The following is a 54,208-nucleotide window of genomic DNA, read 5'->3' as shown; positions in this document are numbered from 1 at the left end:
GCCTAGCACTTCCAGCGTGGCCGGGTTGATGACGTCCTGGGTGCGCCTGCCCTCGCCGGCGATGAATTCGCCGTCGATATACAGCGCCAACTGTTCATACATGCCTGTTTTTCCTTGCGAAATAGGAGTGGATAGCGATCGCAATCGCCCATGCCAGTCTAAACCAGCTTGTACGCCGCGGGGAGATCCAATCCCCGCCGCTGGCTAGGAGCCAATGGCCAGGCACTTGCATGCGCGAGTCCGGGTGGACAAAATGGTGCATCTTTGGCTGTCTCTATAGTAGATACCTATTGTGCAACCCGTCGATACGCGTCCGCCCAGCCAGCCCAGTGCTTATTCCCGCATCTTCTTCCGTTTCATCGATTGGTTGCGCCACCGCATCGCGCAGGCCTCCCTGGTGGGGGACCACCCCATCTTCCAGAACCGCCAGTTTCCCTGGCTGGGGCGACTGGAGGCCCAGGCGCCCGCCATCCGCGCCGAACTGACCGCCTTGCTGGCCGAACGCGAGCAGCTACCTTCCTTCCATGAGCTGTCCCCAGATGTGGGCATGATCACTTCCGATGACCAATGGAAGACCTTTGTCTTCATGGGCTACGGCTTGCGTTCGGACCGCAACCTGGCCCGCTGCCCGGCAACCGCCCAGGCGCTGCACGGCATCCCCGGACTGCGTACCGCGTTCTTTTCCATCCTGGAGCCGGGCAAGCGCATTCCCCTGCATACCGGACCCTACAACGGGGTGCTGCGCCTGCATCTGGGGCTTGTGGTGCCGGAGCCGGCCGAGCGTTGCTGGATCGAGGTGGGCGGCGAGCGCTACCACTGGAGGGAAGGCGAGGCGGTGGTGTTCGATGATCTCTATCCCCACCAGGTGCATAACGACACTGACGGCCTGCGGGCGGTCCTGTTCGTCGATTTCGAGCGCCCCTGTCGCGCACCGATCCGATGGCTCAATCGCCTGGTGCTGATGGCCGCGCCGTTCACCGACGAAATTCGCCGAGGCAAGGCCAACCACGATGCCTGGGAGCGCAAGTACTACCAGAATAAAACGGGGGCGGACTGAAGGTCGCACCCAGCGGGACGGCAGGCAGTTGTCCACAGGCGCTGTGGCGTATTTGCTCACTCTGCACGAAAGGACTTGCGCTCAAAATATAACCAGGCTAGAATGGTCAGCTTTCCCAGATTGTCGATTGGCCTGGAACTAGCCGGGCCAGCGTGTTGGGGGAATACCCGCAGGATTTCAACCCAGGGTCGTTGCGTTGCCACCGGTTGATGGTCTTCGAGGCGAAAGCTCGATGCACCAGCCAACAACAAAGCAGGGCGGCTGACCTGACGGGACCAAAACTGGCAGGAATTGCAGTGTTCCCTTTTTTGGGGAAAACCGTATTTCCAGTTAAGTTGGAACAGGAAAAATCATGATCCAAATGCAGACCACGCTGGACGTGGCCGATAACACTGGTGCGCGTCATGTCATGTGCATTAAGGTGCTCGGTGGCTCCAAGCGCCGTTATGCCGGTATCGGCGACATCATCAAGGTGAGCGTCAAAGATGCGGCTCCGCGCGGACGCGTCAAGAAAGGCGAAATTTACAATGCCGTGGTGGTTCGTACCGCCAAGGGCGTGCGCCGTAAGGACGGTTCGCTGATTCGTTTCGGTGGCAATGCCGCCGTGTTGCTCAATGCCAAGCTGGAGCCCATCGGCACCCGCATCTTCGGACCCGTTACGCGTGAACTGCGTACCGAGAAGTTCATGAAGATCGTGTCGCTGGCCCCGGAAGTGCTGTAAGGAGCCCTACGATGAACAACATTCGTAAAGGCGACGAAGTCATCGTCCTGACCGGCCGCGACAAGAAGCGTCGCGGCACCGTGCTGGCGCGCGTCGATGCCGACCACGTTCTGGTCGAAGGCGTCAACGTCGTCAAGAAGCACGTGAAAGCCAACCCGATGGCCAACAACCCGGGTGGCATCGTCGAAAAGACCATGCCGATCCACATCTCGAATGTGGCGCTCTTCAATCCCGCCACCGGTCGTGGCGACCGCGTGGGCGTGCAAGAAGTCGAAGGCCGCAAGGTTCGCGTGTTCCGTTCCAATGGTGCCGTTGTCGGCGCCAAGGCGTAAGGGGCGATAGACATGTCTCGTTTGCAAGATTTCTACAAGAGCAAGGTCGCTGGCGACCTGCAGGCCAAGTTCGGCTACAAGAGCGCCATGGAAGTGCCGCGCATCACCAAGATCACCCTGAACATGGGTGTCTCGGAAGCCGTCGCCGACAAGAAGGTCATCGAGCACGCCGTCTCGGACCTGACCAAGATCGCTGGCCAAAAGCCTGTCGTGACCAAGACCAAGAAGGCTATCGCCGGTTTCAAGATCCGCGAAAACTACCCGATCGGTTGCATGGTCACGCTGCGTGGTCAACGCATGTACGAATTCCTGGATCGCCTGGTGGCGGTTGCGCTGCCTCGCGTGCGCGACTTCCGCGGGATCTCGGGTCGTGCGTTCGACGGCCGTGGCAACTACAACATCGGGGTGAAAGAGCAGATCATTTTCCCCGAAATCGAGTACGACAAGATCGACGCGCTGCGTGGGCTGAACATCAGCATCACCACCACCGCGAAGACCGACGAAGAAGCCAAGGCGCTGTTGACGGCCTTCAGCTTCCCGTTCCGTAACTAAGGGGCTGATGACGTGGCTAAACTTTCCCTCATCAATCGCGACATCAAGCGCGCCAAGCTGGCTGACAAGTTCGCCGCCAAGCGCGCTGAGTTGAAGTCGATCATCGACGACCAGTCGAAGACCGACGAAGAACGTTACCAAGCTCGGCTCAAGCTGCAACAGCTGCCGCGCAATGCCAACCCGACGCGTCAACGTAACCGTTGCGTGGTCACCGGTCGTCCGCGCGGTGTGTTCCGCAAGTTCGGCCTGACGCGCCACAAACTGCGTGAAATGGCGATGAAGGGTGAAATCCCCGGCATCACCAAGGCCAGCTGGTAGGAGAAAGAATATGAGCATGAGCGATCCCATCGCCGATATGCTGACCCGCATTCGCAATGCGCAGCAAGTGGACAAAGCTACGGTGAGCATGCCTTCCTCGAAGCTGAAGGCGGCCATTGCCGCTGTGCTGAAGGACGAAGGCTACATCGACGGCTTCGAAATCAAGGGCACCCAGGCCAAGCCTGAGCTCGAGATCACCCTGAAGTACTACGCCGGCCGTCCGGTCATCGAGCGCATCGAACGCGTCTCGCGCCCCGGTCTGCGTATCTACAAGGGCCGTACCAGCATTCCTCAGGTCATGAACGGCCTGGGCGTGGCTATCGTGTCGACCTCGCGCGGCGTCATGACCGACCGTAAGGCTCGCGCCAACGGTGTCGGCGGCGAAGTGCTGTGCTACGTGGCCTAAGGAGAAATTCGAATGTCACGTATCGCTAAGTATCCGGTCGACCTGCCCAAAGGTGTCGAAGCCGACATCAAGCAGGATCAGATCATCGTCAAGGGCCCGTTGGGCTCCCTGACCCAAGCCCTGACCGGCGACGTCACGATCCAGTTGGACAACGGCAAGCTGACGTTTGCCGCCGCCAACGAAAGCCGTCACGCCAACGCCATGTCGGGTACCCTGCGCGCGCTGGTGGCCAACATGGTCAACGGTGTGAGCAAGGGTTTCGAGCGCAAGCTGAACCTGGTTGGCGTGGGTTACCGCGCCTCGGTTCAAGGCGACGCCGTTAAGCTGCAGCTCGGTTTCTCGCACGACGTTTTGCACAAGTTGCCGGCCGGCATCAAGGCCGAGTGCCCCACCCAGACGGAAATCGTCATCAAGGGCTCCAACAAGCAAGTCGTCGGCCAGGTGGCCGCTGAAATCCGCGCGTACCGCGAACCCGAACCCTACAAGGGCAAGGGTGTGCGTTACTCGGACGAACGCGTCGTCATCAAAGAAACCAAGAAGAAATAACGGCGCACGCAAGGACGAATCATGGACAAAAAAGTTTCCCGTTTGCGTCGTGCGGTTCCGACCCGCCGGAAGATCAACGAGCTGCGCGTTCATCGCCTCTCGGTTTTCCGCTCGAACCAGCACATCTACGCCAATATCATTTCGCCGGAAGGCGATCGCGTTCTGGTCAGCGCCTCGACGGTGGAAGCCGAAGTGCGCGCCCAGCTGGCTGGCCAGTCTGGCCAAGGTGGCAACAAGGCTGCCGCTTCGCTGGTTGGCAAGCGCGTGGCTGAAAAGGCCAAGGCTGCCGGTATCGAACTGGTCGCTTTCGATCGCTCGGGCTTTCGTTACCATGGCCGCGTGAAAGCGCTGGCCGACGCCGCGCGTGAAGCCGGCCTGAAGTTCTAAGCGAGGATCTGTCAAATGGCTAAAGTACAAGGCAAGAACGCCGCGGAAAAAGAGAACGATGACGGCCTCCGCGAAAAGATGATCGCGGTCAACCGCGTGAGCAAAGTGGTCAAGGGTGGTCGCACCATGAGCTTTGCCGCGCTGACCGTGGTTGGCGATGGCGATGGCCGCGTCGGCATGGGCAAGGGCAAGGCGCGTGAAGTGCCGGTGTCGGTTCAGAAGGCGATGGAACAGGCCCGTCGCGGCATGTTCAAGGTGGCCCTGAAGAACGGCACGCTGCACCACACCGTGGTCGGCAAGCATGGCGCCGCTACCGTGCTGATTTCGCCCGCTGCAGAAGGTACCGGTGTCATCGCCGGCGGCCCGATGCGCGCTATTTTCGAAGTGATGGGTGTGCGTAACGTGGTTGCCAAGAGCCTGGGCTCGAGCAACCCCTACAACATGGTTCGCGCCACGTTGAACGGCCTGCGCGCCTCCCTGACCCCGGCGGACGTCGCTGCCAAGCGCGGCAAGTCCGTCGAAGAGATCCTGGGGTAAATCATGGCTCAGAAGCAGATCAAAGTGACCCTCGTGCGCTCCGTGATCGGTACCAAGCAATCGCACCGTGACACGATTCGCGGTCTGGGCTTGGGCCGTATCAACAGCAGCCGCGTGCTGGTCGATACGCCCGAGGTGCGTGGGATGATCCGTAAGGTGGATTATCTCGTTTCCGTCTCGGAAGCCTAAGGAATCACCATGTCGGATATGCAACTTAATACGCTGAAGCCCGCTGAGGGCAGCAAGCACGCCAAGCGCCGCGTCGGCCGTGGCATCGGTTCGGGTCTGGGTAAGACCGCCGGCCGTGGTCACAAGGGTCAGAAGTCGCGCTCGGGCGGTTTCCATAAGGTTGGCTTCGAAGGCGGTCAAATGCCGCTGCAGCGTCGCCTGCCCAAGCGTGGTTTCACCCCGCTGGGTCAGCACCTGTACGCCGAAGTCCGTCTGTCGGACCTGCAAGCCGTGCCCGTCGACGAAATCGACGTGCAAGTGCTGAAGGCGGCTGGCGTGATTGGCCAGGCGGTTCGTTACGCCAAGGTCATCAAGTCGGGTGAACTCTCGCGCAAGGTGGTGCTCAAGGGCATTACCGCGACGGCCGGCGCTCGCGCCGCCATCGAAGCCGCGGGCGGCTCGCTTGCTTGATCACGAGGTGACGAGTGGCTAACGCGCAGGCATTGGGTAAAACCGGAACGCGGTACGGCGATCTCAAGCGCCGCCTCGTGTTCTTGGTGCTCGCCCTGGTGGTTTACCGTTTGGGTACACACATCCCCGTTCCGGGCATCAACCCGGACGCGCTGGCGGACTTGTTCCGCCAGAACCAGGGCGGGATCCTGGGCCTGTTCAACATGTTCTCGGGCGGGGCGCTCTCGCGCTTCTCGATTTTTGCCCTGGGGATCATGCCGTACATTTCGGCATCCATCATCATGCAGTTGATGTCGGTGGTGGTGCCGTCGCTGGAAGCGCTCAAGAAAGAGGGCGAGGCCGGCCGTCGGAAGATTACCCAATACACCCGCTACGGCACGGTCGTGCTGGCGCTGGTGCAGGCTGTGGGCATTTCGGTTGCGCTTGAGTCCCAGCAGGGACTGGTGATCGATCCGGGCATGTTGTTCCGCTTCACGACCGTCGTGACCCTGGTCACCGGCACCATGTTCGTCATGTGGCTGGGTGAGCAGATCACGGAACGCGGTCTCGGCAACGGGATTTCCATCCTGATCTTCGCAGGTATCGTTGCGGGTCTGCCCGCCGCGCTGGCTGCACTGTTGGACCTGGTTCGCACCAACGCGATGTCCGTGCTGTCGGCACTGTTCATCGTGGCCCTGGTGGTGCTGGTTACCGCTTTTGTGGTGTTCGTGGAACGCGGACAGCGCAAGATCACGGTGAACTACGCCAAGCGTCAGGTCGGCAACAAGGTCTACGGTGGTCAAAGCTCGCACCTGCCGCTGAAGCTGAACATGGCCGGGGTGATTCCGCCGATCTTCGCGTCGTCGATCATCCTGTTCCCGGCCACGATCACGAGCTGGTTCTCCAGCAGCGAGAACATGCGCTGGCTTAGCGACCTGGCTGCGGCCCTGTCGCCTCGTCAACCGCTCTACATCACGCTGTATTCGGTCGCGATTATTTTCTTCTGCTTTTTCTACACGGCTCTGGTGTTCAACAGCCGCGAAACGGCGGACAACCTGAAGAAGAGTGGTGCGTTTGTTCCGGGCATCCGTCCGGGCGAACAGACGGCCCGCTACATCGACAAGATCCTGATGCGTCTGACGCTCGCAGGTGCCATCTACATCACGTTGGTGTGCCTGTTGCCGGAATTCCTGGTGATGCGGTGGAACGTTCCCTTCTACTTCGGTGGTACGTCTCTGTTGATTATTGTGGTGGTGACGATGGATTTCATGGCGCAGGTCCAGGCCTACATGATGTCTCACCAGTACGACTCGTTGCTCAAGAAGGCCAACTTCAAGGGCGCGGGTTTGCCGATGCGGTAAGCAAAAGATGTCCAAGGACGACGTCATTCAGATGCAAGGGGAGGTTCTTGAGAACCTCCCGAACGCGACATTTCGCGTCAAGCTCGAAAACGGCCACGTGGTGTTGGGCCATATTTCCGGCAAGATGCGTATGCATTACATCCGGATCCTGCCGGGTGACAAGGTCACAGTGGAGCTCACGCCCTATGATCTGACGCGAGCCAGGATTGTTTTCCGCTCCAAGTGAGCGAAACCGGATTACGGAAAATTAGGAGTCAACCATGAAAGTAATGGCATCGGTTAAGCGGATCTGCCGCAACTGCAAAGTTATCAAACGTCACGGCGTGGTGCGCGTTATCTGCACCGACCCGCGTCACAAGCAGCGTCAAGGCTAACTCGGGTTAGCGACTACGCAACGGATTTATTCAAGGAACAGTCATGGCCCGTATTGCTGGCATTAACATTCCGCCGCATCAGCACGCCGAGATCGGCCTGACCGCCATTTTTGGCATCGGTCGTACGCGCGCTCGCAAGATCTGCGAAGCGGCTAACGTCCCGTTTGACAAAAAGGTCAAGGATCTGAGCGACGCTGAACTGGAACGCGTCCGTGAACACGTTGGTGTGTTCACGGTCGAAGGTGACCTGCGTCGTGAAGTGCAGCTCTCGATCAAGCGTTTGATCGACCTGGGAACTTACCGCGGCATGCGCCACAAGCGCGGCCTGCCCGTGCGCGGCCAGCGCACTCGCACCAACGCTCGCACCCGCAAGGGCCCGCGTCGTGCTGCTGCGTCCCTGAAGAAATAATCGAGGAACTGGATTATGGCGAAAGCTTCCACCAGCGGCGCTTCGCGCGTGCGCAAAAAGGTCAAGAAGAACGTCTCGGACGGCATCGCGCACGTTCACGCTTCGTTCAACAACACCATCATCACCATCACCGACCGTCAGGGCAACGCTTTGTCGTGGGCCACGTCGGGCGGTGCGGGCTTCAAGGGTTCGCGCAAGTCGACTCCGTTCGCTGCGCAGGTCGCCGCCGAAACGGCTGGCCGCGTTGCGCTGGAATACGGCATCAAGACGCTGGAAGTGCGTATCAAGGGCCCCGGCCCCGGCCGTGAGTCGTCGGTCCGCGCGCTGAACGCGCTGGGCATCAAGATCTCGTCCATCGCCGACATCACGCCCGTTCCGCACAACGGCTGCCGTCCGCCGAAGCGTCGTCGTATCTAAAGGGAATCCACATGGCACGTTATATTGGACCCAAATGCAAGCTCTCGCGCCGCGAGGGTACTGACCTGTTCCTGAAGAGCGCCCGCCGCTCGCTGGATTCCAAGTGCAAGCTGGATTCCAAGCCTGGCCAACACGGCCGCACTTCGGGTGCCCGCACTTCCGACTACGGCCTGCAGCTGCGCGAAAAGCAAAAGCTCAAGCGCATGTACGGCGTGCTGGAAAAGCAATTCCGCAAGTACTTCGCTGAAGCCGAGCGTCGCCGTGGCAACACCGGCGAAACGCTGATCCAGCTGCTGGAATCGCGCCTGGACAACGTCGTCTACCGCATGGGCTTCGGCTCGACCCGCGCCGAAGCTCGCCAGCTGGTGAGCCACCGCGCCATCGAACTGAACGGCCACACCGCCGACATCGCTTCGATGCTGGTCAAGGCTGGCGACGTCATCTCGATCCGCGAAAAGGCCAAGAAGCAAGGCCGTATCAAGGAATCGCTCGACCTGGCTACCAGCATCGGCATGCCCCAGTGGGTGGAAGTCGACACGACCAAGCTGGCCGGCACGTTCAAGTCGGTCCCCGATCGCGCTGACGTCGCTCGCGACATCAACGAATCGATGGTCGTCGAACTGTACTCGCGTTAATCACGCCTGCCGGCGCCTCCTTCGCAAGGTCGCTGGCTCGCTGGTTTCGCGACCGGTTTGCAAGTCTCGCAGCAGCCCGCTTTCCGCCTTTTGGCGGGGCGGGCTTTGCGGTAAGTATCGGCCGGCGGTTTTGCGCCGTCCGCGTTTCACGTATCACCCTGTCCATCAGCCTTATCGGTGTAACGAGCCGAGGGTATTGAAAAGGAACACAGTACATGTCCACTCAAGGTTTCCTGAAGCCGCGCTCCATTGAAGTCGAACCGGTCGGCACCCACCATGCCAAGATCGTGATGGAGCCGTTCGAGCGCGGCTACGGCCATACGCTGGGCAACGCCTTGCGCCGCATCCTGCTGTCCTCGATGACCGGCTACGCGCCGACCGAAGTCCAGATGACGGGCGTGGTGCACGAATACTCGACCATCCCGGGCGTTCGCGAAGATGTCGTCGACATCCTGCTGAACCTGAAGGGCGTGGTCTTCAAGCTGCACAACCGTGACGAAGTCACCCTGGTCCTGCGCAAGACCGGCGCCGGCACCGTGCTGGCCAGCGACATCGAGCTGCCGCACGACGTCGAGATCATCAACCCCGGCCATGCCATCTGCAACCTGACGGACGCGGGCAAGCTGGAAATGCAGATCAAGGTCGAAAAGGGCCGCGGTTACGTGCCGGGCAACGTGCGCGCGCTGTCGGAAGACCGCACCCACACCATCGGCCGCATCGTGCTGGACGCTTCGTTCAGCCCGGTCCGTCGCGTCAGCTACGCGGTTGAAAGTGCCCGCGTGGAACAGCGCACCGACCTGGACAAGCTGGTCCTGGACATCGAAACCAACGGCGTCATCTCGCCCGAGGAAGCGGTGCGCCAGTCGGCCCGCATCCTGATGGACCAGATCTCGGTCTTCGCCGCCCTGGAAGGCGCCGGCGATTCGTACGAAGCCCCGGTCCGCGGCACGCCGCAGATCGACCCGGTTCTGCTGCGTCCGGTCGACGACCTGGAACTGACCGTGCGTTCGGCCAACTGCCTGAAGGCCGAAAACATCTACTACATCGGCGACCTGATCCAGCGTACCGAGAACGAACTGCTCAAGACCCCGAACCTGGGTCGCAAGTCGCTCAACGAGATCAAGGAAGTTCTGGCCGCGCGCGGCCTGACGCTGGGCATGAAGCTCGAAAACTGGCCCCCCCTGGGCCTGGAGCGTCCGTAAGTCTTGAAGGGTGGCGCCCCTGTCGCAGGGGCGTTTCCCGCGGCGCCCGGCCTGACCGCCGGGCGGTTTGCGAAACCGTCGTAAAATGCACCGTTTTCCACCGGACCGCGGCCTGGTTGCAGGTCGATAGAAGAGCCGGATAACCCGATGGCGGAAACGCCTTCATTAGATTCAAAGGATACTTATCATGCGTCACGGTAATGGCTTGCGTAAGCTCAACCGCACCAGCAGTCACCGTCTTGCCATGTTCCGCAACATGGCCGTTTCGTTGATCACCCACGAAGCCATCAAGACCACGCTGCCCAAGGCGAAAGAACTGCGCCGCGTCATCGAGCCCCTGATCACGCTGGGTAAAGAACCCACCCTCGCGAACAAGCGTCTGGCTTTTGCCCGTCTGCGCGATCGCGACGCCGTGGTGAAGCTGTTCGCCGAAATCGGTCCGCGCTACGCGGCCCGCAACGGTGGCTACACCCGCGTGCTGAAGATGGGTTTCCGTCAAGGCGACAACGCTCCCATGGCCTTCATGGAGCTGGTCGACCGTCCGGAAGTCGATGAAGCCGCTGAGGACAGCGCCGAATAAGTCTCGGTGTCTAGATAAGCGACAAGGGCGGGTCTTCGGACCCGCCCTTGTTTTTTGCGCGGCGTCTGCGGGCCGTCCTGGCGGCGCTGGCGCGCCGATCGCTATGAGGCGTGCAACTCGCCCTGCAACTGCGCGGCGATGGCCGCCAGCGCCTCCTGCGGCGCCTGGGCAGGCATGCGGAAGGTGAGGTCCTGCTGCTCGATGTATTGGGTCGAGGTCACGTCCTGCGGGTGGTGCATGGGGATCACATGCGCATGCGTATGCGCCACGTGGATGCCAGTGAAGGCGAAGCCGACGCGGTCCACGCCATACAGCCGCTTCATGTGGCGGCCCAGCTTCTGCCCCAGGTTGAGGATGTGGCCGGCCAGGTCGGCGGGCATGTCCTCGTAGTAGGGATAGTGCTGCTTGGGGATGATGAGCGTGTGCCCGGGCCGCACCGGTTGGATGTCCAGGAAGGCCATCAGGCGCTCGTCTTCGTGGATGATGTGGGCCGGGATCTCGTGGCGGGCGATGCGGCAGAACAGGCAGTTGTCGGACATGCTTGCCTCGGGTGGGGAAGGATGCGCGGCGGCCGCGGTCTGATTGTTGGCGGACGCGAGCGGCGATACCGATAAAATACCCCGAGTTACATCCGACACGGGTATTCCCAGGAGGCTCCATGTTGCGCGATGACGACGTCGTGCTGGTCATCAGCAATGCGCCGGACCTGTTGCTGGCCAAGCGTATCGCTCACGTGCTGGTCGAAGACGGACTGGCCGCCTGCGTGAACCTCGGCGCGCCGGGCCTGTCCATCTACCAGTGGCAAGGCGAGGTGGAAGGGGCCGAGGAAATCCCCATCCATATCAAGACCACCTACGCGCGCCATCCAGCCGTGGTCCAGGCCCTGGCGCAGATGCATCCCTACGACGTGCCCGAAATCATCGTGCTGCCGGTCATTGGCGGCGCCGCGCCCTATCTCGACTGGGTGCGCCAGCAGACGGCCGTCGTGCAGAACAAGAGAGACTGATGTTGCAACCCGCAGTCCGGTTTCACGCCCCGATGCGTGCCTTTTTCCCCAAGCTGCTGGCATTGCTGGCCATGGCCATGCTGTGGCTGGCCTGGAACGCGCCGGCGCGCGCCGAGGCCGAGTTCCTCGAACCCGAGAAGGCCTTTGTCTTCAGTGCGGTGATGGTCGCGCCCGATACGGTCGAACTGCGTTTCCGCGTGGCGCCCGGCTACTACATGTACCGCGAGCGTTTCGGCATCAGCATCAGTCCGCTGGGCGCGGCCACACTGGGCGAGCCGGTCTATCCGAAGGGCGACGTCAAATATGACCCAACCTTCGAGAAGGACATGGAGGTCTATCACCAGGACGTGGCGATCCGCGTGCCGGTGACGCCCGGCGGCCAGCCGTTCACGCTGACGCTGACCGGCCAGGGCTGCGCCGATGCCGGCCTGTGCTATCCGCCGATGGACAGCAGCGTGAAGCTGACGCCGGTGGCGGGCGGCTACGCGCTGGCGGGCGGCGGTGGCGCATCCGCCGCGCCGACGGCTTCGAGCGGCGGCCTGAGCGCGCTGGTGAACGCAGGCGATACCGGCCTGGCCGACGCCCTGGGCGGCCTGGGCTGGATCAAGACGGCTGGCGTGTTCCTGGTGCTGGGCCTGTTGCTGGCGTTCACGCCGTGCGTGCTGCCCATGATTCCCATCCTGTCCTCGATCGTGCTGGGCGGCGCCGCCAGCCAGCAGCGCCCGACGCGCGGCCGCGGGCTGGCGCTGGCGGCGACCTACGTGCTGGGCATGTCCGTGGTCTACACCGCGCTGGGCGTGGCCGCCGGCCTGAGCGGCGCGGGCCTGGCCGCGTGGCTGCAGACGCCGTGGATCCTGACGCTGTTCGCGGTCCTGCTGGCGGTGCTGGCGTTGGCGATGTTCGATGCCTTCACCTTCCAGATGCCGTCCGGCATTCAGGCACGGTTGGCCGAGCGGTCGTCGCGCATTCCCGGCGGCCGCTATACCGGCGCCTTGCTGATGGGCGCGCTGTCGGCGCTGATCGTCGGGCCGTGCGTGGCCGCGCCGCTGGCCGGCGCGCTGCTGTACATCTCGCAGACCGGCGACGTCGTGCTGGGCGGCTCGGCCCTGTTCGCGATGGCGTGGGGCATGGGCGTGCCGCTGCTGATCGTCGGCGCCTCGTCGGGCGCGCTGCTGCCCAAGGCCGGTCCGTGGATGGATGGCGTCAAGCGGTTGTTCGGCATGCTGCTGCTGGCGACCGCGTGGTGGATGCTGATCCCGGTGGTGCCGACCTGGGTGCAGATGACCGGCTGGGCCTTCCTGGCGATCGTCGGCGCGGTGATGCTGCGGGCCTTCGACGCGCTGCCGGCTGGCGCCGGTTCGGCGCGCATGTTCGGCAAGGGCATCGGCCTGTTGCTGGCCCTGGCCGCCGCCGCGTGGCTGATCGGCGCGGCCAGCGGTGGCCGCGATGTGCTGCAGCCGCTCTCGCACTTTGCCTCGGGTGGTCCGGCCGTGGCCGGCGCCGCGGCGCCGGCTGGCGAGGTCCAGTTCAAGCGGGTGCGCAACAACGCCGAGCTGGACGCGCTGCTGGCGCAGAGCCAGCAACCGGTGATGCTGGATTTCTACGCCGACTGGTGCGTGTCGTGCCGCGAGATGGAGCGCTTCACGTTCACCGATCCCGGCGTGGCGCAACGCATGGCCGGCATGCTGCTGGTGCAGGCCGACGTGACCGCCAACAACGCCGATGACCGCGCGCTGCTCAAGCGCTTCCGCTTGTTCGGGCCGCCGGGAATCATGTTCTTCGAACCGGGCGGCAAGGAATTGCCGGACGCGCGCGTGGTCGGTTTCCAGGACGCCAAGCGTTTCACCCAGTCGCTGGACCGCGTGCTATTGCGCTGAGCGGCAGCCGGCCGCTACCATGAGCGCTTGCGCCGCGTGGGCGGCACCTCCAACCCCTCAGGCCGGCGCCCGTGACGTCTCCGACAGTCGATGCAAGCCAGGACCGTACCGGTCTGATCTATCTGCAATTGATGTTCGTCATGGCCACCTGGGGCCTGAACATCGTCTCCATCAAGTACCTGACACAGCACATGGATATCCGCGCCCTGGCGGCCTTGCGGATCGCCGTGGCGTTCGTCGCGGTCACGCTCATCGTCAAGGCGCGCCGTGGCCGCATTCCCAGGCTGGGGCGGCAGGAGCTGGGCTGGGTCGCGCTGGCGGGCTTCCTGGTGGTGTACGCGCACCAGACCGCGCTGGTGTACGGGCTGCAGTTCTCGTCGGCCGCCAATGGCACGCTGCTGATGGCCACCAGTCCCTTGCTGTCTGCGCTGCTGGCTGCGCTGTTCTATCGCGAAAGGCTGACGTGGCTGCGGATCGCCGGCGCCTTGCTCGGCCTGACCGGGGTGGCGATGGTGGTGGTGGGCAGCGGCGCGCGGCTGGGGCTGACCGGCTGGGGCGACGCCATCGTGTTCCTGGCGGTGGCGGTGTTCGTGTTCGGTGGGTTGGTGATCCAGCGTATCTCGCGCACGCTCGATCCGTTGGCGATGCTCTGGTACATGTATCTGGCTGGCGGTCTGATGCTGATAGTGCACGCGGCCATGACGCCGTCGTCCTACGATGCGGACAACTGGAGCATGACGTGGTGGCCGTGGCTGGTGCTGCTGTTTTCGGCGGTGATCGCCTCGGGCGTCAGCAACATCCTGTGGAACGCGGGCATTGCCAGGCTGGGTATCAGCCGCGCGGCGCTGTTCGTGAACTGGCTGCCGATCTTCGGCCTGCTGTTTGCCGCGTTGTTCCTGGACGAGCACGTCACGTGGGTGCACGTGGCGGGGCTGGCCTGTATTCTCAGCGGCACTTGGCTGGGCTTGCGGCGCGGGGCGCCGGCGTCGCGTTGAAAGCGGGCGGGCGTTGCCAGGGCAGGCCGGGAGCCGCCCCGGCGGCGCACGCCGAATGTGTCATGCGCGCCGCCGACAGGCGGGACCGGCAGGCCCCGCCATCCGGCATCAGCGTTGTTGCTTGAGCAGCCGCGCCGCTTCGATCGCGAAGTACGTCAGGATGCCATCGGCGCCGGCGCGCCTGAAGGCCAGCAGCGCTTCCATCATGACCTTGTCGTGGTCCAGCCAGCCGTTGGCCGAGGCCGCCTTGATCATCGCGTATTCGCCGCTCACCTGGTAGGCGAAGGTCGGCACGCGGAAGGTGTCCTTGACGCGGCGCAGCACGTCCAGATAGGGCATGCCGGGCTTGACCATGACCATGTCGGCGCCCTCCTGCAGGTCGGCGGCCACTTCGCGCAGCGCCTCGTCCAGGTTGCCCGGATCCATTTGGTAGGCCATTTTGTTGGACTTGCCCAGGTTGGTGGCCGAGCCCACCGCATCGCGGAACGGACCGTAGAAGGCGCTGGCGTACTTGGCCGAGTAGGCCATGATCTGGGTGTGGATGTAGCCGTTGGCCTCGAGCGCGCGGCGCACGGCGCCGATGCGGCCGTCCATCATGTCGCTGGGGGCGACCATGTCGACGCCGGCCGCGGCCTGCGTCAGCGCCTGCTTGACCAGGATCTCGACGGTCGGCTCGTTGACGACGTAGCCGTTTTCATCGATGACGCCGTCCTGGCCGTGGCTGGTGTAGGGATCCAGCGCCACGTCGCACAGCACGCCGAGGTCGGGGAATTGCTTTTTCAGTTCACGCACCACGCGCGGAATCAGGCCGTCGGGGTTGGTGGCTTCGATGCCGTCGGGCGTTTTGAGCGCCGGGTCGATGGCAGGAAACAGCGACAGCACCGGGATTCCCAGCGCCACGCATTCCTCGGCCACCGGCAACAGCGTATCCAACGAATAGCGCACCACACCCGGCAGCGACGGCACGGCCTGCTTCAGGCCATGGCCCTCGGCCACGAAAACCGGATAGATCAAGTCATTGACGGTGAGGGCGTTTTCGCGCACCAGGCGGCGGGTGTAGTCGTCGCGACGCAGGCGGCGGGGGCGGGAAACCGGGAAGTCGGGGGTGATGATCTGCGGGTTCATGGTACGACCTTGGGAGAAATCCAGTTTTCTATGTGCGCGCCAGCTTCTTCCAGACCGATGCGCTCCGGCGCCGAGAAGGGGATGGTGTGCAGCGCGCCGATGTCCGCCAGGTCTTTGCGCACCGAGAACACGGTACGCATGCGTTGGCCGTAGGGCAGCTTGTCGGCTTTGGTGAGCAGCGCCAGGACCGGGCGGCCGGTGGGGGCGATGAAGTTGGCCAGGCGGCGGTCCAGTTCGGTGACGCCGCGGCGGATGTCGATGAGCAGCACGATGCCGGCGAGCGATTCGCGGTCGCGCAGGTAACCGCCCAGGATGTCCGCCCACTTTTCCTTTTCATCGCGGGCCACGGAGGCATAGCCGTAGCCGGGCAGGTCGACCAGATAGCCAATGTGGCCTTCGGGGTTCAGGGGGTCCGGCAGGCCGAACATGTTGATCAGGCGCGTGCGGCCCGGCGTCTTGCTGGAAAAGGCCAGGCGACGCTGGTTGCACAGCACGTTGATGGCCGTGGACTTGCCGGCGTTGGAGCGGCCGACGAAGCAAACCTCGGGCGCGTCAGGAGGCGGCAACTGGTCGAGGCGAGCGGCCGACGTAAGGAAAGAGGCGCGATGTAGGAGGGACACGGATTGGCTTTGGCTACAGTTGGTTTCGAGCCCTATTGTATAATCCGGCGTTTGCAACAGTGGTCCCCGTGCGCGGAGCCGTCTCGTTTGCTTACAAGCAGGCAAGCGAGCAAACCAGGTTCGATACGGTTTTCCAGATGTGCGGGCAGGCGTGGGCGCCTTTTTGCGCCTTGATCGATGTGATCGTCGAGGTCTTCATGAAGCGTGTGCTGTCCCGGATGTTGGTTGCGAGCGGGCTGTTGCTCGGCGCCTCCGCCTTTTCTACTACGAGCTTCGCCGCTGATGGCGCCGCGGGCCCGGCCAAACCAGATGCCGCCAAGGGCGGCCAGTTGTTTGACCAGGGCGACGCCTCGCGCGGCATCATCGCCTGTGCGTCCTGTCATGGCGCGGCGGGCAACAGCACCATACCGGTGAACCCCAACCTGGCCGCGCAACCCCACGAATACCTGGTCAAGCAACTGACCAACTTCCAGGTCAAGCAGGGCGCCAAGCTGCCCCTGCGCAACGGCCCCGGCGGCAATCCCACCCCCATGACCGCCATGGCGCAGAACCTGACGCCGGCCGACATGCAGAACATCGCGCTGTACCTGGCGCAGCAGCCGCTGAAAGAGCCGGCCACCGCTGGCCATGAAAAGCTGGTTGAGCTGGGTCAAAAGATCTGGCGCGGCGGTTTGCCCGAGCGCAATGTGCCCGCCTGTGCGGCATGCCATTCTGCCAATGGCGCGGGTATTCCGGGCCAGTATCCCCGCCTGTCGGGCCAGTTCCCCATGTATATTGAAGAGCAGCTCAAGCTGTTCCGCAGCGGCGATCGCGCCAACGACGTGATGCACGCCGTGGCGGACCGGATGTCGGACGCCGACATCAAGGCCGTGGCGGACTACGCGGCTGGCCTGCGGTAGCCGTACGCCGGCCAGGCGCGCGGCTGGTCCGCGTTCACGCAACCTGAGCATGATGGAACCTGGTTCCGTCATGCGCTGTCTACGAGGGGGGTAGCCGATCGTGCGGCCCCCCTTTTTTCATGAATTCGACTCAGACACATTCCCGTCCCTCCCTGCGCAGCCTGCCCCGCGATCTGTTTGAATTGCTGGGCTCGATGCGTTTCGCGGTCAGCCTGCTGATGTTCATTTGCGTGGCGAGCCTGGTGGGGACGGTGCTGCAGCAGAACCGCTCATCCAACAACTACATCGACCAGTTCGGCCCGTTCTGGTTCGAGGTGTTCGACAAGTTCTCGATCTGGCACGTCTACAACAGTTGGTGGTTCCTGCTGATCATGGCGTTCCTGGTCATTTCGACGTCGGTCTGCCTGACCCGCAACGCACCCAAGATGCTGCGCGATGCGCGTTCGTTCCGCGAGCACGTGCGCGGCGGCAGCCTGCGCGCCTTTCCGCACCGCGTCGAGACCGAGGCGCCCACCGACGTGCCGCAGACGGCGGCGGGCCTGACGGCGCTGCTCAAGCGCATGGGCTACGCGGTGCGCGAGCGCCAGGACAGCACCGGCGTGCTGTTGGCGGCCAAGAAGGGCAGCGCCAACCGGTTGGGGTATGTGTTCGCCCATGCCGCCATGGTCATCATCTGCATTGGCGGGCTGCTCGACAGCGAGCTGCCGGTGCGCTTGCAGGTGATGTTCGGCGGCAAGAAGCCGATCGTCGAGAACATGCTGATCTCCGAGGTGCCGGAAAGCGGCCGCCTGTCGGTGGACAACCCCAGTTTCCGTGCCAGCGTATTGGTGCCCGAGAACGGGCAGGCCAGCACCGCGGTGGTGATGGTGGGGGACGGCGCCCTGGTGCAGCCGATGCCCTTCACGCTGAAGCTCAAGAAGTTTGTCGTCGATTACTACTCGACGGGTATGCCGAGCCGCTTTGCCAGCGAGGTGGAGGTGACGGATCCGGATACCGGCAAGAGCTTCGATTCGACCATCGAGGTCAACGAGCCGCTGCGCTTCAAGGGCATGACCGTGTACCAGTCCAGTTTCGATGATGGCGGCAGCACGGTAGTGCTCAAGGGCTATCCGCTGGTGGGGGCGGACAGCGCCACCTTCAAGGTTGACGGTACCGTGGGCAAGACCTCCGAAGTAACCGCTCACACCGCGCGTGGCCCGCGCAGCATGGGCGTGGAAATCATGGCGCTGCGCCCGATCAATGTCGAAGACATGACCGGCGGCGAGCCCAAGGGCGGCAACCAGAGCTTTGCCGAGCACGTGGCGTCGGTGGCCGGCAGTGCCGCGGGCAAGAAGAACGAGAACCTGCGTAATGTGGGGCCCAGCGTCGAATACAAGCTGATCGACGATGCCGGCCAGGCGCATGAGTTCCAGAACTACATGCTGCCGGTGCAACTGGACGGCGCCAGTGTGTTCCTGGCCGGGGTGCGCAACAACCCGTCCGAACCGTTCCGCTACCTGCGGATTCCGGCCGACGACGATAGCTCGGTGGCGGAATTCATGCGCCTGCGGGCCACGCTGGCCGATCCGGCGGCGCGCCAGGAGGCGGCGCGCCGCTTCGCCGAGCGCAACAGCCCCAGCGGCGCCGACCGCCAGCCGTTGCAGACGGCCGCCGAGCGCGCCCTGGAAACCTATGCAGGCGGCGGCCTGCAGGCCGTGGCGGCGTTCCTGCAGGCCAACACGCCGGCGGCCGACCTGGAACGCGCGGCTGACGTGGTGATCCGGCTGATCGGCGCCAGCATGAACGAACTGCGCGCCATCGAGCGCGAACGCGCGGGGCTGCCGCCTGTGCCCACCGACGGCCCCGAGGCCGAGCGTGCCGCGCAGTGGTCGCGTCTGGCGGTGGCGGCGCTGTCGGACCTTACCGTTTATCCGGCGCCGGTGTTTTTCTCCCTGGCGGATTTCAACCATGTGCAGGCCAGCGTGTTTCAGGTCAGCCGCACGCCGGGCAAGAACACCGTCTACCTGGGCAGCCTGCTGCTGGTGCTGGGCGTGTTCTCGATGTTCTATATTCGGGATCGCCGCGTCTGGATCTGGATCAGGCCGCAGGAAGGCGGCAGCGGCATCCTGGCGGCGATGACGTCGCAGAAGCGTACACTCGACTTCAACCAGGAGTTCGATCGCTTCAAGCAGGCGCTGTTGCGCCAGAAAGGGTCTTAAGGTTTCCTATGTCCACGACGACCACCACGCATTCCCCCACGCCCGAAAACCTCTGGCAGGACAACCTGTCCGAAACCGGTGATAGCCGCGCGCAGCGCGGCCGGCCGGATTGGACGGACGTCGTGTTCTTCCTGCTGCTGGCGGCGGGCGCCGGTTTCGCGCTGACGCGTTTCAGCGGCGCGATGGACTATTACGAGAAGATCATCCTGTGCGGCACGGTGCCGGTGCTGGCCTGGATGGGGTGGCTGTGGCGTCCGTTGCGCCGCCTGATGGTGGCCTGTGCGATCGCGGCCGGCCTGGCGTTGATGCTCTACGGTAATGACCTGGCGCGGGCCGAGCAGGTATTCTTCCTGAAATACCTGCTCTCGTCACAGTCGGCCATCCTGTGGATGAGCGCACTGTTCGCGCTGGCCATGGTCTGCTACTGGATCGGCTTTTTCAGCCCGACCGCGGCGTGGCTGGGCACCGCCCTGACCTGGGGCGCGGTGTTCGCCGGCCTGACCGGGCTGCTGGTGCGCTGGCGCGAGGGCCATCTGATGGGCCCGGACCTGGGCCATATCCCGGTCAGCAACCTGTACGAAGTCTTCGTGCTGTTCGCATTGATCACGGCCCTGTTCTACCTGTACTACGAGCGCAAGTACGCCACCCGCGCACTGGGCGGTTTCGTGCTGCTGGTGGTGACCTCGGCGGTGGTGTTCCTGCTGTGGTATTCGTTCACGCGCGATGCCGGGCAGATCCAGCCGCTGGTGCCGGCGCTCAAGAGCTGGTGGATGAAACTGCACGTGCCCGCCAACTTCATCGGCTATGGCACCTTCTCGCTGGCGGCGATGGTCGGCTTCGCCTACCTGGTCAAGCAGCATGGCCAGACCTCGTCGTGGCTCAAGCTGGCGCCGCTGTTCGTGCTGGGCGTGCTGCTGTGCGCCGAGCCCATGGTATTCCGCTCCGATGGCCTGTCGGCGACCTGGATGCTGTATTTCGGCATCGGCGCCGTCATCGTTGGCGCCATCCTGCTGGGACGGCGCCGCATCGCCGCTGCACTGCCGCCGCTGGAGGTGCTGGACGACATCATGTACCGCGCCATCGCCATCGGCTTTGCCTTCTTCACGGTGGCGACCATCCTGGGCGCGCTGTGGGCGGCGGACGCCTGGGGCGCGTATTGGCAGTGGGATCCCAAGGAAACCTGGGCCCTGATCGTCTGGCTGAACTATGCGGCCTGGCTGCACATGCGGCTGATCAAGGGCCTGCGCGGCACCATGGCGGCCTATTGGGCGCTGACCGGCCTGTTGATCACCGGTTTTGCTTTCCTGGGCGTGAACATGTTCCTGTCGGGGCTGCATTCGTACGGCCAGCTCTGATCCAGGCGCGCATCGCAATAGGCCCCGTCTCGACGGGGCCTATTTCATGGCGCGGGGAACCGGTTCAGGGCAGGGTGGATTCGCCGCGCAACAGGTCGTCCAGCGTTTCACGCTGGCGCACCACATGGTAGCGGCCGCCGTCGACCATGACTTCAGCCGCGCGCGGCCGCGTATTGTAGTTGCCGGCCATCGTCATGCCGTAGGCGCCGGCTGACTCCAGCGCCAGTACGTCGCCCTGCTCGAGCACCAGCGCGCGTTGCCGCGCCAGCCAGTCGGCGCTTTCGCAGACGGGGCCGACGACGTCGTAGTCGAGCGCGTCGCCGGCGCGTGGCCGCAGCGGCAGCAAGCCGTGCCAGGCGTCGTACAGGGCCGGCCGCAACAGGTCGTTCATGGCGGCATCGACGATGGCGAAATTGCGCGCCTCGCCGTGCTTCAGGTACTGGACCGTGGTCAGCAGCACGCCGGCGTTGCCCACCAGGGAACGGCCGGGTTCCAGCACCAGTCGCAAATGGCCTTGGCCTCGTGCCTGCAGGCGCTGGAACACGCCATCCAGCAGCGCCTTGGGCGAGGGAGGGGCTTCATCGTGGTAGCGAATGCCCAGCCCTCCGCCCAGGTCCAGGTGTGACAGGCGGATGCCGATGCCCTCCAGGTCGGCGACCAGGTCCAGGAGCTTTTCCAGCGCGTCGAAATAGGGACTGATGTCGGTCAGCTGCGATCCGATATGGCAGTCCAGGCCGGTGATTTCCAGGCCGGGCAGCAGGCGGGCGCTACGATAGGCGTCGAGCGCGGCGGCGATGGGAATGCCGAATTTGTTCTCTTTGAGGCCGGTGGAAATGTACGGGTGGGTCTGCGCATCGACATCCGGGTTGACGCGCAGCGCCACCCTGGCGCGGCGGCCGGCTTCCCGGGCGACGTCGGACAGGCGCTGCAGCTCGGCTTCGGATTCGACGTTGAAGCACATGACGCCAGCGTTCAGCGCCGCGCGCATCTCCCAGGCCTGCTTGCCGACTCCGGAGAAGACGATGCGGGCGGGATTGGCGCCCACGGCCAGGGCGCGCTTGAGTTCGCCACCCGAGACGATGTCGAACCCGGCGCCCAGGCGGACGAATTCCTTCAGGACCGCCAGGTTGGAGTTGGCCTTCATGCCGTAGCAGATCTGCACGGGACGCTGGCCGATGGCGCTGTGGTAGGTGTTCCAGGCGGCGCGCAGCGCCGCGCGGGAGTAGACGTAGAGCGGTGTTCCCAGTTTTCCGGCCAGATGGTCCAGCGGCACGTCTTCGGCGTACAGCACGTTGTTGCGGTACTGGAAGAACGGATGCCCGGCCAGTTCGGGCGGAACCGGGAACGCGGTGGTCATGGCAGCGTGGGCGCGGACGGGATCTGCGGCACCTGGGGCGTGCTCTGGCGCTGCCCGGGAGGCGGCGGCTTGCCGTCAGGGGTGGGCATGTACAAAGGACCCTTGTAGCCGCAGGCCGCAACCATGCCGGTCAGCGCGAGCGTGGCTACAATGCGTAGAGACATGCGGCTGAATGCCAATTGGAACACTGGGAACTCCGTAATTCTTGCAGGCTCGATTATGACCGAATCCGAATTTCTTGCGTTGATCGACCAGGTGCTGGACAGCATCGAAAGCCAGGCCGATGACTGGGCGGCTTCGCTCGACGTCGACGTCGAAACCAGCCGCAGCGGCAATGTGCTGACCATGGTGTTCGAAGACAATACCCATGTGGTGGTGAACAGCCAGGCCGCCATGCAGGAACTGTGGGTGGCCGCGCGCAGCGGTGGTTTCCACTACCGTTACGACGGCCAGCACTGGAACGATACCCGAGGCGGCCCGAATCTGCCCGATGCGCTCTCGCAGATCTGTTCCGCCGCTGCCGGCGTGCCCGTCGCGGTTCGCCTGTAGCGTTCGCCGCACCCCAAGGCCGGCGATTTCATTGACCCCCGAAGGTTGGATTGATATCCCGCTTTCGGGGGTCAATTCATTGATCGCGGCCCTTCTTCAGTCCGCTCAGAATGGGATCTTCTGCGACCAGGGCTGGGCGCTTTGCGTGCCCACGCCTGGCGCCACCTTGATGCGGTTGTCTTCGCCGCTGTCGCTGTTCAGGCCGTTCAGGAACTCGCCCAGCGTGTCGGCTTGCGGCAGGCCCAGGCGCGCCACGGCCTGGCCGGGCGGGAATTCCGAGAAGTAGTATTCGCCGTTTTCGACGATGATGCCATCGGGGCGGGGGCGCTGCTTTTCTTCGGGTACGCCCTTGAGCACGTCCTGCATGTAGTCGACCCAGATCGGCATGGCCACGCCGCCGCCGGTTTCGCGCGAACCCAGCGACTTGGGCTGGTCGAAGCCCAGCCAGGCGGTGGCCACCAGCGACGGGGTGTAGCCCGAGAACCAGGCATCCACCGATTCATTGGTGGTGCCGGTCTTGCCGGCAATGTCGTTGCGCTTGAGCAGCGACCGGGCGCGGGCCGCGGTGCCATAGGTGGCGACGCCGCGCAGCACGTCATCCATGATCCAGGCCGTGCGCGGGTCGATGGCGCGGGCCGCGGCGTCGCCGGCCACGACCGGTTTGGCCTGCATCACGATCTTGCCGCTGCTGTCGGTGACGCGGTCGATCAGGTAGGGGGTGACGCGGTAGCCGCCGTTGGCGAATACGGAGAACGCGCCGGCCAGTTGCAGCGGGGTGACCGAGCCGGCGCCCAGCGCCAGCGGCAGCACCGCGGGCTGGCGCGCCTTGTCGAAACCGAAGCGGGTCAGGTAGTCCTGCGCATACTGCGGGCCGATGGCTTGCAGGATGCGGATCGAGACCATGTTCTTGGACTTGTACAGACCCTGGCGCAGCGTCAGCATGGGTTCGTACTGGTTGCCGTAGTTTTTCGGATTCCAGGCCTTGGATCCGGTCTGCGCGGCGGTCAGCTCGAAGGGCTGATCGGAGATCTGCGTGGCCGGGGTCAGGCCGCGCTCGAGCGAGGCGGCGTAGATGAACGGCTTGATGTTCGAGCCGGGCTGGCGCCAGGCCTGCGTCACGCGGTTGAAGTTGCCGCGGTAGAAGTCGAAGCCGCCGACCATGGCGCGGATCGCCCCGTCCTGCGGCGACAGCGCCACGAACGCGGCCTGCACCGACGGCATGTTGATGATTTCCCAGTTGTCGCCGAACTTGTGGATGTAGACCACCGAGCCGCGCTTGATGCGTTGCTCGGGCTTGGCCTTGTCCGTGAGCGCGCGCGCCACCACGCTCAGCACCTTCTTGTCGGTGACGGTGATGATCTCGCGCGAGCTGCGCGCCAGCTTCACTTCGGTGGGACTGGCCGACAGCACCACCGCGGTCAGCAGGTCGCCGCTGTCGCTGAACTTGTCGAACACGCCGTCCAGGAATTCATCCAGGGCCTGCGGGTTGTTCTCGGTGCCGGGCGGCAGGTCGAGCTGTTCCTCGGGGCCGGGGTAGGGCGCGCGGCGGGTGTATTCCAGCACGCCTTCGCGCACGGCGCGGTAGGCTGCCTCCTGGTCTTTGGAATGCACCGTGGTGTAGATGTTGATGCCGCGCGAGTAGACGTTGTCCTGGTACACGTTGAACAGCAGCTGGCGCGCCAGTTCGGCCACATACTCGCCATGGATGCTGTAGCCGCCGGCCGGCGTGCCTTCGGCCGACTTCATGACGATCTGCTGCGCCATCGCCTGCTTGTATTCGGGTTCGGTCAGGTAACCCAGCGACAGCATGCGGCCCAGCACGTAGCGCTGGCGCAGTTCGGCGCGGGGGCGGTTGGAGATCGGATTGAAGCGCGAGGGCGCCTTGGGGATGCCGGCCAGCATGGCGGCCTCGGCCGGGGTGACTTCCGCCAGCGGCTTGCCAAAGTAGGTGCGCGAGGCGGCGGCGAAGCCATAGGCGCGGTGCCCCAGATAGATCTGGTTCATGTAGAGCTCGAGGATCTGATCCTTGGAGAGCTCGGACTCGATCTTGAACGTCAGCAGCAGCTCGTAGAACTTGCGCGAGTAGGTCTTTTCAGACGACAGGTAAAAATTGCGCGCCACCTGCATGGTGATGGTGCTGGCGCCCTGTGTCTTGGACATGTTGATCAGGTTGGTCAGGCCGGCGCGCACCACGCCGGTCCAGTCGATGCCGCCGTGCTGGTAAAAGCGGTCGTCTTCGGCCGCCAATACCGCGGACTTCATGACGTCCGGGATTTCATTGAAGCGCAGCACGTTGCGGCGCTCTTCGCCGAATTCGCCGATCAGCACCTTGTCGGCCGTATAGACGCGCAACGGCACCCGCGGGCGGTAGTCCGTCATGGCGTGCAGGTCGGGCAGGTTGGGCCACGCCAGCGCCAGCGCCATGCCGGCCAGCAGCACGCCACACAGGAACAGGCCGGCAAACAAAATGCCGGTCTTGACGAAAAAACGCAATATCGGGGAACCGTTATTGGCGGGCTTGTCTTTTTTGGAGGAATTCTGCGGCTTGCTCATCGCGGCGATTTTACGGGTATCTCCGGTCCTACCTCAGCGGGCGAGACCGGTTTCTGTAACAAGATAGTTCAATGTGGCGCGCGGGCAACTTGGCGGCAGATGTGATAATGCCGTCATGAACTTTTCCGCTCACTCATGTCCGGAGGCTGACCCGGACCCGGCGCCCACCGGCGAGGCGCCCGAAACCCCGCCTTGCGCTTCGGAATGCGCAGGCAAGGCCGTGTCGCTGCCGCACGATCTGCCCGTCTTCCTGGTGGGGATGATGGGGGCGGGCAAGACGACCATCGGCCGTGGCCTGGCGCGTGCCCTGGGGCGCGAGTTTGTCGATCTGGACCATGAGCTCGAGGCGCGTTGCGGCGTACGGGTGCCGGTAATCTTCGAAATCGAGGGCGAGGCCGGTTTTCGTCGCCGGGAATCCGCCGCTCTGGAAGAGTGTACCCAACGGCGCAACATAATTCTCGCCACGGGGGGCGGCGCGATCCTGGCCGCCGACAACCGGGCGCGGCTGCGCGAGCGGGGCATCGTGGTCTATTTGAGGGCCAGCGTGGACGAATTGTTCCGCCGCACCTGCCGCGACCGCAACCGGCCGCTGCTGGCCACCGCCGATCCGCGCGGCACCCTGCGGGATCTGATGACGCTGCGCGAACCCCTTTACAAGGAAGTTGCCGACCTGGTGGTGGAAACCGGCTCCATGCCCATCCACACCCTGGTCAAGGCGCTGCTGCCGCAATTACAAGCCTTCGAGAAGCAGATATGAACGTTGTTGAGGTTGACACCCCGGGCGGACAGTATCCGATCCGCATCGCGCCGGGGCGCCTGGATGCCCTGGACGAGAGCATTCCCGCCGACGCCACCGCCATCGCGGTGGTGACCAACCCGACCGTGGCGGCGCTGTACGGCGAACGCGCCGAAGCCGCCCTGGCGCGCAGCGGCAAGCGGGTGCTGCGCATCGAGCTGCCTGACGGCGAGTCGTACAAGGACTGGCAGTCGCTGAACCTGATCTTCGATGCCCTGCTGACCCATCGCCTGGACCGCCGCTGCGTGCTGGTGGCGCTGGGCGGCGGCGTGATCGGCGACATGACCGGTTTCGCCGCCGCGGTGTACATGCGTGGCGTGCGCTTCGTGCAGGTGCCCACGACCCTGCTGGCCCAGGTCGATTCGTCGGTCGGCGGCAAGACGGCCGTGAACCACCCGCTCGGCAAGAACATGATCGGCGCGTTCTACCAGCCGCTGGCGGTCGAGATCGATACCGCCGTGCTGGCCACCCTGCCGGCGCGCGAAGTGTCGGCAGGCCTGGCCGAAGTCATCAAGTACGGCCTGATCCTGGACCCGGAATTCTGGACCTGGTGCGAGCAGAATGCGCAAAAACTGCGCAACCTGGACCCGCAGGCCATCGCCTATGCCATTCGCCGCTCCTGCGAGCTGAAGGCGCAGGTGGTGGGCAAGGACGAACGCGAATCCGGCCTGCGCGCGATCCTGAACCTGGGCCATACCTTCGGCCACGCCATCGAGGCGGGCCTGGGCTACGGCGCCTGGCTGCACGGCGAGGCTGTCGGTTGCGGCATGGTGCAGGCGGCGGAATTGTCCGCCGATGTGGCCGGTTTCCCGCGCGCCGACGTGGCCCGGGTGCGCGCCCTGGTCGAGGCCATCGGCTGTCCCGTGGTTGCGCCCGACCTGGGCGCCGACCGTTGGCTCGACCTGATGCAGGTCGACAAGAAGACCGAAGGCGGCGAAATCCGCTATGTGCTCATGTCCCGTATCGGCGCGGCGATGATGCGGGCGGCGCCCGCAGACGCCGTGCGCGCCGTGCTGGCCCGAACCACTCAATAACGACCGCAGGAGAGACGGTGTCGCAGATGAAAGAACTGGCTTCCTACGCATCCGACCCGTCCCGATCGCGCGGCCGGACCTACGCCGAGCCGGCCCCGGAAAACCGCAGCGAATTCCAGCGCGACCGTGACCGCATCGTGCATTCGGGCGCGTTCCGGCGCCTGGAGTACAAGACCCAGGTGTTCGTGAACCACGAGGGGGATCTGTTCCGCACCCGGCTCACGCACAGCCTGGAAGTGGCGCAGATCGCGCGCACCCTGGCGCGCAGCCTGGGGCTGTCCGAAGACTTGACCGAAGCCATTTCGCTGGCGCATGACCTGGGTCATACGCCGTTCGGCCATGCCGGCCAGGATGAACTCAACGCCTGCATGCGCGAACTGGCGCCCGAGGCCGGCGGCTTCGAACACAATCTGCAGAGCCTGCGTGTGGTCGACGAGCTTGAAGAGCGCTATGCCGACTTCAACGGCCTGAATCTGTGTTTCGAGACCCGCGAGGGTATTCTCAAGCACTGCTCGGCGGCCCACGCGCGGCAGTTGGGCGCGGTGGGCGAGCGCTTCCTGGCGCGCACCCAGCCGTCGCTGGAGGCGCAGATCGCCAATCTGGCCGATGAAGTGGCCTACAACAACCACGACATCGACGATGGCCTGCGCTCGGGGCTGATCACGCTGGAGCAGTTGCAGGACGTGTCCATCTTCCAGCGCCACCATGCCGAAGTGCTGGCGCGCTATCCCGACCTGGCTTCGCGCCGCGCGGTGGCCGAGACCATCCGCCGCATGATCAATACGCTGATCGGCGACCTGACGCGCACCACGTTGGCGCGCATTCGCGATGCCGCGCCGGCCAGCGCCGACGACGTGCGCCGCGCGCCGCCGCTGGCGGGATTTTCGGAAGGTATCCGGCGCGAAGCCGACGAACTGAAGAAGTTCCTGTTCGACAACCTCTATCGCCACTATCGCGTGTTGCGCATGACCACCAAGGCGCGGCGCATCGTGCGCGAGCTGTTCGCGGCGTTCCTGGATGATCCACGCCTGCTGCCGCCGGACTACCGCCGCGCGGCGTTCAATGACCAGGCGCGTGCCATCGCCGACTACATCGCCGGCATGACTGACCGCTACGCCATCCGCGAGCACCGGCGTTTGTTCGACATGGTTTGAGGGGCGTGCGCCATACCCTGGCGGCGCCCGTTCACGGACGCGGCGGCCGCCGCGCCCGACGCGTTCAGCGATGCTTGCGGTAAGGCTCGTCGGCCTCGACGAAGGTGGCCTCGGCACGTGCGTCGCGCATCCATTCCTGCATCGCCGGCAACGCCAGCACGGCGTCCATGTAGTCGCGCACCGGGCCCGCCGCGGCGATGCCGTAGGTGACGAAGCGCGACACGACCGGCGCGAAGAACGCATCGGCGATCGAGAAGGCGCCGAACAGGAACGGCCCGCCCTGGCCGAATTCGGCGCGCGTGTCCTGCCAGATGGCGTGCATGCGGGAAATGTCCTGGCGCGCGGCCTCGGGGATGTCGATGCCCGGCAGATGCGCCTCGATATTCATCGGCATCGCCTGGCGCAGCGCGCCAAAGCCGCTGTGCATCTGCGCGGCCAGCGAGCGGGCGCGAGCACGGGCGCGGGTGTCCTGCGGCCAGAGGCGGGCCTCGGGCCGCTGTTCGGCCACGTATTCGCAGATCGCCAGCGAGTCCCAGACCGCCAGGTCGCCGTCCAGCAGCACCGGCACCAGCCCGGCGGGTGTGAGTGTTTCCAGGTGGCGGGCGAAGGCTTCCGTGAACAGGCCCAGTTTCTGTTCGGTGAACGCGACGCCGGTGGCGCGCAGCGCCAGCCACGGGCGCAGCGACCACGAGGAGTAGTTCTTGTTGCCGATGATCAAGGTGTACATGCCGATTTCCCTTAGTGACTGGCGCTGCCGCGCCGCGCGGCTCAGCCGCCTGGCGTGCGGCGCAGCAGCTTGCCGAGATAGTGTCCGGTATGGCTTTCGGGTGTGGCCGCCACGTCTTCCGGCGTGCCTTGCGCCACCACCCGGCCGCCGCCGTCGCCGCCTTCCGGACCCATGTCGATGAGCCAGTCGGCGGTCTTGATGACGTCCAGGTTGTGCTCGATGATGAGCACGGTATTGCCGCTGTCCACCAACTGGTTGAGCACCTGCAGCAGCAGTTCGATGTCGCGGAAATGCAAGCCGGTGGTGGGCTCGTCCAGGATGTACAGGGTGCGGCCGGTGCTGCGCCGCGACAGTTCCTGGGACAGCTTCACGCGCTGCGCCTCGCCGCCCGACAGGGTGGTGGCGCTCTGGCCCAGGCGGATGTACGACAGGCCGACGTCGATCAGCGTGTGCAGCTTGCGGGAGATCGCCGGCACCGATTCGAAATACTCCAGCGCCTGCTCGACCGTCAGGTCCAGCACTTCGCTGATGTTGCGGCCACGGTAGCGGATTTCCAGCGTCTCGCGGTTGTAGCGCTTGCCGTGGCAGACGTCGCAGGGCACGTACATATCCGGCAGGAAGTGCATTTCGACCTTGACCACGCCGTCGCCCTGGCAGGCTTCGCAGCGCCCGCCCTTGACGTTGAAACTGAAGCGGCCGGGGTCATAGCCGCGGGTGCGGGCCTCGGGCACGCCGGCGAACAACTCGCGGATCGGCGTGAACAGGCCGGTGTAGGTGGCCGGATTGCTGCGCGGCGTGCGGCCGATGGGGCTCTGGTCGACGCTGATGATCTTGTCGAAGTTCTCCAGGCCCTGCATCGCGGTGTAGGGCGCGGGTTCACTTTGCGCATGGTGCAGTTGGCGCGATACGGCCACGGCCAGTGTGTCGTTGATCAGGGTCGATTTGCCCGAGCCGGACACGCCGGTGACGCAGATCAGCCGGCCGGCGGGCAGGCGCAGGTCGACGTTCTTGAGGTTATTGCCGCTAGCGCCGGTGAGCGTCAGCCAGGGCAGGTCGTCGGTGACCGGGCGGCGCTTGGGGATGGCGATGGCCCGCTGGCCGCTCAGGTATTGGCCGGTGAGTGAATTCGGGTCACGCTGCACGGTTTCGGGATCGCCCTGCGCCACCACTTGGCCGCCATGCTCGCCCGCGCCCGGCCCCATGTCCACGACCCAGTCGGCCATGCGGATCATGTCTTCGTCGTGCTCGACCACGATGACACTGTTGCCCAGGTCGCGCAGGTGCTGCAGCGTGCCGATGAGGCGGTCGTTGTCGCGCTGGTGCAGGCCGATGGAGGGCTCGTCCAGTACGTACATCACGCCGGTCAGGCCGGAGCCGATCTGGCTGGCCAGGCGGATGCGCTGGGCCTCGCCGCCGGAGATGGTGTCGGCGCTGCGATCCAGCGACAGATAGTTCAGGCCGACGTTGTTCAGGAAGCTCAGGCGTGCCTCGATCTCGCGCACGATGCGCTGCGCGATCTCCTGTTTGGCGCCGGTCAGGGTCAGGTCGCGGAACCATCCCAGGCAGGTCGACAACGGCATCGCCTCGACCTCGTAGATGGCCTGGCCGTGACGCTCGCCGCCGCGCGGGTCCTGGCCGATCAGCACGTTGCGCGCTTCCGGGCGCAGGCGCGAACCGCCGCAGTCGGGGCAGGTCTTGATGTTGCGGTACTTGCCCAGTTCCTCGCGCACGGTGGCCGAATCGGTTTCGCGCCAGCGGCGCTCCAGGTTCGGGATGACGCCCTCGAAAGTGTGGCGCTTGACGGTGCTGCGGCCCTTTTCATTCAGGTACAGGAACGAGATCTCCTCTTCGCCCGAGCCGTACAGGACCTTTTCGCGTAGCGCCTCGGGCAGGTCCTCGAAGGGCGCCTCGATATCGAATTCATAGTGCGCCGCCAGGCTGGTCAGCAGCGAATGGGTGAAGGCATTGCGGCGGTCCCAGCCACGGATGGCGCCGGCCGCCAGGCTCAGCTCGGGGAAGGCGACCACGCGCTTGGGGTCGAAGAAGCCGACCTGGCCGATGCCGTCGCAGCTGGGGCAGGCGCCCATCGGGTTGTTGAAGCTGAACAGGCGCGGTTCCAGTTCCGGCAGGCTGTGGCTGCAGACCGGGCAGGCGTAGCGGCTGGAAAAGACCTGCTCGCGGCTGTCGTCCATGTCCAGCGCCAGCGCGCGGCCGTCGGCCAGCTGCAGTGCGGTCTCGAAGCTCTCGGCCAGGCGCTGCTTGCTTTCGGGCTTGATGCGCAAGCGGTCGATGACCACGTCGATGTCGTGCTTCTCGGTTTTCTTCAGCGGCGCCATGCCGTCGATTTCCACCATCTGGCCGTCCACGCGCAGGCGCACGTAGCCCTGCGCCTGCAGGCTGGCGCATTCGTCCTCGAAGCTGCCCTTCTTGCCGCGGGCGATGGGGGCCAGCACCGCCAGGCGGGTCTCGGCCGGCCATGACAGCACCGCGTCCACCATCTGGCTGACGCTCTGCGCCTGCAGCGGCAGGCCGTGGTCCGGGCAGTAGGGCGTGCCGACCCGCGCATACAGGAGACGCAGGTAATCGTGGATTTCGGTGATGGTGCCGACGGTGGAGCGCGGGTTGTGGCCCGCCGCCTTCTGTTCGATCGAGATGGCCGGCGACAGACCCTCGATCAGGTCGACGTCGGGCTTGTCCATCAGTTGCAGGAACTGGCGGGCGTAGGCGGACAGGCTCTCGACGTAGCGCCGCTGCCCCTCCGCGTAAAGCGTATCGAACGCCAGCGAGGACTTGCCCGAGCCGGACAGCCCGGTCACCACCACCAGCTTGTGGCGCGGCAGGTCCAGCGAGACGTTCTTGAGATTGTGGGTGCGGGCACCCCGAATGCGTATGGTCACGTCTATCGGGCTCTTTTAAGCAGTTGCAAAGGCCAACTTGGTACTATAGCGCGCCGAGTCCCCAGGCCATAGATCAGACTGCAAGCGCATGACAATTGCGCGGACCGGTCCCAGTCATTCTCGAAATTTCCGCATGCCGGCAGATACGAAACTGAAATTGACCTCATCCGAGCGCCGCGCCAGTGTGGCGCTGGCCGGCCTGTTCGCGGCGCGGATGCTGGGGCTGTTCCTGTTATTGCCGGTGTTCGCGGTTGCCGCCCGCGGCCTGCCGGGGGGCGACGATCCGGCCCGGGTCGGCCTGGCGTTGGGCATTTATGGCCTGACTCAGGCGTTCATGCAGATTCCCTTCGGCCTGGCCTCCGACCGTTGGGGGCGTCGTCCCGTGGTGTTGTTCGGCCTGCTGTTGTTCGTCGCGGGCAGTATCGTGTGCGCGCAGGCCACCGACGTGTACTGGATCACCATCGGCCGCGCCATCCAGGGCGCGGGCGCCATATCTGCCGCCGTGACGGCCTGGTTGGCTGACGCCACCCGCGACGAGGTGCGCACCCGGGCCATGGCCATGGTGGGCGGTTCGATCGGCCTGTCGTTTGCCGCGGCGCTGGTGCTGTCGCCGCTGCTGGTGGGTTGGTGGGGGCTGTCGGGCCTGTTCTGGACCATCGCCTGTCTGGGCGTGATCTGCCTGGCGGTGGCCGGCTGGGTGGTGCCGGTGGTCCCGCGCACCCAGACCCGCAGCATGCAGGCCGCCCGGCCGCGCGAGGTGCTTGCCCATGGTGATCTGCTGCGGCTGAATTTCGGCGTGTTCGTGCTGCACCTGATCCAGGTGTCGCTGTTCGTGGTGGTGCCGGCGCTGCTGGCCAAGGCCGGCGGCCTGGACGCGCGCGAGTTGTGGAAAGTCTATCTGCCGGTGATTCTGGTGTCGTTCGTGCTGATGGTGCCGGTGGTGTTCGTGGCGGAAAAGCGGCGCGCCCATCGTGGCGCGCTGCGCGCGGCGGTGGCCGGGCTGGTGCTGGTATGCGCGTTGCTGCCGGCCGCCAGCCATGGCTTCCTGACCCTGGCGGCCGCCCTGACGGGTTTCTTCGTGGCCTTCAACGTACTCGAGGCGCTGCAGCCGTCGCTGGTGTCGCGCGTGGCGCCGCAGGCCTACAAGGGCCTGGCGCTGGGGTTCTACAACACGGCCCAGGCCGCTGGCTTGTTCACCGGCGGCGCGCTCGGCGGTTGGGTGGCTTCGCACTCGGGCCCCAGCGCGGTATTCATCGGGGCAGCCGTGCTGGCCGCGGTCTGGTTGGCCGTGAGTTGGGCGCTCAAGCCGTTGGCCTGATAGGCCCGTTGGCGAAAGTCGCGGATCGCGCCGCCAACGGTGGCCAACAGCGGTGAAATCGTTACCTGCGGTGGATGGCTTTGTCACCAATCCGGTTTGGCGTGGCGGACGCTTTTCGTCGATAATAGAAGGCAAATTAGGGCTTCACCGGCGTCGCCGGTCATCGTTGCGGTGACCGGCGAGTTTCATGAAGCCGGTCTTCAACATCGCTTTTATGTTGTTGCCGGCGCGCTCGCGGCAACGCGTGGCACAGGTCAACAACAGAGGGACAACGGCATGGCATCGGTTAACAAAGTCATTCTCGTGGGCAACCTGGGTCGCGACCCGGAAGTCCGCTACAGCCCCGATGGGGCCGCAATCTGCAACATGTCCATTGCCACTACCTCCACCTGGAAGGACAAGGCATCGGGCGAGCGCCGCGAAGAAACCGAATGGCATCGCGTGGTCATGTACAACCGCCTGGCCGAGATCGCCGGCGAATACCTGAAGAAGGGCCGTTCGGTCTACATCGAGGGGCGTCTGAAAACCCGCAAGTGGCAGGACAAGGATACTGGTGCTGATCGCTACAGCACCGAAATCGTCGCCGACCAGATGCAGATGCTGGGTGGCCGCGAAGACGGTGGCGGCGGTGGTGGCAGCTACGGCGGTGGCGGCGGCTACGATGATGCGCCGGCGCGTCAGCCGCAGCAGCGCGCTCCGGCCCAGCGGCCCGCTCCCCAGCAACGCCCGGCACCGCAGGCAGCGCCCGCGGGGGGGGGCGCCAATCTGGCCGACATGGACGACGATATTCCGTTCTGATATCGCCGCCACGGCAGTACCGGTCAAAGCCCGGCCAGCCTAGTGCTTGCCGGGCTTTGTGCCATTTGGACAGAGGGTCGCGCGGCAGGCCGCCATCGCGTGCAGGCCGGCCCCGGGGCAGGGACTCCTTCGGCTATCCACAGCCTGTGCACCGCATTTCCACAGCCTGTCCACCGGTTTTCGTGTCTTTTCCACAGCTTATGCACAAGGCCCGCGCAGACGCGGATTCCGCCATATTCCGGGCTGGCGCCCGCATACCGTTATCCCAGCTCGTACTCGCCTATCCCGACCGGCCGCAAACCCGCATGCAGACTCGATCCATGTCCGGGCGCCGGGTATTCATCCACAGGCTGTGCACAGCATCTACACAGCTTGTGCACCGTAATTCGCGGCTTTTCCACAGCTTTTCAACAGGTGCGGGATCGCGGCCAAGCGCGTCCGGCTGGCTAAGATGAAATATTTAGTTTCACAATAACGACTTGCGCTATCTATCTAGTAGTAGGTAAGATTCATCCATCGACGCAGCACCCAGGCAACAACGCGGCGTCGCCCAGACCAGAAATACAGTAGTCCCTTTTTATTTACCCAGTTATCTACCTATAAGTAGATAGTTTTATTGAAGCCTCACTTAGTCATTTTTATCCGGAGATCAACCATGAAGACCCTCGTATCCGCTCTGATCCTGTCCGCTTCCGTCATTGGCGTCGCCCAAGCCGGCGAGCTGGATTACCCGCCCGCGCTCGACACGCACAGCACGGTGACCCGCGCCCAGGTGCAGCAAGAACTGGCCGCCGCCCGCGCCAATGGCGAACTGGTCAGCACCGAAGAAGGTTATGCCGCCGCGTCCTTCGTCAGCGCCGGTGACAAGAGCCGCGCGCAAGTGAAGCAGGAGCTGGCCGCCGCGCGCGCCCAGGGCCTGACCGAAAGCGGCGAACTGGAATACCCGCCCACTGCAGGCTGAATTTTTCAGTCTGAATCTATCTACAAATAGATAGCTCAATTTCACTGCACCCTACCGATCCATACTGGAGAAGCCTCATGAAGACCCTCGTATCCGCCTTGATCCTGACCGCCTCGTTCCTCGGCGCCGCCCATGCCGGCGAACTGGATTACCCGCCCGCGCTCGACACGCACAGCACGGTGACCCGCGCCCAGGTGCAACAAGAGCTGGCCGCCGCCCGCGCCAATGGTGAATTGGTCAGCGATGAGGAAGGCTATGCCGCGACCGCCTTCGCCAGCGCCGGTGACAAGAGCCGCGCGCAAGTGAAGCAGGAGCTGGCCGCTGCCCGCGCCCAGGGCCTGACCGAAAGCGGCGAACTGGACTATCCGCCCGTGCAAGGCTGAGTCTGATGTCGGCCACGGCGAACCCTGGGGGCGGGATCTTTCCCGGCCGGGGTTCGCGCGGTTGCATCGGAGCGCCGCGACGGGTGTCTAGGGATTTCCGCCGATGACGTACCGATCTATTAGTAGGTAATATGCACCCATGGACACTCCGACCCCCAACTCCACCCGCGACCAGTTGCTGGCCCATGCCGAGAAACTGATCCGCACGCGCGGCTGCAACGGTTTCAGCTATCGGGACCTGGCCGAGCATGTGGGCGTGAAGACGTCCAGCATCCACTATTACTTTCCCTGCAAAGACGACCTCCTGTACGAGGCCGTCGAAGCGTACAGCGCTCGCGCGCTGGCGTCCGTGCGTGCCATCGACACTGCGCAGCCGGCCCATGCCCAGCTTGATGCCTATCTTTCGATGATGGAGTCGAAAGCCTGCGGCGACGGTGAACTGTGTCTGGGTGGAATGCTGGCCGCCGAAATGATGAGCCTGCCGGATCGCGTCCGCGGCGCATTGCAGGGATTCTTCCGGGCGCACGAGGCTTGGCTGGCCCGCGTACTGGCGCAGGGCGTCCAGGAGGGCACCTTGAAATTCTCGGGCAGCGCCGAAGCGGCGGGGCGAGCGGTTTTCGCCACGGTGCAGGGGTGCCTGTTGGTGTCACGGCTGTTCCAGGCGCCGCCCGCCCTGTGCGAAGCGATCAGCGCCCTGTATGTCGAGTGCCGGGATCAGCCCGCCGCCTGACGCCGTATTTTCCGTCTATCGTCGCGGCCGCAACGCGCAAGCTTGCGGCTGCTTGCGCTGGTGACGCCGGATCATGCCGTCAGCGCGCGTGCCATGTCGGCACTGTCGCGCGCCTGTACGCCCAGATCGCGCATGCGTTGCACGAAGGCGGCCTGCGCGTCCGCGAACCCCGTGACCGGACTGATGCAATCGTTCAACAGCACGACGCGCGACAGATTGCCGCCGGGCAGGTATTCGGCGATGTGCTCGACCGTCGCCTTGATGCAATGGCTGCCGGCTTCGCCCGCCACGACGATGAGATCGGCGCGATCCAGCGATTCGAGCAGTCTGCGATTGAGCTGGCTGCGCGGATCGTCGGCATCGGGCACTTCGGCCATGAGCGCGCTGTAGTGTTCGGTCCAGGGGTTGGCGCCCTTGGGCACCTTGCGCACGATGAACTGGTGTTCGTCTTCCCACCGCGCATAGGCCGCGCGCACGTCGGCGTGCACGTTGTGGCCCCAGGTGCCGATCTCGCAATGCACCGGCCACACCATCAGCGTGTAGCGGCCGCGGGCTTCCAGTTCATCCAGGTAGGTCAGTGTGCGCGGCAGGTCGTCGGCATGGCGCGGCAGGAAAGCGCCCGAACGCACCTGGCTGGCGGTGATGGGCGTGAAGGGCGCGACCGCCCGGCCGTCCCCGGTGCGCCAGAAGGTGGGATGGGCAATGTCCAGCCGGTGATGCGAGTCCAGCGTGACCGTGATGGCAGACAGCGCGGGCGCGGTGGCGTCGATGAAACGCGCCAGTCGCTGCATGTCGGCGTGCGCGCCAGGCACCGGCAGCGCGGGCGCGACCGCCTGGCCAGTCAAGGGATCGACAGGCAGATGGCTGGCGGGAAGGTCGCAGAAATCATTCTGCGGATCGATGATCAGGAGATGAACGGAACGCGACATGGCGGCACAGGCGGGGAGTGAATACGGAATATAGACCGGGACAGACGCCGCGCGCGAGGGTCATGGCCGGATCCGGTGCAGGTTGCCGCCCGGCTGGCGGCATGGCTCAGAACAGCACCAGATGCCGGGACAGGTTGGGTAGTTGGCGCAGCAGGGTGCGCCATAGGAACCAGATGCGGGCCAATCCCGCCACGATGACTGCTGCGCCGACATAGTAGAAAGCCATGATCCACTCCGGATTCAAAATTCGCACGACCGTGCGAAATTAAGCGAAAACAATACCGGCTCGCGCCGGCGGGGTGATTACTCGATGTACTTGAAACTGCGATACGTGGAAATCAACCGCTCATACGCGGCACGCACCCGTTCGTGGGCGTTGGGATCGCGTAGGAAGCGGGCATCGTGCATCAGCCCGATCATGAGGCTGTATATCTCGAACACCAGTTGTTCGGGGTCGGTGTCCGGGCGCAGATGGCCTTCTTCCAGCGCTTGCCGCACCGTGCGCACCATGACGCCGCGCCAGCGCCGCAGATTGTTCTCCAGGACTTCACGCAAGGGGGACTCGACATCGTCGAATTCGAAGGCGCCGGCGATGTAGATGCAGCCGGTCAGCCGTTCGACGTTGCAGGCGCGCTCGATCCAGAGGCTCACCAGGGCGTTCAGCCGCGGCAGGCCGCGGGGCTGCGCCATGGCGGGCGTGAAAATCGCGGCGACGAAGCGGCGTTCGTACTCGTCCAGCACCGCCTGTTGCAAGGCTTCACGCGATCCCACTCGCGAGAACACCCCGCTTTTGCTGATGTCCAGGCGTTTGGCCACCTGGCCGAGCGACAGGCTTTCGAGCCCCTGGGCGGCGGCCATGTCCAGGGCCGCATCCACGATGGCCGCGAAAGTCAGTTCGCTTTTTTCGGTCTTGGCAGTCATGCGAGTAATTTAGCACGATCGTGCGAAAAAATGGTTGCCTGGTCGGCTCGGTATGCGCGCATTGGCGGCATCGCGCGGTGGCCTTGCCGCCAAAAGAAAACCGGGCAGCCTGGGGCTGCCCGGTCAGCGGCGTTGCGCGCCGGCTGCTATTACCGCGGAATCAGGCGTGCGCGGCCTTGAATTCCAGGCGGAACTTGTGCAGCAGGGGTTCGGTGTAGCCGTTGGGCTGGGTCAGCCCTTCGAATACCAGCGCGCAAGCGGCCTTGAACGCCAGAGAATGGTCGAAGTTGCCGGCCATCGGCAGGTAGTGGGGATCGCCGGCATTCTGGCCGTCGACCACCTTGGCCATGCGCTGGAAAGTCTCCATGACCTGTTCGCGGTTGGTGACGCCATGCCGCAGCCAGTTGGCGATGTGCTGGCTGGAGATACGCAGCGTGGCACGGTCTTCCATGAGGCCGACGTTATGGATGTCCGGCACCTTGGAGCAGCCTACGCCCTGGTCGATCCAGCGCACCACGTAGCCCAGGATACCCTGCACGTTGTTGTCCAGCTCCTGCTGGATGTCGGCGGCGGACCACTTCGAGCGATCACCCACCGGCACCGTCAGCAGGCCGGCCAGCAGCTCGTCGCGCACGCTGTCGAGTTGGGTGCGTTCGAGTTCCTGCTGGACTGCCTGCACATCCACCTGATGGTAGTGCAGCGCATGCAGAGTGGCGGCGGTGGGCGACGGCACCCAGGCGGTATTGGCGCCGGCCTTGGGGTGCGCGATTTTCTGTTCCAGCATGGCGGCCATCAGGTCGGGCATGGCCCACATACCCTTGCCGATCTGGGCGCGGCCGCGCAGCCCGGCGTCCAGGCCGACCAGCACGTTGTTGCGTTCGTAGGCGGTGATCCAGGCGGTGGACTTCATGTCGCCCTTGCGCAGCATGGGGCCGGCCTCCATGCTGGAGTGCATCTCGTCGCCCGTGCGGTCGAGAAAGCCCGTATTGATGAACGCCACGCGCGCCGCCGCGGCCGCGATGCAGGCCTTGAGGTTGATGCTGGTGCGGCGCTCTTCGTCCATGATGCCCATTTTCAGGGTGTTGCGCGGCAGGCCCAGCAGGTCTTCGACGCGATCGAACAGCTCGCTGGCGAACGCGGCTTCGACGGGGCCGTGCATCTTGGGCTTGACGATATAGACCGAGCCGGTGCGCGAGTTGAGCTTGCGTTCGCGGTCCTGCAGCGCGGCCAGGCTGGTGACCACGGCATCGAGGATGCCTTCCGGGATCTCCTGGCCGTCGCGATCGAGCACGGCCGGATTGGTCATGAGGTGGCCGACATTGCGCACGAACATCAGCGAACGGCCGTGCAGGGTCAGCGCCGAGCCGTCCGGACGGGTGTACTGGCGGTCGGGATTGAGCTTGCGGGTGAAGGTCTTGCCACCCTTGGTGACCGCTTCGGTGAGATCGCCCTTCATCAGGCCGAGCCAATTGCGGTAGATATGGACCTTGTCCTCGGCGTCGACCGCGGCGACCGAGTCCTCGCAATCCATGATGGTGGTCAGCGCGGCCTCGACCAGCACGTCCTTGACGCCGGCGGCGTCGGTGGCGCCGATGGTGTGGGCGCGGTCGATCTGGATCTCGAAATGCAAGCCGTTGTTCTTGAGCAGGATGGCGCTGGGCGCTCCGGCATCGCCCTGGTAGCCCATGAACTGGGCCGGCGTCTTGAGCGTGGTGCTGCCGTCGGCCAGCGTCACCTTGAGCTGGCCGTCTTCGACCGAGTAAGCGCGGGCGTCGGCGTGCGAGCCCTGGGCCAGCGGCGCGGCGCCGTCCAGGAAGGCGCGGGCACGGGCGATGACGGCGCGGCCGCGCTCGGGGTTGTAGCCGCTGCCGCTGTCGCCAGGCGTGGCGGGAATCGCGTCGGTGCCATAGAGCGCGTCGTACAGGCTGCCCCAGCGCGCGTTGGCGGCGTTCAGGGCATAGCGGGAGTTCGACACCGGCACCACCAACTGCGGGCCGGCCTGTTGCGAAATTTCGGTGTCGACGTTGTCGGTGGTGGCGCGCACGCTGGCCGGCTGGGGCAGCAGGTAGCCGATGCCTTCCAGGAACTGGCGGTAGGCGGCGGGATCGGCGATGGGGCCGGGATGGGCGCGGTGCCAGGCGTCGAGTTCAGCCTGCAGGCGATCGCGCTCGGCGAGCAGCGCACGGTTCTTGGGCGCCAGGTCATGTACCAGGGCCGCGAACCCTTTCCAGAACGCGTCGGCGGCCAGCCCGGAGCCGGGCAGCGCCTCTTGTTCGATGAACTGGCTGAGATTGGCCGCCACTTGCAGGCCGTGGTGCTGGATGCGTTGAGTCATGCGGGTCTCTGACGGTAGTAGATCTGGGCGGCACGTACGCCGGTCGAAGCGATGCCCACATCATCGTTCGCGTATGCCGCAAAGTCCATATCAAAACTTGCTGGTCATACCAGTTTGTTTGCGCCTGGGCCAGCAGGAGAGGCTTTTTTATGGTTTTATATCAGCAACTTAAGAGAGTGGTCCGCGGCGGTGGGCATATGGCGCACGCTTGGTCATACCACTGGTCCGGAGAATGCATGCACGCGGAAACTGAAGCGAAACCCCGCCAGGTGGCGGACGAGGTGGCAGAGCGTATCGAGCGCCTGATCCTGGACGGCGTCCTGAAGGCCGGTCAGGCGTTGCCATCCGAACGGCGCTTGACCGAGAAGCTGGGTGTGTCGCGCACCGCGCTGCGCGAGGGCCTGAAACTGCTGCGGGCGCGCGAAATCATCCACACCGCGCAGGGCAAGGGCTCGTTCGTGGCGCGCATCTCGCAGGTGGACGCCGGGCCGCTGATGCACCTGTTCAATTCGCAGCCACGCACGCTGTACGACCTGCTGGAAGTGCGGTCGCTGCTGGAAGCGGACTCGGCGCGGCTGGCGGCCCTGCGCGGCACCGAGGCCGATTTCATCATGATCCGCCGCCGCTACGACGACATGGTGAATGCGCAGGCCGCCGACACCGCCACGCACGCGCACCTGGACCATGCCTTCCACCTGGCCATCTGCGAGGCCTCGCACAACCCGGTGTTGGTGCACACATTGCAGTCGCTCAACGACCTGATGCTCGGGTCGGTGTTCGCCTGTGTCAACAACCTGTACCACCGCGCGCCCGAGAAGCGCCAGATCGACAAGCAGCACGCGCGGCTGTTCAATGCCGTGATCGGCCGCCAGCCGGAGCAGGCGCGCCGCGCGGCGGCCGACCATGTCGACAGCGTGCGGCAGAACCTGGCCGAAATCGAGCAGGAAGAGCAGCGCCTGGTGCGGGCGACATTGCGGCTGGAGGGCTGGACCTAACGCGTCACGCGCTCGCGGGGTTCAGCGATCCGCCGTCACCGCGCCGGCCAGGGCCAGCGGCTTGCCCGCATAGACCCGCCCGTAGCGGTTGCTCAGCAGGGCCTCCAGCGTGATTTGTTCCTGGCCGAGGAAACCCCGTTGCGGCAGCACCCCTTGCGCGACCAGATCCAGCGCCGCGCAGATGCCGGCGGCGGTCGACAGTTGGATGGCGCTGAGCCGGTGGCCGTCGACATCCGCGCCGAACACGCGGACAGGATATGACTCTTCTTCCAGGCGGCCATGGCGGTGGCCCGAGGCCTGCGCCTGGATGACGATCACGTCCTGTTCGGTAGTGGGGATGGCGGTCTCGAAAATGTCCTTGAGCAGGTCGCGGCGATCGCGCAGGCGCAGATCATTGAGCAGCAGCTTCATCAGGTTGCAGTGGCCAGGATAGCGCACCGACTTGTAGTCGACGTTGCGCGCGCGGCCCAGCAGCGTGGCGGGCAACGTACCCAGGCCGCCCGAGGTGTTGAAGGCTTCGTACTCGACGCCGTCCAGCGTGAAGGTCTCGTAGCCCTCGAGCGCGGGCACGCTGGTCAGTTGTCCGTCGACGATCGCCTCGCACGGGTTGCAGTATTCGTTGATCAACCCCTCCGTGCTCCAGGTCAGGTTGTAGCGCAGGCTGTTGGACGGATAGCGCGGCAGCGCGCCCACGCGCATGCGCAGGTCCAGCAGCGTATCGAAACGCCGCGCCAGCGCATTGCCGACGATGCCGATGAAGCCCGGCGCCAGGCCGCATTGCGGCATCAGCACGGTGCGCGCATCGTCGGCCAGCGCCTGGATCGCATGCGTGCTGGCGACGTCTTCGGTCAGGTCGAAATAGTGCACTCCGGCGCGGGCGCACGCTTGTGCGACCGCGATGGCGCGATGGAACGGCAGGGCGTTGACGACCGCATAGCGGCCCTCGATGCAGCGCGTCAACGCCGCGTCATCGGCGACCTGACGGGTGTCGCAACCCAATTCGGCGACGGCGCGCAGCCGCTCGGCATCCTGGTCGGCAACCAGGACCGAATAGTCGCCACTGCGTTCCAGCATCAGGGCGATGGCGAAACCGATTTTTCCGGCACCCAGGAGAAGGACGGGCTTGGTGGAGGTGGACATGTTGCGGCTCCTGCATAGAGGGGGATGGGTTGGCCTCATCCTATGCGTGAGCACTGTCGATTTGTAGATAGCAAACCGTCGTAACGGTTATATCTAACGTCGATATGACTAAATTGAGTGTCGAAACGTCAAAACAAAAGCCCTCCGGATGAACCGGAGGGCTTTGCGGGGCGAATGCCAGGGCCTGCTGCCAGGCCAGGCAATCAGCTGCCCATGGGGGGGTAGTCCATGTTGCCGAAGGTGACCAGGCCATCCGCCTTGGCCTGGGCCAGTTCGGCCTTGACCTCGCTGCGGCTCAGCGACGTGGCGTCGGCGGCGCGGGCAACGGGCGGGTAGTCCAGGTTGCCGAAGGTGACTTCGCCGGCGTTCTTGGCTTGGGCCAGTTGTTCCTGCACTTGTTGCGAAGTCAGGCTCGACTTCGAGGCGATCGCCGCGGGGTAGCCTTCTTCGCCGAAGGTGTATTGGCCGGAAATCTTGGCTTGTTGCAGTTCGGCCTGGACCTGGGCACGCGTGGGGCCTTGGTTGGCTTCAGCGGCCTGGGCACCGGCGGCGGCGAAAACGGACATGGACAGCATCAAAGCGGTAGCAAGGGTTTTCATAGCAGACCTCCATTTGTCTTGAGCTTGGGATCCGAACCTCTGGCCTGATTGCCGGGGGGTCGCTTGCTGTGTCCCGATGCGTTGCATTCTGGGCGCAAATTACCCTGGGATAAACCCTTATTCCCTGAAAACATTTTTCCAAAATAACCACTAATCACCTCAATCTTTACCAAATGGCACCATAGATGGCGATATTTCCATTTGATGACGCAATAGCTGGGGGTCGGCGGGCGCAGCGCGGCCCGCCCGATGATCAGGGAGCGGCGGTGCAGCAAGGGGGGAATGGGCGGAGGCGCCCGCAAGAAGGGGCCAGGCGGGAGAAGCGCCGCCCCAGGTCCGGGCCTGGAGCGGGAACGGCGGGAAGGTCAGCGATTCAGGTCGGCCAGTGCGGCGTCGTATTCGGCGCGGGCTTCGTCCAGCTTGCGCCGGGCCTTGTCGATCTTGTCCTGCCTGCCCTTGGCCCGAGCGGCCTTGAGTTCATCTTCGCGTTCGGCCACTTTGTTCTGTTTGTCGCGCACACGGGCCTCGCGTTCGGCTTCCAGGCGGCCGTCGGTGCAATGGGCCCGGGTCTCGGCCAGCGCTGTTTGCAGACCCGCCACGCGATGCGAGTTGCCGTGGGCGCGAGCGTAGTCGAGCTCGCGTTCGAGGTGGCAGATCTTTGCGGCGCAACCACGTTGCGCGGAGCAGTCGGCGGCAGTCTGGGCGTGAGCCGGCAGGATGCCGGACAGTGCGCTGGCCACGGTGGCGGCCAGCAGGGTTTTGGTCAAAGCGGACATGCGGGTCTCCGTAAAACACGTCTCGGAGCGGCCATCATCTCCCAAGCGTGAGATGCCCGCAATGCACCGGATCAGCCGATCAGCGTGCCCGCAAGCGCCGCCGCGACCAGGATTGCGCCCAGCCATAGGTTGGCGCGGAACAGCATGAAGTTGCGGTCCGGACGCTGAATGTCGAAGACTTTCAATTGCCAAGCCAGGTGTACCGCGACCGCCGCCATGCCGACCTGATAAGCCCACGACAGGCCGATCGCATGGCCGCCCCAGGACCACAGGATCACCGTGGCCAGATAGAAGCCGCCGATCCACAGCTTGCCCTGGTCGCCGAAGCGCATAGCCGTGGAATGCAGGCCCAGACTGCGGTCATCGCGCACATCGACGTAGGCATAGATGCTGTCGTAACCCACCTGCCAGAGCACCGCGCCGAACCACATCGCGATGGCGGCAAGGGGCACATGATTCTGCGTATCCGACCACGCCATCAGCATGCCCCAGTTGAAGCAGATGCCCAGCACGACCTGCGGCCAGTAGGTGACACGCTTGCACAGCGGATAGATGAAAACGAATGGCAGAACCGCCACGGCGAGCCAGCGGCTCATGCCATTCAGGAAGAACAAAAGCGAGCCGCAGACCAATAATTGGCCGATCAAAAACCAGACCGCATTACGCATGCTGAGCTGGCCGCTGGTCAGCGGACGGAAGCGGGTGCGTTCGACATGCTTGTCGAAGTTGCGATCGCACATGTCGTTGACGGTACAGCCGATGCCGCGCATCAGCAGCGCGCCCAGCGAGAACACCACCAGGCGTTGCAGGTCGGGCAGGCCGCCGGCGGCCTGGACCAGCGCGGCGATACAGGGCAGCAGCGTCAGCCACGTGCCGATGGGGCGGTCGAGCCGGCACAGCCGGGCATAGGGCCGCCAGGATTTGGGCAGCCAACGTTCGACCCAATCGGTGAAAACGATGTCGCTGAGGTCGACGGGAGAGGATTGCGGAGCGCTCACTGTCACGGCGAAAGAAATGGAAGGAAAGGTGACAGCATAAAACAACGGCCGGGCACTGCGCCCGGCCGTGGAACCGTCAAGGGTGGTCAGGACCCGGTTTTCAGGCCGTGTATTCCTTGAGCAGCTTGCCCAGGATGGCGATGCCGGTGCGGATCTTGTCTTCCGGCACGGTGGCAAAGCTCAGGCGCAGCGTGTTGGCGCGGCCGGCGCCGCAGTAGAAGGGGGCGCCGGGCACGAAGGCGACGTTCTGGGCGATGGCCTTTTCCAGCAGCTTGGTGCTGTCGATGTGCTCGGGCAGCGTCAACCAGATGAACATGCCGCCTTCGGGCTTGGTCCAGCTGACGGTGGCCGGGAATTCGCGCGCGATGGCTTCCAGCATGCAACTGCCCTGGGCGCGGTAGATCTCGCGCACGTTGGGCAGGTGTTGTTCAAGGAAGCCGTCCTTGACGATTTCGTACACGGCCATCTGGGTCAGCGTGGGCGTATGCAGGTCGGTGGCCTGCTTGGCCTGTACCAGCTTGTCGATCAGCGGACGCGCGGCGGCGATGTAGCCCAGGCGCAGGCCGGGGGCCAGCACCTTGGAGAACGTGCCCAGGCGCACCACGTTGGCGCCGTATTCAGCAGCCAGTGCGATCAGGCCCGGTTGCGGCTCGCCAGCGTAGCGCAGTTCACCGTAGGGATCGTCCTCGATGATGGTCAGGCCCAGCTCGGCGGCGCGTTTGACCAGCGCGATGCGGCGTTCCAGGCTGAGGGTGCGGCCAGTGGGGTTCTGGAAGTTGGGCAGCGCGTACAGGAAGCGGGCGCCGGCGGCCAGTTCCGGGGTGATGGCTTCGGGGATGAGGCCACCGTCGTCGGTGGGCACCGGCACGAACTTGGGCTGGTACAGGCTGAACGATTGCAGCGCGCCGAGGTAGCTGGGGTCTTCGACCAGCACCTTGCTGTCCTTGTCGATCAGCACCTTGCCCAGCAGGTCCAGGGCCTGCTGCGAGCCCGACACGATCAGGGTCTGGTCGGCGGTGATGTTGGCGCCGGCGCGGTTCAGGTCGTCGGCGACCCACTGGCGCAGCGGCGCGTAACCTTCGGTGGGGCCGTACTGCAGGGCCGCTCGGCCATTGGTGGACAGTACCTTGTCGAATGCCGCACGAACCACTTCCACCGGAAAGCCACCGGGCGCCGGCAGGCCGCCTGCGAACGAAATGACCTCGGGCCGTTCGGTGACCTTGAGGATCTCGCGGATGGCGGAGCTGGTGAGTTGCTGGGCGCGTTCGGAAAAGGCGAACGTCGGTTCGAGAGGCTTGTCCATGGCTTGCTTCTTAATCAAGAAGAGGGGTGACGGGGGGATGACAACGGGGCGGTAAAGACGTTACTGCGTAAACTATTGTCCCACAGCGTAGCAAGGCGGCCCCTTTATCGCGGGCTGCCCCTAAAATCACTTGCGCCGATAATCGCCTGTACAGTTACATTTAGATATATGTTTGAAGCCGCCCCGATTGCCGCCCATTCCAAGGCCGCGCTGTATGCCGAACTGGCCAAGCAGGCCCGCGCTCTGCTCGACGGCGAACATGACCGCATCGCCAATGCCGCCAACCTGAGCGCGCTGGCCTACCAGGCGCTGCCCGATCTGAACTGGGTGGGTTTCTACCTGTTCGACGGCACGGAACTGGTGCTGGGGCCGTTCCAGGGCAAGCCGGCCTGCGTGCGCATTCCGCTCGATCGCGGCGTGTGCGGCGCGGCCGCCCGCCAGCGCCAGACGCAGTTGGTGCCCGATGTGCATGCGTTTCCCGGCCACATCGCCTGCGATGCGGCTTCGCGCTCCGAGATCGTGGTGCCCCTGGTGCACCAGGGCGAGCTGATCGGCGTGTGGGACGTGGACAGTCCCGTGCCGGACCGGTTCGACGAAGACGATCGCCAGGGCATGGAAGCGCTGTGCGCGGTCTTCCTGGCGAGCCTGCGTTGACAGCGTGGCGGCGGCCCGGTAGATTTGCGCATCGGTCGTCCGCGGCCGGTTTCAACCCTTTATTCCATTCATGATTTCCCAGGCCATCCAATCCGCTTTCCTGTTCCGCGCCCTCGGCGCGGCGACGGTTCGCGCCGGCCTGAAATCCAAAAAACAGCCGCTCATCTGACCGGAGCATGCTGTTCCGTCAGATGGGCGACGGAACAGCGGCCTCACGGCGGCGCCATGGCGCCCTCGCGCGCACCCCCTGATATCCCGAGCACTTCTGTACGGTCCAACCACGGTCCGCTTACACCGAAGGAGTGTTCATGCAAACTCGACAATCCCTGTTCCAAGGCGTCTGGATTCCCCTGGTGACGCCGTTTTCCGGCGGCGCCGTCGATGGCGGGGCCCTGCGCCGCCTGGTGCGCCATTTCGCGGCGGCGGGCGTCGACGGGCTGATCGTCTGCGGCAGTACCGGCGAAGCCGCGGCGCTCGATGACGCCGAGCAACTGGCGGTGCTGGATGCCGTGCTGAACGAGGCCGGCGCGATGCCGGTGGTGATGGGCCTGGCGGGCAATCACCAGGGCCACGTGCTGCAGCGCCTGGCCGCGTTCGGCACCCGGCCTCTGGCGGGTATTCTGGCGCCCGCGCCGTACTATGTGCGCCCCGGCCAGGACGGCGCCGCCGCCTATTTCCGCAGCCTGGCCGATGCCTCGCGCTTTCCCCTGGTGCTGTATGACATTCCGTACCGCACAGGGACGACATTGGAAACCGCGACCCTGTTATCGCTGGCCGCGCATCCCAACATCGCGGCCATCAAGGATTGCGGCGGCTCGCTCGAAAAGACCCTGGCGCTGATCGCCGACGGCAACATGGACGTGCTGGCGGGCGAGGACCTGCAATCGCTGTCGCTGCTGTGCCTGGGCGGCAGCGGCCTGATCGCGGCGGCCGCGCACATCCGGCCCGATCTGTTCGTGGCCATGTACCAGGCGGTGCGGGCGCAGCAATTGGATCTGGCGCGCAAGCTGTTCCAGGCGCTGGCGCCGGTGATTCAACTGGCCTTTGCCGAACCCAATCCGGGGCCGGTCAAGGCGCAGCTGGGGCGCCAGGGGCTGCTCAGCGATGAGCTGCGCGAGCCCATGCCGGCGGCCAGCGCCGCCCTGGCGCGGCGCATGGATGCGGCGGTAGCAGGGCTGAACCGGCAGTTTCCCTGCCAATAGCGGGAAGTTGCGCGCGGGGCCCGCCGCTTTGTGGCGGCCGGATTCATTTGGTAATAAATGTCTCCCCGCTAAGCTGACGGATTGCTTATGATGCGGCCATTCTCCGGGGTGAAACAAAACGTTCATGGCCCAAGCTTTTGTCGCATTGTCCGCCTGGCAGGTCATGCTGGCGGGCCTGCTGTTCTTCGGCGGTATCTACCTGCTCTTCGGCGCGGCCACCTGGCTGCTGACCCAGCGCATCCTGCCGGCGCTGGGCATCGGCCGGCCGCTCGACCCGCGGCCGCTGGCGCCGGGCCAGTTGCGGCGCGAGTTCACGCAGTCGGGGCTGTCGATCCTGTTGTTCGGCACCGGCATGATCTTTCCCTGGGGCCTGCTGCAACTGGGCTGGGCGCATCTGGACCCGGACGCCGGCTGGCAGCAGATCACGCTCGAAATCCTGGCGCTGCTGGCCTGGAACGACGTGCATTTCTGGATCAACCACCGGCTGCTGCACACCAAGCTGCTGCGCCGCTTCCACCTGCCGCACCACCGCTCGGTGGTGACCACGCCTTTCTCGACCTATAGCTTCCATCCGATCGAGGCGCTGATGCTGGGCAACGTGATCATGCTGCCGATGGTGCTGCATGATTTCAGCTTCTGGTCGCTGGCGTCGGTGCCGCTGTTCAGCCTGTTCTTCAACTGCATCGGCCACGCCAATTACGACTTCTTTCCCAACGTGTCCTATTCGCACTGGTTCGCCGCCAGCCGCCGGCATCACCTGCACCATGCCTGTTACCACGGTAATTTCGGCTTCCAGTTCACCTTCATGGACCGCCTGTTCCGCACGCGCTTGCAGGCCGAGGCGGCCACGCCCCAGCTGGAGGCATTCCGGCAGCGAGAATCGCTTGGCGGACGGGCTTAGCAGGACGCGCCGGCTGCCCGTGCTGCGCAACCGGCGCGATTGGCAGAGCCTGGCCTACCTGGTCGCCTTGCCCGCGCTGGCGGCATGGCAGTGGCGGCATGGCTTCTGGTGGCCGCTGTACGCGTTGATGCTGTTTCTGACGCTGGGCATCGGCGTGATCCACCACAACCACACGCACATCCGCATGTGGCACGGCCGCTGGAGCAATCGCGCCACCGATTTCTGGATCACGTTGCTGCAGGGGCATCCCACCTTTGTGTTCTATCCGGCGCATGTGGCCAACCATCATCGCTTCAAGCACGGCGCGCGCGACGTGGCGCGCACCTACCGGTTCGGGGGCGATACCAACCACCTGTGGGGCTACCTGATTCATCCGGCACAAGCCGTGTGGGTGCTGTACCCGCTGTTCTACGCCTGGCTCGGACGATTGCGCCGGCACTGGCCGGGCGCGTGGCGCTATTGCCTGTGCCAGTACGGCGCCTGGCTGGGGCTGTGGGGCGGCCTGCTGGCGGTCAATCCGGTCAAGGCGCTGGTGTTCGTCATCATTCCGCAACTGCATGGCCTGCACTGGCTGCTGGCCACCAATTACCTGCAGCACGCGCACGCCGATGGCGGGCCGCGCACCGTGGCGGGCCTGAACTACGCCCGCAATTTCGAGGGGCTGGTCAACCCGTTGCTGTTCAATATCGGTCTGCATACCGCGCACCACGAGCATCCGCGCGCGCACTGGTCCGAACTGACGCGGTTGCACCGCGACCACTACCGGGCCCGCGTGATGCCCGCGCTGAACGAGGGCGGCCTGACGCCGTACATGTTCCGCGTGTTCGTGCTGGGCATATTCCTGCCGCGCTTTCGCAGCCGCTCGTGCATGGCGCCCGAGCACGTGCGCTAGCGCCGCCCACCCTTTCGCCACTAGAGACCCGCTATGCCTATCGCGTTCAATCGAGTCTATCTGGAAAGCGCCGGCTACTTCATGCCGGGCGAACCCGTGTCCAACGAGGCCATGGACAGCTACATCGCGCCGCTGAACCGCATGTCCAGCCGCATCAAGAGCCGCATCCTGGCCGAGAACGGCATCAAGCAGCGCTACTACGCGATCGATGCCGAGGGCAGCACCGTTTTCACCAATGCGCAGTTGGCCGCCAACGCCATCCGCGACTGCCTGCGGCGCAATGACGGCGACCTGGCGGACGTGTCGCTGCTGACCAGCGGCTCGTCCGGCGGCGATGCGCTGATGCCGGGTTTCGCCAACATGATCCAGGGCGAACTGGCCGCGCATCCGATGGAGACGCTGTCGGTGCATGGCATCTGCGCGGCGGGCGTGTCGGCCATCCAGGTGGCGGCGCAGGGCGTCGAGATGGGCGGCCATGCCAGCGCGCTGGCGGTGGCGGCCGAGCTGCCTTCGCGCCTGTTCAAGCGCTCGCGCTTTGCCGCGCGCGGCTACGACGCCGACTTCGACGCGCATTTCCTGCGCTGGATGCTGTCGGACGGCGCCGGCGCACTGCTGCTGGGGCGCGGCGGCCGGCCGCTGCCGGGCGCATCCCAGGGCGTGCGGTTGCGGTTGAAGTGGGTGCATCAGCGTTCGTTTTCGGGTGACTACCCGGTCTGCATGCAACTGGGCCTGTCGGCCGACCGCCAGCAGGGGCACCTGGACTATCCGTCGTGGAACGAGGCCGAGGCCGACGGCGCGCTGTCACTGCGCCAGGACATCCGCCTGCTGCCGCACTTGTTCGACATTGGCATCCACGAGTATGCCAAGCTGGTGCGCGATGGCTGGCTCGATCCCGATCAGGTGGACCATTTCCTGTGCCATTACTCGTCCGAGAAATTCATTCCGGTGGTCGAGGATCTGATGGACAAGGCGGGCCTGGTGATCCCGCGCGAGCGCTGGTTCAGCAACCTGGCCTGGCGCGGCAACACCGGCGCGGCGTCGATCCTGATCATGCTGGCCGAGTTCCTGGAAACGCGCGAGATCAAGCCGGGCGAACAGATCTTCTGCTACATCCCCGAGTCGGGCCGGTTCATGGCGGCCTATATGCTGCTGGAGGCCGAGGCCGCGCATGACGCCGCGCCGTCGGTGGCCGTCGGCGCCACGCCGGCCGCGGCCGGACGCGGGGATGCCCACAGCGCCGATGCCGACGCCATCGCGCCGCCGCACGATCCGGATATGGCGCCGCAGGGCCTGGGCCAACTGCTGACCGAACTGGCGGCGATCTGGCACGACTACCGCTCGCGCGTCTGGCGCACGCCGGTAGTGCGGCGCCTGCGCAATCGCCGCTTCGAGACCGCCGACTACCTGAACTGGATGGAGAACTGGATTCCGCAGGTGCGCGAGGGCAGCAAGTGGATGCGCGAAGGCGCGGCCTCGCTGACCGAGCAATACCAGCCGCTGGCCGCGCTGATCGACCTGCACGCGGGCGAGGAACAGAACGACTTCCAGATCCTGTTCCAGGACTATCGCACTGCCGGCGGCGCCATCGACGACATCGACGCGCTGCGCCGCAATCCGGGCGGCGAGGCGCTCAACGCGTATCTGCACAGCCTGGCCGCCACGCGCGACCCGATCGGTCTCTTGGGCGCCATCTACATCATCGAGGGCACCGGCCAGCGCATCGTGCCGGCCTTGTTGCCGCTGCTCAAGGCCAGCCTGAAACTGCCGCCGGATGCGTTCCGCTTCCTGGAATACCATGGCCACAACGACGAGAACCACCTGGCGCGCTGGCTCAGCGCGGTGGAGCTGGCGCTGGACTGTGACGAGGACGGCCGCGCCGAGCAGCGCATTGTCGACACGGCGCGCCGCACGGCCGCGCTGTACCTGATGCAGTTTCATCATGTGATGGAGGACGACGCCGCATGAACAAGGAACCGGAATTCCTTGCCCAGGGGCATGATCCCGCCGACCCCAGCCCCTGGCTGGCGTTATACCTGGACCGCAGCACTCCGCTGCCTGACAAGGTCAAGAAGGCCTGGCTGACCGATTCGAGCTGCGGCTCGCGCCAGTACCTGCTGCCGTTCCTGCGGCCGCTGGCGCGCGCCTGCATCATCCTGATCCAGATCATCAAGACCTTCCTGCCGCGGCGCTGGTCGCATTCGCGGCTGCTGCACCGCATCCTGGCATGGGGCTTGAAGCGCTTCGTTTCGCCCGAGGCCAACTGGCTGATCCTGCGGCATTTCCACCTGGGCGCGCAGATCCTGGCGTTCATCGCGGCCAATTCGCCGGTGCGCATCAGCACCACGCCGCTCGAACCGATGGAGATCGACGACCTCAAGGACGAGCTGTTCGTCAAGCACGACCTGAACCTGTTCAACTTCGTCATCCGCCTGAACCAGGCGCTGCGCGATGCGGGCGTGGAGATGCACGCGCCCGAGCGTGTCGATTTCTCGATGATCCGCGACCCGGATCTCAAACTCGAGGACATGCCGCAGGGCAAGCTGAATTTCCTCGACCTGCAAAGCGCCATCGAACTGTTCACGCCGCTCTACCAGCTGATGCTGACCGATAACGACTTCTGGCGCGCGGCCAATTCGCTGCAGCTGGACGAGACTATCGGCATCTACGCGGCCAAGCTGCTGGGCGCGCCGCAGCATCTGATCCTGGTGAACAACAGCCATCCGCTGGTGCCGATGTCGACGTTGCGCGCCGGCTACCGGCTGGTGCTGCATGGCCTGTCGACCGAGATGCTGCACAGCCTGCTGATGGAGATGCGGGCCGCGCAGGAAGGGGCCGAGCCGCCCGCGCCGATCGCCTGAAAAACGGGCCGATCCTGGTGTTGTCCCTGTAGGGCGGGCCAGGCCCGCTACGCTATAGTGCGACCCTTGTCCGACGATTCCGGGCCGCGCGCGCGGCCCGGATCCTCATTCCGGAAGCGCTTTCGATGCCCCAGCCCATAGAAATCATCGCCACCGTCCTGTTCGGCGTGGCGGTGCTGCATACCTTTTCCGTTCCCGCCTTCGCCCGCCTGGCCCATCGTGGCGGGCCCCATGCCGGCTTCTGGCACCTGCTCGCCGAGGTCGAGGCGGTGTTCGGCGTGTGGGCGTTCGCCCTGATCGTGGCGATGGCGGCGTTGTCCGGGCCTGCTTCGGCCATTGGCTACATGGACACGCGCAACTTCACCGAGCCGCTGTTCGTGTTCACCATCATGGTGGTGGCGGCCAGCCGGCCGGTCCTGGAACTGGTTGGGTTGCTGGTGCGCGCGACGGCGCGCGCCTTGCCCCTGCCGCGCGAATTGGCGACATTCTTCGTGGTGATGTCGCTGGTGCCGCTGGGCGGCTCGTTCATCACCGAGCCGGCGGCCATGACACTGGCGGCGATCCTGCTGCGCGATGCCTATTTCCGCAGCAGCGGCCGCGCCGGCTTCAAGTACCTGACCCTCGGCGTGCTGTTCGTCAACGTCTCGATTGGCGGCGTGCTGAGCTCGTACGCCGCGCCGCCGGTATTGATGGTGGCCTCCACCTTCGGCTGGGATTCGACCTTCATGGTGCAGCATTTCGGTTGGCGCGCCGCGATCGCGGTATGCCTGAACGCGGCCCTGCTGACCTTCGTGTGCCGCAAGGCGCTGCTGGAGCGTTCCGTCGGCACCGGCGGCGGCGTGGACGCGCCCGAGGGCAAGGACAAGCGCCCGCCGGTGCCCGCATGGGTGATGCTGGTCCACCTGGTGTTTCTGGTGGCGGTGGTGCTGACCGCGCATCATCCGGCGATCTTCCTGGGCCTGCTGATGATGTTCATCGGCTTCGCCGAGGCCTACAAGCGCCATCAGAACCGCCTGCTGATCAAAGAGGGGCTGATGGTCGGGTTCTTCCTGGCGGGCCTGGTGGTGCTGGGCGGCCTGCAGAAATGGTGGCTGCAGGACCTGTTGGGCGGGCTCGAGCCGTTCGTGCTGTTCTGGGGCGCGACCGCCCTGACGGCGATTACCGACAACGCCGCGCTGACCTACCTCGGTTCGCTGGTGGAGGGGACCAGCGAGGCCTGGCGCTACATGCTGGTGGCCGGCGCGGTAACGGGGGGCGGCTTGACGGTGATCGCCAACGCGCCCAATCCGGCGGGCTTCGCCATCCTGAAAAACCACTTTCCGGACGGCAGCATTTCGTCCGGACGGCTGTTTTTGTCCGCTCTGGCACCGACCTTGGTTGCCGCCCTGATGTTCCTGCTACCCCTCTGACGGGAGGGGGGCGCATGCGCCCGGCGGGCCGCTTGGGCTGCCCGCCTTGGGGGTGTCGCCGGCTCTTCACGAAAAACCGCTAAAATTCAAGACTTTCCCGTATTTTTCCGGCCCTGCCCGCCCGTCATCCGGACCGGAGCCAGTCCCGGCCCCGGGACCTTCCCTTGGAGGGTCCCTCGCGCCCCTGGCTTTGCGCTACGTCCGGCCGACGGTCATTGATACCTCGGGCCCGCGCCTGGGAGCCCTCGATGCCCATCTACGCATACAAGTGCAGCGCCTGCGGCCATGCCAAAGACGTCCTGCAGAAGATTTCCGACGCGCCGCTTTCGGTTTGCCCCGAATGCGGCCAGAACACGTTTTCCAAGCAAGTGACAGCGGCTGGCTTCCAGCTCAAGGGCTCGGGCTGGTACGTCACTGATTTTCGTGGCAACGGCGGTTGCGGCCAGCCGGCCGCTGGCGCCGGCGCCGCGTCGACCCCTGCTGCAGGCGCCGCGCCGGCCGCCAGCGCGGCG

General features: G+C 65.0%; 60 protein-coding genes (1 of these 60 cut by a window edge). 43 read left to right on the top strand and 17 right to left on the bottom strand.

Going from position 1 to position 54,208, the window contains the following annotated elements:
- Window positions 1-102, bottom strand: the start of a protein-coding gene (locus tag HV701_RS11645) for an NAD-dependent succinate-semialdehyde dehydrogenase (protein ID WP_175133202.1). The gene continues 1,326 nt to the left of window position 1, outside the view; 102 of the gene's 1,428 nt are visible here — the first part of the coding sequence; its start codon is at window positions 100-102; its stop codon lies off the left edge, out of view.
- A 190-nt stretch (window positions 103-292) separates the two neighbouring features.
- Here HV701_RS11645 and HV701_RS11640 point away from each other — a divergent pair, with 190 nt between their 5' ends.
- The 19 genes from HV701_RS11640 to rplQ all read left to right on the top strand — a co-directional run bounded on the left by HV701_RS11640 (window position 293) and on the right by rplQ (window position 10,452).
- The gene (locus HV701_RS11640) at window positions 293-1,057 is read left to right on the top strand and encodes an aspartyl/asparaginyl beta-hydroxylase domain-containing protein (protein WP_175133201.1); all 765 of its coding nucleotides are present in this window, start codon (window positions 293-295) and stop codon (window positions 1,055-1,057) included.
- 352 nt (window positions 1,058-1,409) lie between these two features.
- Window positions 1,410-1,778: a 50S ribosomal protein L14 gene (rplN, locus tag HV701_RS11635; RefSeq protein WP_006216531.1), complete on the top strand. Its 369-nt coding sequence runs from the start codon at window positions 1,410-1,412 to the stop codon at window positions 1,776-1,778.
- 11 nt (window positions 1,779-1,789) lie between these two features.
- The gene (gene rplX, locus HV701_RS11630) at window positions 1,790-2,110 is read left to right on the top strand and encodes a 50S ribosomal protein L24 (protein ID WP_006389623.1); all 321 of its coding nucleotides are present in this window, start codon (window positions 1,790-1,792) and stop codon (window positions 2,108-2,110) included.
- A gap of 12 nt (window positions 2,111-2,122) precedes the next feature.
- Window positions 2,123-2,662 (top strand): 50S ribosomal protein L5, encoded by a 540-nt coding sequence (gene rplE / locus HV701_RS11625; protein ID WP_006389624.1) that lies wholly within the window; start codon window positions 2,123-2,125, stop codon window positions 2,660-2,662.
- Window positions 2,663-2,674: 12 nt separating this feature from the next.
- The gene (rpsN, locus tag HV701_RS11620; RefSeq protein WP_006227037.1) at window positions 2,675-2,980 is read left to right on the top strand and encodes a 30S ribosomal protein S14; all 306 of its coding nucleotides are present in this window, start codon (window positions 2,675-2,677) and stop codon (window positions 2,978-2,980) included.
- Between the two features lie 10 nt (window positions 2,981-2,990).
- Window positions 2,991-3,386, top strand: coding sequence for a 30S ribosomal protein S8 (gene rpsH / locus HV701_RS11615; RefSeq protein WP_175133200.1), 396 nt, complete (start codon window positions 2,991-2,993; stop codon window positions 3,384-3,386).
- Between the two features lie 12 nt (window positions 3,387-3,398).
- Window positions 3,399-3,932 (top strand): 50S ribosomal protein L6, encoded by a 534-nt coding sequence (rplF, locus tag HV701_RS11610; protein WP_175133199.1) that lies wholly within the window; start codon window positions 3,399-3,401, stop codon window positions 3,930-3,932.
- Between the two features lie 21 nt (window positions 3,933-3,953).
- Complete coding sequence (gene rplR / locus HV701_RS11605; protein ID WP_175133198.1) at window positions 3,954-4,319, top strand: 50S ribosomal protein L18; 366 nt, start codon at window positions 3,954-3,956, stop codon at window positions 4,317-4,319.
- 15 nt (window positions 4,320-4,334) lie between these two features.
- Window positions 4,335-4,856: a 30S ribosomal protein S5 gene (gene rpsE / locus HV701_RS11600; RefSeq protein ID WP_006216521.1), complete on the top strand. Its 522-nt coding sequence runs from the start codon at window positions 4,335-4,337 to the stop codon at window positions 4,854-4,856.
- A 3-nt stretch (window positions 4,857-4,859) separates the two neighbouring features.
- Window positions 4,860-5,045 (top strand): 50S ribosomal protein L30, encoded by a 186-nt coding sequence (gene rpmD / locus HV701_RS11595; RefSeq protein ID WP_175133197.1) that lies wholly within the window; start codon window positions 4,860-4,862, stop codon window positions 5,043-5,045.
- Between the two features lie 9 nt (window positions 5,046-5,054).
- Window positions 5,055-5,495: a 50S ribosomal protein L15 gene (gene rplO / locus HV701_RS11590; protein ID WP_020925824.1), complete on the top strand. Its 441-nt coding sequence runs from the start codon at window positions 5,055-5,057 to the stop codon at window positions 5,493-5,495.
- Window positions 5,496-5,509: 14 nt separating this feature from the next.
- Window positions 5,510-6,835: a preprotein translocase subunit SecY gene (gene secY / locus HV701_RS11585; RefSeq protein ID WP_006389630.1), complete on the top strand. Its 1,326-nt coding sequence runs from the start codon at window positions 5,510-5,512 to the stop codon at window positions 6,833-6,835.
- A gap of 7 nt (window positions 6,836-6,842) precedes the next feature.
- Complete coding sequence (infA, locus tag HV701_RS11580; RefSeq protein WP_003806927.1) at window positions 6,843-7,061, top strand: translation initiation factor IF-1; 219 nt, start codon at window positions 6,843-6,845, stop codon at window positions 7,059-7,061.
- 34 nt (window positions 7,062-7,095) lie between these two features.
- Window positions 7,096-7,209, top strand: coding sequence for a 50S ribosomal protein L36 (gene rpmJ / locus HV701_RS11575; protein ID WP_003806928.1), 114 nt, complete (start codon window positions 7,096-7,098; stop codon window positions 7,207-7,209).
- A 43-nt stretch (window positions 7,210-7,252) separates the two neighbouring features.
- Window positions 7,253-7,618: a 30S ribosomal protein S13 gene (rpsM, locus tag HV701_RS11570; RefSeq protein ID WP_006389632.1), complete on the top strand. Its 366-nt coding sequence runs from the start codon at window positions 7,253-7,255 to the stop codon at window positions 7,616-7,618.
- 15 nt (window positions 7,619-7,633) lie between these two features.
- A complete protein-coding gene (rpsK, locus tag HV701_RS11565; protein ID WP_006216516.1) occupies window positions 7,634-8,035 on the top strand; it encodes a 30S ribosomal protein S11 in 402 nt (133 codons plus the stop codon).
- A gap of 11 nt (window positions 8,036-8,046) precedes the next feature.
- Window positions 8,047-8,670, top strand: a complete 624-nt coding sequence (gene rpsD, locus HV701_RS11560) for a 30S ribosomal protein S4 (protein ID WP_175133196.1) — start codon at window positions 8,047-8,049, stop codon at window positions 8,668-8,670.
- A 215-nt stretch (window positions 8,671-8,885) separates the two neighbouring features.
- On the top strand, window positions 8,886-9,872 hold the full coding sequence (locus tag HV701_RS11555) for a DNA-directed RNA polymerase subunit alpha (protein WP_006216514.1): 987 nt from the start codon (window positions 8,886-8,888) through the stop codon (window positions 9,870-9,872).
- Window positions 9,873-10,059: 187 nt separating this feature from the next.
- The gene (rplQ, locus tag HV701_RS11550) at window positions 10,060-10,452 is read left to right on the top strand and encodes a 50S ribosomal protein L17 (protein ID WP_006389635.1); all 393 of its coding nucleotides are present in this window, start codon (window positions 10,060-10,062) and stop codon (window positions 10,450-10,452) included.
- 101 nt (window positions 10,453-10,553) lie between these two features.
- Here the strand turns inward: rplQ and HV701_RS11545 are convergent, their stop codons facing one another.
- Window positions 10,554-10,991, bottom strand: coding sequence for an HIT family protein (locus HV701_RS11545; protein WP_175133195.1), 438 nt, complete (start codon window positions 10,989-10,991; stop codon window positions 10,554-10,556).
- Between the two features lie 119 nt (window positions 10,992-11,110).
- On the opposite strand from HV701_RS11545, the gene cutA reads away from it, so the two are divergent.
- From cutA to HV701_RS11530, 3 genes are all read left to right on the top strand, one after another.
- The gene (gene cutA, locus HV701_RS11540) at window positions 11,111-11,458 is read left to right on the top strand and encodes a divalent-cation tolerance protein CutA (protein ID WP_006392025.1); all 348 of its coding nucleotides are present in this window, start codon (window positions 11,111-11,113) and stop codon (window positions 11,456-11,458) included.
- Between the two features lie 32 nt (window positions 11,459-11,490).
- A complete protein-coding gene (gene dsbD, locus HV701_RS11535) occupies window positions 11,491-13,335 on the top strand; it encodes a protein-disulfide reductase DsbD (RefSeq protein WP_419761639.1) in 1,845 nt (614 codons plus the stop codon).
- Between the two features lie 131 nt (window positions 13,336-13,466).
- Entirely contained in the window at window positions 13,467-14,330 is an 864-nt protein-coding gene (locus HV701_RS11530; RefSeq protein ID WP_175133265.1) for a DMT family transporter, read from the top strand.
- A gap of 108 nt (window positions 14,331-14,438) precedes the next feature.
- Here the strand turns inward: HV701_RS11530 and hemB are convergent, their stop codons facing one another.
- Both hemB and yihA read right to left on the bottom strand, forming a co-directional pair.
- Entirely contained in the window at window positions 14,439-15,455 is a 1,017-nt protein-coding gene (gene hemB / locus HV701_RS11525; protein ID WP_175133193.1) for a porphobilinogen synthase, read from the bottom strand.
- Window positions 15,452-16,075 carry a ribosome biogenesis GTP-binding protein YihA/YsxC gene (gene yihA / locus HV701_RS11520; protein WP_175133192.1) on the bottom strand — a complete coding sequence of 208 codons (624 nt, stop codon included), beginning with the start codon at window positions 16,073-16,075 and terminating at the stop codon, window positions 15,452-15,454. Before yihA ends, hemB begins: the two co-directional genes overlap by 4 nt.
- A gap of 197 nt (window positions 16,076-16,272) precedes the next feature.
- Between yihA and HV701_RS11515 the strand changes: the two genes are divergently transcribed.
- From HV701_RS11515 to ccsB, 3 genes are all read left to right on the top strand, one after another.
- A complete protein-coding gene (locus HV701_RS11515; RefSeq protein WP_175133264.1) occupies window positions 16,273-16,974 on the top strand; it encodes a c-type cytochrome in 702 nt (233 codons plus the stop codon).
- Window positions 16,975-17,093: 119 nt separating this feature from the next.
- Window positions 17,094-19,172 (top strand): cytochrome c biogenesis protein ResB, encoded by a 2,079-nt coding sequence (locus tag HV701_RS11510; protein WP_175133191.1) that lies wholly within the window; start codon window positions 17,094-17,096, stop codon window positions 19,170-19,172.
- Between the two features lie 8 nt (window positions 19,173-19,180).
- Complete coding sequence (ccsB, locus tag HV701_RS11505) at window positions 19,181-20,527, top strand: c-type cytochrome biogenesis protein CcsB (protein WP_175133190.1); 1,347 nt, start codon at window positions 19,181-19,183, stop codon at window positions 20,525-20,527.
- Window positions 20,528-20,591: 64 nt separating this feature from the next.
- On the opposite strand, the gene lysA is transcribed toward ccsB, so the two are convergent.
- A complete protein-coding gene (gene lysA, locus HV701_RS11500) occupies window positions 20,592-21,884 on the bottom strand; it encodes a diaminopimelate decarboxylase (protein WP_175133189.1) in 1,293 nt (430 codons plus the stop codon).
- Window positions 21,881-22,048 carry an LPS translocon maturation chaperone LptM gene (gene lptM / locus HV701_RS11495; protein ID WP_236755462.1) on the bottom strand — a complete coding sequence of 56 codons (168 nt, stop codon included), beginning with the start codon at window positions 22,046-22,048 and terminating at the stop codon, window positions 21,881-21,883. Before lptM ends, lysA begins: the two co-directional genes overlap by 4 nt.
- A gap of 55 nt (window positions 22,049-22,103) precedes the next feature.
- Between lptM and cyaY the strand changes: the two genes are divergently transcribed.
- Complete coding sequence (gene cyaY, locus HV701_RS11490) at window positions 22,104-22,433, top strand: iron donor protein CyaY (RefSeq protein WP_175133187.1); 330 nt, start codon at window positions 22,104-22,106, stop codon at window positions 22,431-22,433.
- Window positions 22,434-22,538: 105 nt separating this feature from the next.
- Here cyaY and HV701_RS11485 read toward each other — a convergent pair whose 3' ends face one another.
- Complete coding sequence (locus HV701_RS11485) at window positions 22,539-24,986, bottom strand: penicillin-binding protein 1A (RefSeq protein WP_175133186.1); 2,448 nt, start codon at window positions 24,984-24,986, stop codon at window positions 22,539-22,541.
- 115 nt (window positions 24,987-25,101) lie between these two features.
- On the opposite strand from HV701_RS11485, the gene HV701_RS11480 reads away from it, so the two are divergent.
- The 3 genes from HV701_RS11480 to HV701_RS11470 are packed head-to-tail and all read left to right on the top strand — an operon-like array spanning window position 25,102 to window position 27,970.
- The gene (locus HV701_RS11480; protein WP_175133263.1) at window positions 25,102-25,743 is read left to right on the top strand and encodes a shikimate kinase; all 642 of its coding nucleotides are present in this window, start codon (window positions 25,102-25,104) and stop codon (window positions 25,741-25,743) included.
- Entirely contained in the window at window positions 25,740-26,816 is a 1,077-nt protein-coding gene (aroB, locus tag HV701_RS11475) for a 3-dehydroquinate synthase (protein WP_175133185.1), read from the top strand. The genes HV701_RS11480 and aroB overlap by 4 nt, the downstream gene beginning before the upstream one ends.
- A gap of 26 nt (window positions 26,817-26,842) precedes the next feature.
- The gene (locus tag HV701_RS11470; RefSeq protein ID WP_175133262.1) at window positions 26,843-27,970 is read left to right on the top strand and encodes a deoxyguanosinetriphosphate triphosphohydrolase; all 1,128 of its coding nucleotides are present in this window, start codon (window positions 26,843-26,845) and stop codon (window positions 27,968-27,970) included.
- A 64-nt stretch (window positions 27,971-28,034) separates the two neighbouring features.
- Here the strand turns inward: HV701_RS11470 and HV701_RS11465 are convergent, their stop codons facing one another.
- Both HV701_RS11465 and uvrA read right to left on the bottom strand, forming a co-directional pair.
- Window positions 28,035-28,697: a glutathione S-transferase family protein gene (locus tag HV701_RS11465; RefSeq protein WP_175133184.1), complete on the bottom strand. Its 663-nt coding sequence runs from the start codon at window positions 28,695-28,697 to the stop codon at window positions 28,035-28,037.
- A 41-nt stretch (window positions 28,698-28,738) separates the two neighbouring features.
- Window positions 28,739-31,594 carry an excinuclease ABC subunit UvrA gene (gene uvrA / locus HV701_RS11460; protein ID WP_419761596.1) on the bottom strand — a complete coding sequence of 952 codons (2,856 nt, stop codon included), beginning with the start codon at window positions 31,592-31,594 and terminating at the stop codon, window positions 28,739-28,741.
- 133 nt (window positions 31,595-31,727) lie between these two features.
- Here uvrA and HV701_RS11455 point away from each other — a divergent pair, with 133 nt between their 5' ends.
- The 5 genes from HV701_RS11455 to HV701_RS11435 all read left to right on the top strand — a co-directional run bounded on the left by HV701_RS11455 (window position 31,728) and on the right by HV701_RS11435 (window position 35,784).
- Window positions 31,728-32,912 carry an MFS transporter gene (locus HV701_RS11455; protein WP_175133183.1) on the top strand — a complete coding sequence of 395 codons (1,185 nt, stop codon included), beginning with the start codon at window positions 31,728-31,730 and terminating at the stop codon, window positions 32,910-32,912.
- 276 nt (window positions 32,913-33,188) lie between these two features.
- Window positions 33,189-33,710 (top strand): single-stranded DNA-binding protein, encoded by a 522-nt coding sequence (gene ssb / locus HV701_RS11450; RefSeq protein WP_026382027.1) that lies wholly within the window; start codon window positions 33,189-33,191, stop codon window positions 33,708-33,710.
- A gap of 655 nt (window positions 33,711-34,365) precedes the next feature.
- Window positions 34,366-34,671, top strand: a complete 306-nt coding sequence (locus tag HV701_RS11445) for a DUF4148 domain-containing protein (RefSeq protein ID WP_175133182.1) — start codon at window positions 34,366-34,368, stop codon at window positions 34,669-34,671.
- A gap of 77 nt (window positions 34,672-34,748) precedes the next feature.
- Window positions 34,749-35,054, top strand: coding sequence for a DUF4148 domain-containing protein (locus tag HV701_RS11440; protein WP_175133181.1), 306 nt, complete (start codon window positions 34,749-34,751; stop codon window positions 35,052-35,054).
- A gap of 139 nt (window positions 35,055-35,193) precedes the next feature.
- Entirely contained in the window at window positions 35,194-35,784 is a 591-nt protein-coding gene (locus tag HV701_RS11435; RefSeq protein ID WP_175133180.1) for a TetR/AcrR family transcriptional regulator, read from the top strand.
- Window positions 35,785-35,855: 71 nt separating this feature from the next.
- Here HV701_RS11435 and HV701_RS11430 read toward each other — a convergent pair whose 3' ends face one another.
- From HV701_RS11430 to HV701_RS11420, 3 genes are all read right to left on the bottom strand, one after another.
- Complete coding sequence (locus HV701_RS11430) at window positions 35,856-36,713, bottom strand: cysteine hydrolase family protein (protein ID WP_175133179.1); 858 nt, start codon at window positions 36,711-36,713, stop codon at window positions 35,856-35,858.
- A 303-nt stretch (window positions 36,714-37,016) separates the two neighbouring features.
- Complete coding sequence (locus tag HV701_RS11425) at window positions 37,017-37,634, bottom strand: TetR/AcrR family transcriptional regulator (RefSeq protein ID WP_175133178.1); 618 nt, start codon at window positions 37,632-37,634, stop codon at window positions 37,017-37,019.
- 160 nt (window positions 37,635-37,794) lie between these two features.
- Entirely contained in the window at window positions 37,795-39,969 is a 2,175-nt protein-coding gene (locus HV701_RS11420; RefSeq protein WP_175133177.1) for a malate synthase G, read from the bottom strand.
- Window positions 39,970-40,205: 236 nt separating this feature from the next.
- Between HV701_RS11420 and glcC the strand changes: the two genes are divergently transcribed.
- Window positions 40,206-40,964, top strand: coding sequence for a transcriptional regulator GlcC (gene glcC, locus HV701_RS11415; protein WP_175133176.1), 759 nt, complete (start codon window positions 40,206-40,208; stop codon window positions 40,962-40,964).
- Between the two features lie 21 nt (window positions 40,965-40,985).
- Here glcC and HV701_RS11410 read toward each other — a convergent pair whose 3' ends face one another.
- The 5 genes from HV701_RS11410 to HV701_RS11390 form a co-directional block, all read right to left on the bottom strand.
- Complete coding sequence (locus HV701_RS11410) at window positions 40,986-42,104, bottom strand: saccharopine dehydrogenase family protein (protein WP_175133175.1); 1,119 nt, start codon at window positions 42,102-42,104, stop codon at window positions 40,986-40,988.
- Window positions 42,105-42,307: 203 nt separating this feature from the next.
- Window positions 42,308-42,703, bottom strand: coding sequence for a DUF4148 domain-containing protein (locus HV701_RS11405; protein WP_175133174.1), 396 nt, complete (start codon window positions 42,701-42,703; stop codon window positions 42,308-42,310).
- A gap of 365 nt (window positions 42,704-43,068) precedes the next feature.
- A complete protein-coding gene (locus HV701_RS11400) occupies window positions 43,069-43,479 on the bottom strand; it encodes a DUF1090 domain-containing protein (protein ID WP_175133173.1) in 411 nt (136 codons plus the stop codon).
- Window positions 43,480-43,550: 71 nt separating this feature from the next.
- Window positions 43,551-44,477 (bottom strand): 4-hydroxybenzoate octaprenyltransferase, encoded by a 927-nt coding sequence (gene ubiA, locus HV701_RS11395; RefSeq protein WP_175133172.1) that lies wholly within the window; start codon window positions 44,475-44,477, stop codon window positions 43,551-43,553.
- A gap of 100 nt (window positions 44,478-44,577) precedes the next feature.
- Window positions 44,578-45,780 (bottom strand): aminotransferase-like domain-containing protein, encoded by a 1,203-nt coding sequence (locus HV701_RS11390; protein WP_175133171.1) that lies wholly within the window; start codon window positions 45,778-45,780, stop codon window positions 44,578-44,580.
- A 168-nt stretch (window positions 45,781-45,948) separates the two neighbouring features.
- On the opposite strand from HV701_RS11390, the gene HV701_RS11385 reads away from it, so the two are divergent.
- The 8 genes from HV701_RS11385 to HV701_RS11350 all read left to right on the top strand — a co-directional run.
- On the top strand, window positions 45,949-46,434 hold the full coding sequence (locus HV701_RS11385) for a GAF domain-containing protein (RefSeq protein ID WP_175133170.1): 486 nt from the start codon (window positions 45,949-45,951) through the stop codon (window positions 46,432-46,434).
- Between the two features lie 308 nt (window positions 46,435-46,742).
- Window positions 46,743-47,636 carry a 4-hydroxy-tetrahydrodipicolinate synthase gene (dapA, locus tag HV701_RS11380; RefSeq protein WP_175133169.1) on the top strand — a complete coding sequence of 298 codons (894 nt, stop codon included), beginning with the start codon at window positions 46,743-46,745 and terminating at the stop codon, window positions 47,634-47,636.
- A 124-nt stretch (window positions 47,637-47,760) separates the two neighbouring features.
- Window positions 47,761-48,537 (top strand): sterol desaturase family protein, encoded by a 777-nt coding sequence (locus HV701_RS11375; protein WP_175133168.1) that lies wholly within the window; start codon window positions 47,761-47,763, stop codon window positions 48,535-48,537.
- Complete coding sequence (locus HV701_RS11370) at window positions 48,521-49,429, top strand: fatty acid desaturase (RefSeq protein WP_175133167.1); 909 nt, start codon at window positions 48,521-48,523, stop codon at window positions 49,427-49,429. The genes HV701_RS11375 and HV701_RS11370 overlap by 17 nt, the downstream gene beginning before the upstream one ends.
- A 33-nt stretch (window positions 49,430-49,462) precedes the next feature.
- Complete coding sequence (locus HV701_RS11365; protein ID WP_175133166.1) at window positions 49,463-51,394, top strand: iron-containing redox enzyme family protein; 1,932 nt, start codon at window positions 49,463-49,465, stop codon at window positions 51,392-51,394.
- Entirely contained in the window at window positions 51,391-52,287 is an 897-nt protein-coding gene (locus HV701_RS11360) for a DUF6999 family protein (protein ID WP_175133165.1), read from the top strand. The genes HV701_RS11365 and HV701_RS11360 overlap by 4 nt, the downstream gene beginning before the upstream one ends.
- Before the next feature lie 125 nt (window positions 52,288-52,412).
- Window positions 52,413-53,696 (top strand): putative Na+/H+ antiporter, encoded by a 1,284-nt coding sequence (locus tag HV701_RS11355; RefSeq protein ID WP_175133164.1) that lies wholly within the window; start codon window positions 52,413-52,415, stop codon window positions 53,694-53,696.
- A 248-nt stretch (window positions 53,697-53,944) separates the two neighbouring features.
- Window positions 53,945-54,208: FmdB family zinc ribbon protein (locus tag HV701_RS11350; RefSeq protein WP_175133163.1), on the top strand; the 264-nt coding region annotated here is incomplete at its 3' end.

Source organism: Achromobacter pulmonis (genome assembly GCF_902859765.1).
In the GTDB taxonomy this organism is placed as follows: Bacteria; Pseudomonadota; Gammaproteobacteria; order Burkholderiales; family Burkholderiaceae_B; genus Achromobacter; species Achromobacter pulmonis.
Note: the sequence above shows the minus strand (reverse complement) of the source record. Positions and strands in the feature narration are given on the sequence as shown.

What these genes read in the sequence shown, in the direction of transcription:
- rpmJ (WP_003806928.1), top strand. Translation starts at nt 7,096, where the DNA reads ATGAAAGTAATGGCATCGGTTAAGCGGATCTGCCGCAACTGCAAAGTT.
- rpsE (WP_006216521.1), top strand. Translation starts at nt 4,335, where the DNA reads ATGGCTAAAGTACAAGGCAAGAACGCCGCGGAAAAAGAGAACGATGAC.
- cyaY (WP_175133187.1), top strand. Translation starts at nt 22,104, where the DNA reads ATGACCGAATCCGAATTTCTTGCGTTGATCGACCAGGTGCTGGACAGC.
- rpsM (WP_006389632.1), top strand. Translation starts at nt 7,253, where the DNA reads ATGGCCCGTATTGCTGGCATTAACATTCCGCCGCATCAGCACGCCGAG.
- HV701_RS11515 (WP_175133264.1), top strand. Translation starts at nt 16,273, where the DNA reads ATGAAGCGTGTGCTGTCCCGGATGTTGGTTGCGAGCGGGCTGTTGCTC.
- HV701_RS11455 (WP_175133183.1), top strand. Translation starts at nt 31,728, where the DNA reads ATGCCGGCAGATACGAAACTGAAATTGACCTCATCCGAGCGCCGCGCC.
- ssb (WP_026382027.1), top strand. Translation starts at nt 33,189, where the DNA reads ATGGCATCGGTTAACAAAGTCATTCTCGTGGGCAACCTGGGTCGCGAC.
- HV701_RS11430 (WP_175133179.1), bottom strand. Translation starts at nt 36,713, where the DNA reads ATGTCGCGTTCCGTTCATCTCCTGATCATCGATCCGCAGAATGATTTC.
- HV701_RS11545 (WP_175133195.1), bottom strand. Translation starts at nt 10,991, where the DNA reads ATGTCCGACAACTGCCTGTTCTGCCGCATCGCCCGCCACGAGATCCCG.
- HV701_RS11485 (WP_175133186.1), bottom strand. Translation starts at nt 24,986, where the DNA reads ATGAGCAAGCCGCAGAATTCCTCCAAAAAAGACAAGCCCGCCAATAAC.
- glcC (WP_175133176.1), top strand. Translation starts at nt 40,206, where the DNA reads ATGCACGCGGAAACTGAAGCGAAACCCCGCCAGGTGGCGGACGAGGTG.
- lysA (WP_175133189.1), bottom strand. Translation starts at nt 21,884, where the DNA reads ATGACCACCGCGTTCCCGGTTCCGCCCGAACTGGCCGGGCATCCGTTC.
- rpsH (WP_175133200.1), top strand. Translation starts at nt 2,991, where the DNA reads ATGAGCATGAGCGATCCCATCGCCGATATGCTGACCCGCATTCGCAAT.
- rplR (WP_175133198.1), top strand. Translation starts at nt 3,954, where the DNA reads ATGGACAAAAAAGTTTCCCGTTTGCGTCGTGCGGTTCCGACCCGCCGG.
- lptM (WP_236755462.1), bottom strand. Translation starts at nt 22,048, where the DNA reads ATGTCTCTACGCATTGTAGCCACGCTCGCGCTGACCGGCATGGTTGCG.
- HV701_RS11435 (WP_175133180.1), top strand. Translation starts at nt 35,194, where the DNA reads ATGGACACTCCGACCCCCAACTCCACCCGCGACCAGTTGCTGGCCCAT.
- ccsB (WP_175133190.1), top strand. Translation starts at nt 19,181, where the DNA reads ATGTCCACGACGACCACCACGCATTCCCCCACGCCCGAAAACCTCTGG.
- rpmD (WP_175133197.1), top strand. Translation starts at nt 4,860, where the DNA reads ATGGCTCAGAAGCAGATCAAAGTGACCCTCGTGCGCTCCGTGATCGGT.
- cutA (WP_006392025.1), top strand. Translation starts at nt 11,111, where the DNA reads ATGTTGCGCGATGACGACGTCGTGCTGGTCATCAGCAATGCGCCGGAC.
- rplX (WP_006389623.1), top strand. Translation starts at nt 1,790, where the DNA reads ATGAACAACATTCGTAAAGGCGACGAAGTCATCGTCCTGACCGGCCGC.
- HV701_RS11365 (WP_175133166.1), top strand. Translation starts at nt 49,463, where the DNA reads ATGCCTATCGCGTTCAATCGAGTCTATCTGGAAAGCGCCGGCTACTTC.
- rpsK (WP_006216516.1), top strand. Translation starts at nt 7,634, where the DNA reads ATGGCGAAAGCTTCCACCAGCGGCGCTTCGCGCGTGCGCAAAAAGGTC.
- HV701_RS11390 (WP_175133171.1), bottom strand. Translation starts at nt 45,780, where the DNA reads ATGGACAAGCCTCTCGAACCGACGTTCGCCTTTTCCGAACGCGCCCAG.
- HV701_RS11530 (WP_175133265.1), top strand. Translation starts at nt 13,467, where the DNA reads ATGTTCGTCATGGCCACCTGGGGCCTGAACATCGTCTCCATCAAGTAC.
- HV701_RS11420 (WP_175133177.1), bottom strand. Translation starts at nt 39,969, where the DNA reads ATGACTCAACGCATCCAGCACCACGGCCTGCAAGTGGCGGCCAATCTC.
- rplE (WP_006389624.1), top strand. Translation starts at nt 2,123, where the DNA reads ATGTCTCGTTTGCAAGATTTCTACAAGAGCAAGGTCGCTGGCGACCTG.
- aroB (WP_175133185.1), top strand. Translation starts at nt 25,740, where the DNA reads ATGAACGTTGTTGAGGTTGACACCCCGGGCGGACAGTATCCGATCCGC.
- rplF (WP_175133199.1), top strand. Translation starts at nt 3,399, where the DNA reads ATGTCACGTATCGCTAAGTATCCGGTCGACCTGCCCAAAGGTGTCGAA.
- rplN (WP_006216531.1), top strand. Translation starts at nt 1,410, where the DNA reads ATGATCCAAATGCAGACCACGCTGGACGTGGCCGATAACACTGGTGCG.
- HV701_RS11445 (WP_175133182.1), top strand. Translation starts at nt 34,366, where the DNA reads ATGAAGACCCTCGTATCCGCTCTGATCCTGTCCGCTTCCGTCATTGGC.
- rplO (WP_020925824.1), top strand. Translation starts at nt 5,055, where the DNA reads ATGTCGGATATGCAACTTAATACGCTGAAGCCCGCTGAGGGCAGCAAG.
- HV701_RS11400 (WP_175133173.1), bottom strand. Translation starts at nt 43,479, where the DNA reads ATGTCCGCTTTGACCAAAACCCTGCTGGCCGCCACCGTGGCCAGCGCA.
- HV701_RS11405 (WP_175133174.1), bottom strand. Translation starts at nt 42,703, where the DNA reads ATGAAAACCCTTGCTACCGCTTTGATGCTGTCCATGTCCGTTTTCGCC.
- HV701_RS11470 (WP_175133262.1), top strand. Translation starts at nt 26,843, where the DNA reads ATGAAAGAACTGGCTTCCTACGCATCCGACCCGTCCCGATCGCGCGGC.
- dsbD (WP_419761639.1), top strand. Translation starts at nt 11,491, where the DNA reads ATGCGTGCCTTTTTCCCCAAGCTGCTGGCATTGCTGGCCATGGCCATG.
- HV701_RS11375 (WP_175133168.1), top strand. Translation starts at nt 47,761, where the DNA reads ATGGCCCAAGCTTTTGTCGCATTGTCCGCCTGGCAGGTCATGCTGGCG.
- HV701_RS11440 (WP_175133181.1), top strand. Translation starts at nt 34,749, where the DNA reads ATGAAGACCCTCGTATCCGCCTTGATCCTGACCGCCTCGTTCCTCGGC.
- HV701_RS11410 (WP_175133175.1), bottom strand. Translation starts at nt 42,104, where the DNA reads ATGTCCACCTCCACCAAGCCCGTCCTTCTCCTGGGTGCCGGAAAAATC.
- dapA (WP_175133169.1), top strand. Translation starts at nt 46,743, where the DNA reads ATGCAAACTCGACAATCCCTGTTCCAAGGCGTCTGGATTCCCCTGGTG.
- HV701_RS11360 (WP_175133165.1), top strand. Translation starts at nt 51,391, where the DNA reads ATGAACAAGGAACCGGAATTCCTTGCCCAGGGGCATGATCCCGCCGAC.
- HV701_RS11355 (WP_175133164.1), top strand. Translation starts at nt 52,413, where the DNA reads ATGCCCCAGCCCATAGAAATCATCGCCACCGTCCTGTTCGGCGTGGCG.
- HV701_RS11465 (WP_175133184.1), bottom strand. Translation starts at nt 28,697, where the DNA reads ATGTACACCTTGATCATCGGCAACAAGAACTACTCCTCGTGGTCGCTG.
- HV701_RS11555 (WP_006216514.1), top strand. Translation starts at nt 8,886, where the DNA reads ATGTCCACTCAAGGTTTCCTGAAGCCGCGCTCCATTGAAGTCGAACCG.
- HV701_RS11510 (WP_175133191.1), top strand. Translation starts at nt 17,094, where the DNA reads ATGAATTCGACTCAGACACATTCCCGTCCCTCCCTGCGCAGCCTGCCC.
- rpsD (WP_175133196.1), top strand. Translation starts at nt 8,047, where the DNA reads ATGGCACGTTATATTGGACCCAAATGCAAGCTCTCGCGCCGCGAGGGT.
- infA (WP_003806927.1), top strand. Translation starts at nt 6,843, where the DNA reads ATGTCCAAGGACGACGTCATTCAGATGCAAGGGGAGGTTCTTGAGAAC.
- HV701_RS11480 (WP_175133263.1), top strand. Translation starts at nt 25,102, where the DNA reads ATGAACTTTTCCGCTCACTCATGTCCGGAGGCTGACCCGGACCCGGCG.
- HV701_RS11385 (WP_175133170.1), top strand. Translation starts at nt 45,949, where the DNA reads ATGTTTGAAGCCGCCCCGATTGCCGCCCATTCCAAGGCCGCGCTGTAT.
- hemB (WP_175133193.1), bottom strand. Translation starts at nt 15,455, where the DNA reads ATGAACCCGCAGATCATCACCCCCGACTTCCCGGTTTCCCGCCCCCGC.
- HV701_RS11425 (WP_175133178.1), bottom strand. Translation starts at nt 37,634, where the DNA reads ATGACTGCCAAGACCGAAAAAAGCGAACTGACTTTCGCGGCCATCGTG.
- rplQ (WP_006389635.1), top strand. Translation starts at nt 10,060, where the DNA reads ATGCGTCACGGTAATGGCTTGCGTAAGCTCAACCGCACCAGCAGTCAC.